Origin of the sequence: Micromonospora sp. NPDC049060 (genome assembly GCF_040649055.1) — a bacterium.
Classification (GTDB): domain Bacteria; phylum Actinomycetota; class Actinomycetes; order Mycobacteriales; family Micromonosporaceae; genus Micromonospora; species Micromonospora reichwaldensis.
This window is the reverse complement of the sequence record NZ_JBEZEV010000023.1, coordinates 1-57088: the sequence shown is the minus strand read 5'-3', so window position 1 is coordinate 57088 and position 57088 is coordinate 1. Positions and strand designations below refer to the sequence as shown.

Here is a 57088-nt window from a genome sequence, read left to right as displayed (position 1 = left end):
CGTCACGCCCCGCCACCGCGCTCCGGCCCCGACGCCACCGCGTCTCCGGACCCTGCCCGCCCCGCCCGCACCCGTCCCGCCCGCTCGGCCCGTGCCCGCACCGGCCATGTCCGTCCCGGCCGTGCCGCCCGTGCCCGCCCCGCCCGCACCCGCACCGGCCGCGCCGCCAAGACCCGCCCCGCCCGTGCCGCCAAGGCCCGGCAGGCCCGTGCCCGCCCCGCCCGCACCCGTCCCGCCCGCTCGGCCCGTGCCGCCCGTGCCCGCACCGGCCGTGCCCGTCCCGTCAGCGCGGCGGGCGGCCGACCAGAGCGGCCAGAGCAGGGCCGGAACGGAGATGAGCAGGCAGGACAGGTACCGGGAGCTTTCCACCGGCGTGCGGCCCGCGGCGCTGCTGGCCGTGTACAGGGCGAGCGTCCCGACGGCCGCGCCCACCAGACCGAGCCGGACCGCTCCGCCGGTCGCCACGCTGGATCTTGGACAGTTGCCGTCGACCCTGAACGGCAACTGTCCAAGATCTGCGACGGGTGGGCGCAGCGCGCGCCAGGCCGAGAGGGTGGCCGCGAGGAGCAGCAGCGGGAGGGCGACCGCCCACCACGACTGGCCGGGCGTGCAGTGGCTCGGGGAGCAGAAGCCCATGCCCAGCGGCGGGCCGAGCACCAGCCCGCCGTGCAGCCGGTCCGCCCAGCCGGCGGGCTGCCCGGAGCCACCGGCGGCGAGCACCGCCGCGACCGGATTGCGCCCCGTCGCCAGGCTGTGCACCAGCAGCGGCCCGGCCCCGACGAGCGCGGCGGCACCGAGCAGCACGCCGGCCCGGCCGCGCAGCTCCCGCCGGCCGTATGCGAGAAGCACCGCGCCGGTCGCCGCCACGTACGGCAGCACCAGCGGGTCCACCCAGAGCATCAGCCCGGCCAGGAAGCCCCACCCCGCCCAGCGGGGCAGTCGGCGTCCCGGCCGGCCGGCCGCCAGGTCGTACGCCAGCACGGCCAGCGCCACCCCGGCCGCGTTCATCTCCGGGTACCCGCCCCCGGCGATGAGCTGGTTCTTCACCACCCGGTCCGAGCCGAGCGCCAGCAGCGCCACGACGAGCAGGGCGAACCAGTGGTCCCCGGTCAGCCGCAGCGTCAGCCGCCAGGCGAGCACGACGAAGACCGCGTACAGGGCTAGGACGGGCAGGCGCAGCCCGAGCGTCGACGGGCCGACCAGCGCGAACACCGGCGCGGCCAGGTAGGCCTCCAGCGTGCCCATGTACGCCTGGCCGTAGAACCAGACGGGGAACTCCTGCCCGCGGGAGATGTGCAGCGCGGCCAGGCCCATGGTGGCCTCGTCGCTGTTGGTCGGCGGCGCGTCGTGCAGCAGCAGCCCGAGGCGGTAGCCGGTACCGGCCACGACGGCGAGCACGGCGAGGACGGTCGGCAGTACGGGCCGCCGGTCGGGCGGGAGCGCGGGACGCGAGTCACGCCACCGCTGGCGTACGCCGACCGTCATGAGCCGATCATGGCAGTTTGCCGCCGGCCCGTGGTCGAACGGTGCCGGCGCGTCGCCGGGGTGGTCAGCCGGCGGTGACCGGAAGGCCCTCGCGGGCCTCGAGCGCCTGCCGGTAGAGCCGCCCGGCCCGGTACGACGAGCGCACCAGCGGCCCGCTCATCACGCCCGCGAAGCCGATCTCCTCGGCCTCCTCGCGCAGCTCGACGAACTCCTCCGGCTTGACCCAGCGGGTGACGGGGTGGTGCCGGGGGGTGGGGCGCAGGTACTGCGTGATGGTGATCAGCTCGCAGCCGGCCTCGTGCAGGTCGCGCAGCGCCTGGGAGACCTCGGCGCGCTCCTCGCCCATGCCCAGGATCAGGTTGGACTTGGTGACCAGCCCGTCGGCGCGGGCCTGCCGGATCACGTCCAGCGACCGCTCGTAGCGGAAGGCCGGCCGGATCCGCTTGAAGATCCGCGGCACGGTCTCCACGTTGTGGGCGAGCACCTCCGGCCGGGCGCCGAAGACCTCGGCGAGCTGCTCGGGGACCGCGTTGAAGTCGGGGATCAGCAGCTCGACGCCGCAGCCCGGCTGGAGGGCGTGGATCTGCCGGACGGTCTCGGCGTAGAGCCAGGCGCCGCCGTCGGGCAGGTCGTCGCGGGCCACGCCGGTGATGGTCGCGTAGCGCAGGCCCATCGAGACCACCGACTCGGCGACGCGGCGCGGCTCGTCGGCGTCGAACTCGGCCGGCTTGCCGGTGTCGATCTGGCAGAAGTCGCAGCGCCGGGTGCACTGGTCGCCACCGATGAGGAAGGTGGCCTCCCGGTCCTCCCAGCACTCGTAGATGTTGGGGCAGCCGGCCTCCTGGCAGACGGTGTGCAGCCCCTCGCGCGAGACGAGCCCGCGCAGCTGGGTGTACTCCGGTCCCATCTTGGCCTTGACCTTGATCCACGGCGGTTTGCGCTCGATCGGCGTCTCGGCGTTGCGCGCCTCGATCCGCAGGAGGCGCCGCCCCTCGGGGGCGGGCGTCGTCGTGCGCGCTGCCTGGCCGGTCGTCGGCGCGGAGTGCTCGATCGTCACAAAACCGAGCCTACGCCCGACGGCCGCCGTCGATGTAGTTCGGGCGACCGGCGTCACCCCGGGAGTCTTGTGACGCCGGACACCGAGGCCGGGAAAAACCAGTCACAGGAGCCCCGGCGGGGGTGCTAGCGTGCCCGCCAGAGCTGTGACGGAGCCGAGTAGCGCCCCGACCCGCCAGTTGAAGAGAGCCGCCGGTTGCTGCGAGGCGGTCTGGCGCCGGGCCCGCGAAGACCCTCCCGAGCTGCGGGAAGAACGGCGGATGGCCGGCGCGCCGCGCGCCTGCGCGGGCAGGCCGCACCGCCCAGTAGAGCCCGCCCGGCTGGCCCCGGTGAAAAGGCGACGAACGAGGCCCCCGTTCCGCGGGGGCGAAGGTGTGGTGGCACCGCGAGGTTTCCCGCTCGCCCACACCTGACGGGGTTGGGGCGACGCCCGCCACCCCGTTGGCAGGCGTCGCGATCGACCGAGAGGCAGCCCTGCCATGCAACGTGTCCTGTCCCGCCGACTCTCCGCCCATGTCGGCGTACCCGTCCGGATCGCCGGCTGGGTGCACCGCCGCCGGCTGCTCAAGTCGGTGGCCTTCCTGATCGTCCGGGACGCCGCCGGCCTGACCCAGGTGGTGGTCACCGACCCGGCCTTGCGCGCCGAGGTGGAGGCACTGACCGAGGAGACGGTCGTCGAGGTCACCGGCACGGTGGTCGCGAACCCGACCGCGCCCGCCGGGGTCGAGCTGACCGCGCCGACGGTACGACCACTCGGCCCGCCCGCCGTACCGCCGCCGTTCGACCTGTACCGGCCGGCGCTCACCGCGAGCCTGCCCACCCAGCTCGACCACGCGCCCGTCGCGCTGCGCCACCCCACCCGCTCGGCGGCGCTGCGCGTCTCGGCGGCGGCGGTGGCCGGCTTCCGGGCCGCGCTCGACGCCCGCGAGTTCGTGGAGATCCACACCCCGAAGGTGGTCGGCTCGTCCACCGAGAGCGGGGCGAACGTCTTCGGGCTGGACTGGTTCGGCCGGCCCGCGTACCTGGCGCAGTCGCCGCAGTTCTACAAGCAGCTCATGGTCGGCGTCTTCGAGCGCGTCTACGAGGTGGGGCCGGTGTTCCGGGCCGAGCCGCACGACACCGTCCGGCACCTGGCGCAGTACACCTCGCTCGACGCCGAGCTGGGCTTCGTCGCCGACCACCGGGACGTCATGGCCGTGCTGCGGCACACCGTGGCCGGCATGCTCGACGCGGTACGCGAGCGGGCCGGTGCCGCGCTCGCGACCCTCGGGGTGGCGGCGCCGGACGTGCCGGCCGAGATTCCCGCCGTGCACTTCACCGAGGCGCTCAGGATCGCCGGTGCGCCGGCCGACGAGCCGGACCTCGCCCCGGCGCACGAGCGGGCGCTGGGCGAGTGGGCGCGGCGGGAGCACGGCTCGGAGTTCCTCTTCGTCACCGGGTACCCGATGGCGAAGCGGCCCTTCTACACCCACCCGGACCCGGCGCGGCCCGCGTACTCGAACGGGTTCGACCTGCTCTTCCGCGGCCTGGAGCTGGTGACGGGCGGGCAGCGGCTGCACCGGCACGCCGACTACCTGGCGGCGCTCGCCGTCCGGGGCGAGCCGGTCGAGCCGTACGCCGGCTACGTGGACGCGTTCCGGCACGGCATGCCCCCGCACGGCGGCTTCGCCATCGGCCTGGAACGCTTCGTGGCCCGCCTGACGGGCGCAACCAACGTCCGAGAGGTCACCGCCTTCCCCCGCGACCTCCACCGCCTGACCCCCTAGCCCTCCCGGCTGCCCCTGCCCCCTGGCCCGCGTTGATCATGAAGTTGTTGTCGTCGGCATCGGCGTGTCGTGACAACAACTTCATGATCAACGGGGCGGGGCGGGTCGGGGGGAGGGTGGGGAAGAGTGGGGCGTTCAGGGTGGGCCTAGGAGGTCCCAGGGGTTGCCGGCTATGTCGCGGAAGACGGCGACCCGGCCGTACGGTTCCGTGCGCGGGGGCTTCACGAACTCGACGCCCGCCTCGACCATCCGCCGGTGGACGGCGTCGAAGTCGTCGACCTGGAGGAAGAAGCCGACCCGGCCGGCGACCTGGTCACCCACGGCCTGCGCCTGCCGGTCGCCGTCGGCGCGGGCCAGCAGCAGCCCGGTCTGCGCGCCGGGTGGGCGGACGACGACCCAGCGCTTCGGGCGGCCGTCGTTGGTCAGCGAGGGGGAGTCCTCGACCAGATCGAAGCCGAGCACGTCGGTGAAGAACTCGATGGCAGGGTCGTACTCGGCCACGACGATCGTGACCAGGTCGATCCGCACCGGTCAGGCCGTGACGAGGGTGGGCAGGTGGCGCTCGACGACCGGCAGCACGTCGGCCACGGACACCGGGCGGCCCAGCTCGGCGGTGAGCGAGGTGACCCCGGCGTCGCGGATGCCGCAGGGCACGATCCGGTCGAAGTGGCCCAGGTCGCAGTCGCAGTTGATGGAGAAGCCGTGCAGGGTCACCCCGCGGGCGACGCGGATGCCGATGGCCGCCACCTTGCGCGCCGGGCCCCGGTCGTCCTCGGGCACCCAGACCCCGCTGCGCCCCTCGACCCGGCCGGCGGTCAGCCCGAACTCGGCGCAGACGTCGATCAGCAGCTGCTCGGTGCGGCGGACGTAGGCGACCACGTTGACCGGGTCGGGCAACCGCACGATGGGGTAGCCGACCAGCTGCCCCGGGCCGTGCCAGGTGATCTTGCCGCCCCGGTCCACGTCGACGACCGGGGTGCCGTCCATGGGGCGGTCCCACGGCTCCGTGCGCTTGCCGGCGGTGTAGACGCTCGGGTGCTCCAGCAGCAGCACGGTGTCGCCGCGCTCGCCGGCCACCACCGACTCGTGCAGCCGGCGCTGCTCGTCCCAGGCGGCCTGGTAGTCGAGGACACCGGCGCGGACGGCCGTGAGGCCGGAGGTCGTCGTGGTCACGCCGCCAAGCCTAGACCCGTACCGGCCGGTCACCATCGGTGACGCGGCTCACGACGGGACCCTGCGGCGGGGCCGGCCGCCCGCGATCGGCCGGGGCGACGGCTCAGCCCTGCGGGACCCGCCACAGCCACACGTCGTCGACCCGCTCGGGCGGCCCGAGCAGCGACGTCACCGTACGCCGGACGGCCTCCTCGTCGACCGGCCACTTCGCCCCGTGCACCTCGTCGGGCAGCACGATCGTCTCGATCCGCCAGTGCCGCAGGTCGGCGCGGACCTCCTCGACGCTCCCCTCCGTGATGATCGGCACCAGCCCCGTTCGGCCGGCCTGGTCCATCAGCGCGCCGAACGGGCGCGGCGGCGGGCCGATCCGTCCCCGGCCGTCCGGGCCGCCGGGGCCGAGGAAGAAGCCGGAGGGGATGGCGAACTCGCCCTGCCGGTGTGCCAGCGCGTACGCCTGCCAGCGCTGGCCGTCGGGGTAGACGTCGAGGGTCAGCGGCACCGGGGTCAGCACCCCGCCGGGGGAGACGTACTCCCGCCACGTCCCGGCGGTGATGAAGCGCGGGATCGGCTCGCGTTCGATGGTCAGCAGCGGCGTCGGCACGAGCGGCAGCAGCGCCAGCGCGAACCCCGCCCACCAGGCCAGCCGCGTCCGGCGGCGCCGGGGCGGATCGGCGCGGAGCTGGTCGACGGCGTACGCGAGCAGCACCCCGATCACCGGCGCCACGACCAGCGCCAGCCGGGCGGGCAGGGCGGCGTTCACCACCGGCAGGTGCCCGAGCAGGTCGAACGGCATCGGCAGGTCCGTACGACGGCCGTCGACCTTGGCCTCGGGGCCGAAGGAGAGCACGGTGAAGACGACGGCGGTCACGCCCAGCGCCCAGAGCGTCGCCCGGCGGGCCGCGTCGGCCCGGCGCCACAGCGCCACGAAGCAGGCGACGGTGAGCAGCAGCAGCCCGATGCCGAAGAACGAGTTCTCCTCGGTCGGGTTCGGCGCCAGCCGGGTGCCCAGGCCCGCCTCCCCGGCCAGCGAGCGGCGCGGGTACGCCCCGTAGGCGACGACGTCCTCGGAGTGGATGACCGCGTCGAAGCCGGTGCCGTGGAAGCGCTGCGGGCCGGCGAAGTGCAGCCACAGCGGGTACGCCAGCAGCACGCCCGCGACGACGGCGGTCACGCCGAGGCCGCGTAGGAAGGTCGGCAGCGCCGCGCGGGCCTCGGCGCGGCGGGCCGGGTGCAGTGCCCAGACGGCGACGAAGACGCCGAGCGCCAGCGCGGTGAAGAAGAGCCCCTCGGCGGCGATGGAGAAGGCGACGGCGACGAGCACGCCGAGGATCGCGCCATCGCGCAGCGGGTGCCGGGAGCGGCGCAGCGCGAAGGTCCGCCAGATCAGCAGCGGCACCAGCCAGCCCGCCGTCCAGTTCAGGTGGGCGTTGGCGTGCGAGACCATGCCGGGGGAGAAGCCGATGAACAGCCCGCCCACGGCGGCGGCGAGCGGGCTGCGGACGAGGTGCCGGGAGAGCAGCCAGTACCAGGCGAGCGCGGTGGCGGCCAGGTTGAGGGTGAGGATCACCAGGAACGTGGCAGGCGGCCCGATCAGGTACGTCAGCGGCGCGAAGACCACCGCGTACACGGTGATCGAGGTGTTGACCGCGAGGTTCACCCCGTCGGGGACGTTGACCAGGTACGTGAAGAGCGGGTTGTCGCCGTGGGTCACCGCGTGGCCGCCGAAGGCCAGCAGCCACTCGAAGAGCGCCTGGTCGCTGGAGTTGACCGTGATGGCGCGGCCGTTCGGGTCCTGCCACAGCCCGCTGGTCACCCAGACGGCGAGCGCCAGCGCGACCAGCGCCACGATCAGGTCGGCCCGCCGGTGGCGGACGACGCGGGGCGGCGAGGCCGGCGAAGGCGCCAGGGACGGGGAGGTCGGCACGCAGCGGACGTTACCAACCGCACCGGGGCACGCCGGTCAGGACGCACATCCTCCGGGCGCGGAATGTGTGACCGTGCCCCATGTCACACCATCGACGCATCGACGTAACGTCGCGGCAATTCGCGGGTGACCCAGTTCACACCCCGTCCCCAGGAGGCCCCGTGCGCCGCTCCCCGTCCCTGCTCTCCCGGCTGACCGGCGCGGTCGCCGGGATGGTCCTCGCCGCCGCCGCGGTGGCGACCGTCGCCGCCCCCGCCCAGGCCGCCACCCTCACCCAGGTCACCAACTTCGGCTCCAACCCCGGCAACCTCGCCATGTACGCGTACCGGCCGGACAACCTGCCGGCGGGGGCCCCGGCCGTCGTGCTGCTGCACGGCTGCACCCAGAACGCGGCCGGCTACTTCGCCAACTCCGGCTGGCAGAAGTTCGCCGACCAGTGGAAGTTCACCCTGATCGTGCCGCAGCAGTCCAGCGCCAACCAGCCGCTGAGCTGCTTCAACTGGTTCGTCGAGCAGGACATCACCCGAGGCTCCGGCGAGGCCCTGTCGATCAGGCAGATGGTCGACCACGCCAGGAACAACTACGGCACCGACGCCCGCCGGGTGTTCGTCAGCGGCCTCTCCGCCGGCGGGGGGATGAGCGCGGTCATGCTGGCCACCTACCCGGACGTCTTCGCCGCCGGCTCGGTCGTCGCCGGCCTGCCGTACCGCTGCTCGCCGCCCGCCTCCACCAGCACCTGCCAGTACAGCGGGGTGAACAAGACCCCGCAGGAGTGGGGCAACGCGGTCCGGGCCGCGTACCCCGGGCACACCGGCCCGCGCCCCCGGGTCGCCATCTGGCACGGCACGTCGGACTCCACAGTCGTACCGGCCAACGCCACCGAGCTGCGCGACCAGTGGACCAACGTCCGGGGCGTCTCGCAGACCCCCACCAGCACCGCGTCGCTGCCCGCCAACACCAGCCTGGAGGTGTACGGCAACAACGACGTCCGCGTCTACCGGGTCTCCGGCATGGGTCACGGCACCCCGGTCGACCCGGGCCCGGGTGCCGAGCAGTGCGGCACCGCCGCCGCGTACATGCTGGACACCATCTGCTCGGCGTACCACGACGCGGTCTTCTTCGGCCTGAACGGCGGGACGAACCCCACCCCGACGCCGACGGCGAGCCCCACCGCGTCCCCGACCGCGAGCCCCACGGCCTCCCCGACCGCCAGCCCGACCACGGCGCCGACCTGCGTCACGGCCAGCAACTACGCGCACGTCACCGCCGGCCGCGCCTACCAGTCCGGCGGCTACGCCTACGCCAACGGCTCGAACCAGCGGATGGGCCTCTACAACACCTTCTACACCAGCACCCTCAAGCAGACCGGCCCCAACCACTGGGTGATCGGCTGCTGATCCCGCTCCGGCACGTCGGTCACGAAGTTGTCGTCACCCCGACCCGCGCGGCGTGACGACAACCTCGTGGTCGACCGGCTCAGGGGGCGGTGAGGGCCGCGTGCAGGGCGGCGGCCAGGGTGGGATGGCGGTAGGTGAAGCCCGCCCCGGTGAGCACGCCCGGGAGGACGCGGGTGCTGGTCAGCGCCTCGTGCGCGAAACCGCCCAGCACCACCTTCAACGCCAGCGCCGGGATCGGGACGATCGCCGGCCGGCGCAGCTGCCGGGCCAGCTCCCGGGTGAACTCGGCGTTGGTCACCGGGGCCGGCCCGACCAGGTTGACCGGTCCCACCAGGTCGTCGCGCTCCAGCAGGAACCGGACGGCGTCCAGCCAGTCCGCCATGGAGATCCACGGCAGCCACTGCCGGCCGCTGCCGAGCCGCCCCGCGATGCCCAGCCGGAAGGGCAGCAGTTGCGGCTTGAGCAGCCCGCCGTCGCGGTGCAGTGGCAGCCCGGTGCGCAGCCGCGCGACGCGTACGCCCGCGTCCTCGGCCGGCCGGGTCGCGGCCTCCCAGACCCGGCAGACGTCGGCCAGGAAGCCCTCGCCCGCCGGGGCGTCCTCCTCGACCGCCCGGTCGCCGGTGTTGCCGTACCAGCCGACCGCCGAGGAGTTCAGCAGTGCTCTCGGCCGGTCGGCCTCGGGCAGGCCGGCGATGGTGATCGCCAGCGTGGTGGTGGTGTCGACCCGGCTGGACCGGATCAGCTGCCGGTACCCGTCGTTCCACCGTTTGTCGCCCACGCCCGCGCCGGCCAGGTTGACGACCGCGTCCGCGTCCGCCACCACCGCAGGGTCGAGCTGCGCGGCGGACGGGTTCCACTGCCGCTCGTCGGCGGTGCGCGGCGGCCGGCGGACCAGCCGGGTGACCTGGTGGCCGTCCGCCGTGAGCCGGTCGACCAGCCGGGTGCCGAGGAAGCCGGACGCGCCGGCCATGAGGATCCGCATGCTCCCATCTTCGGGTACGGAGGGCGGATCGGATGCGCTGTGGCGGGCGCGCACCTCAGCGGGCACGACGCCGCCGGCCGACCGGCCGACCGGCCGGCGGCGTCGCGCCGGATCAGCAGCCGGCGGTGCGCGTGTAGTTCTGCGTCCCGAAGTAGAGCGCCAGGTTGCCGCTGAAGCGCACCTTGATGTCGCTGCCGTTCAGGCGCTGCTCGTAGTGCAGGTGGGAGCCGGAGGAGCCGCCGCTGTTGCCCACGTAGCCGATGGTGGTGCTGTAGCCGACGGACTGGCCGACCGAGACGTTGAACCCGCTGAGGTGGGCGTAGTAGGTGGTGTACCCGTTGCCGTGGTTGATCCGCACGTACCGGCCGTAGCTGGTGTCGCCGAGGTTGGCGACGACGTCGACCGTGCCCGGGGCGCTGGCCTTGACCGGATCGCCGTGGTCGTTGGTCCGGTTGAAGTCGATCGCGTACTGCGGGCTGTGGGTGGTGCGGGTCTGGCCGGACCACGTCTGGTTGCACGGGAACGGCGTGCGGAACGACGGCGCGGCGGCGGCGGGTGACGCCGGCACCAGGAACGCGGCGGTCGCCAGCAGGGCGGCGCTGAGGGAACTCGTCAGGCGGGTACGCATCCGAACCTCCACGGTCATAACCTTCGATCTATCTGCCGGATGATGTCAGAAAGTTCCGGCGACCGGAAGCGTCCCCACCCTGGCGCACCAGCGCGCTGCGAGGGTGCCGTTCCGCCTCGATTGCCGTCGATGCGTCGCTCAGGCGGCGAGACGGGCCAGCACCGGCGTGAGCGGGTCGAGTGCGTCCTCGCGTACGACGAAGCGGGTGACGCCCCAGCGGCGCCGGTGTGCGGCGACCGCCGTGACGATCTCGTCCTCGGTGCCGATGAGCACGAACGGCGTCGCGAGCAGCTCGGGCACGCTCAGCCCGACGTCGGCCGCCGTGGGTGCGGCGGCGGCCTCGGCGTCGTCGGTGACGGCCACGTGCTGCACGAGGGCCTCCAGCACCGGCGGCTCGGCCCGCCCGGCCGCGCCGGCCGCCACGCAGGCGAGCTGCTGCTCGATGTCGGCCTCGCGCCAGCGCACCGTGTGCGCGTAGCCGTCGGGCAGGGTGCGACCGAGCCCGGAAAGCCCGACCACGTCGGCGTGCGCGCCGGCCCAGCGCAGCATCGCGGAGTTCGCCGTGCCGAGGGTGAACGGGATCCGCCGCTGCACCGGGCGCGGGGTCTCCAGCCGCGCGCCCCGCAGCACCAGGTCGGGGGAGTCGACGGTGACCTCCTCGCCGTCGAGCAGGGCGCGGACGGCCTCGGCCACGGCCAGGCAGCGGCGCACCCGCCCGGCGACGTCGGGGCGCTCGCGGCCGACCGCGCGCCACTCGGCGGGGGTGTGGCCGGCGCCGAGGCCGAACCGGGCCCGCCCGCCGGAGAGCAGGTCGAGGGAGGCCACGTCCGAGGCGAGCAGCATCGGCTCGCGGACGCCGGCGTTCGAGACGTACGAGCCCAGGCCGATCGTCGAGGTCACCGCCGCGGCGGCGGCCAGCGAGACGAAGGGGGACGCCGCCGAACCCGGATGGTCGGCGGTGAACAGGGTGTCGAAGCCGGCCGCCTCGGTCCGCCGGGCCAGGTCCAGCCAGCCCGGGCCGTCGGACGGGACCGCCTGGAGGGAGAAGATCGCCATGCTCCCACCCTGCCCGGGCGCTGCCTACCGGCCAAGCCCGACGACCGCGATTCTGCTACCGGCAGACCCCGGGCCGGGTCGAACGCCGAGTCGACCCCCGTGGTGCCGCCGGCGCTCTCGCCCGGGTGCGGGTCAGCGGACCGGTCCAGGGTCACGGTCGAGCGGCGGGAGCGGAACCCCGAGGAGGCCCTCGGTGCTGCCCTCGGTCAGCTCGTTGAGCGCGCGCACGAGCTTCTTCTCCTCATAGACGAAGTGCGTCTCGAGCAGGGCGGCGAGAGTGTCCAGTTCGGCCCGCATCTCGTCGGGCGGCGCGGCCCCACCGACCAGTTCCTCGACCCGGCGCAGGGCCTCGGCCACGATGTGGTGGTCGGCCTCCAGCTCGCGCAGCACCGGGGCCAGCTCGGGCACCCGCTCGCCCAGCACCCGGAACGCCCCGGCGTCCTCGCCGTTGTGGTGCCGGGTCAGTGCCGCGCAGAAGGCCAGGCAGTGGGCCCGCAGGTCCCTCGGCCGTACGCCGGGGTCACCCACCCCCTCGCGCAGGCGGGCCAACTCCTCGCGGAGCCAGAGGTGGATCTCGACCAGCTGGTTGCCGAGGGCCCGCAGGCGCTCGTGCGGCGTGATGGGGGGCATGTGTGTCCCATGCTGTCCCGCGCCTCCATGCCCTCGGCGGTCTGCTTGCCGGGTGCACCGCGACGCTGCGCCCACCCTACGACAGCAGGCGCGGCGACACGTGCCCGGTCAGGGCCGGCGGACCGGCCGGACGGAGACCAGCTCCTCCAGCCCGACGAAGTCGGTCGGGCTGGTGGTGTAGAGCGACAGTCCGTTCGCGTACGCGATGGAGGCGATCATCAGGTCCGCCAGCCGGCGGCGGGTGGTGCGCCCCGTGGCCAGGACCGCACTGGTGACCAGGCCGAAGGCCCGCGCGGCCTCGGCGTCGAAGGGCAGCGGCTCGAACACGGCCTCGGCATGCTGGAGGACGCTGGTCCGCCGGGCCCGCTCGGCGCGGTCGTCGGTGTGGTGCGGGCCGGCGGAGAGCTCCGCGAGCGTCACGGCGCTGATCACCATCTGCTCGGGCAGGTCCTCCGGGCCGAGGGCGCCGAGATGGATCACGACGTTCGTGTCGATCAGGCCACGGACCGGCGCCTCACCACTCACGGCTGAACGGGTCCTGCTCGACCGACGAATCGATGTCCGCGCGGAACCTCTCGTCGTCGAGTACGGGGGCCGTCGCGAAGGCGGCGAGCACCTCCGCCCGGGGGACGAACGTGCGCCGGCGCAGCGGGATGAGCTTTCCGACGGGGGTGCCGTTGCGCGTGATGACGAAGGACTCGCCGGACTCGACGTGCCGCATGATCGCGCCCGAGTCGTTGCGCAGCTCCCGCTGCGTTATCTCCCGATGAGCGTGCTCTGCCACGACACGATCCTAGTCCAGGGTGCTACGGAGTGCTACGACCCTGCGGGGGAGCGGTGTGCTCCGGTGCCAACTGTCAGGTCGACGGCTCGTCCGGGGTGGGCTCGCGCCAGCGGGCGCGCCAGGCGGCCTCGTGCGCCTCGTGGATGGTCTTCTCCTCGAAGACCATCTCGCGCAGGGCGCGCCGGGAGTCCGCCATGACCACCGCCTCGACGGCCACCAGCCCGACGCAGATCGCGGTGAGCAGGGTGAGGGCGGCCAACCCCGGCAGCCGTTGGCCGACGGGAAGGGTGGCGGCCAGGAGCAGCACGGCACCGACCCTGGTCCACGACACGGTGCGCAGGGTGCGCCACTGGAACAGCATGTTCGCGCACAGGTAGCAGGCGACCCCGCCGAACAGCAGCAGGACGCCGGGGCCCTGCGTGGGGTCCCCGACGGGCGTGCCCGGATCGGCGACCTGGTGCACGATCTCCTCGGCGCCGAGGGCGAACAGGATGATCCCGGCGATCATCGGCAGGTACATGTAGGCGTACGCGTCGCGGGCCATCGAGACCCGGGGCCGGCCCTCGGCCGCGTGCAGGGCTATCCGGGCGGCCGGTGCGATCACGTCGTAGTGCGCCCACCACAGCGCGGCCGTGAAGAAGATGCCGAGCACCGCCGCGGCGACCGCCGGCCAGGTCGGCGGCTGGCCGAGCAGGTTGCTGCCGACGCCGACGGAGATGACGGACTCGCCCAGGGCGATGATCAGGATCAGGTCGTAGCGCTCGGTCCAGTGCTCGGCGGAGGTCACCGTCCAGCCCCAGGCGCCGGCGACCAGGCCCATGCCGTACTGGAGCAGGACGACGCTGACCCACAGGCCGTCGCGCAGCATCGCCGCCCGGCCCGGGTCGTCGATCTGCGGCGGGATCAGCGCGGCGGAGATGAGCAGCAGGGTGCTGACCGCCATCTCCGGTGAGTACTTCAGCAGCAGCCGACGCTCCCCGGGTCTCTCCTGCGCGACGTGCCAGTACAGCGCCAGGTGCACGCCCCGGATCACCACGTAGCTGAGCGCGACCACCATCGGTCCGGCGGCCACGTCGGTCGCGTCGCTGAAGGCCTGGGGGAGGGAGAGTGCGAAGCAGAAGAGCGCGGCCATGCCGATGACCATCAGCACGGGGACGAAGCCCTCGCCGAGCCGGACCCGGGTGGCGACCACGCAGTGCACCACCCAGCACCACCAGAGCACGGCGAGCACGAGCATGGCGTGCCCGAGCTGCCATCCGGAGATGTTGGCGGCGGTGGCGCGGGTGATGATGAAGAACGAGAAGACGAAGACCAGGTCGAAGAAGACCTCGAACCGGTCGACCCGGGCGCCGGGGGCGATCGAGACGGCCGGTCCCAGCCGCTCGCGCCACCGGATGCCGCCCACCTCATCCACTCTGGCAGCGCCCTGTCGTCGCCGGGCCGGAATCGCGTGAGCGTGCCGAGGGCCGGGGGCGACGGTGGACGAGGCGGCCGGAACGGCGACGGGCGCCCCGGTCGGTGACCGGGGCGCCCGTCGGGTGGTCCAGGCGGGAACTACAGGCCGAGCTCGGCCTCGAAGTTGCCCGACTCCAGCCGCTCCTTGACCGCGACCAGGAAGCGGGCGGCGTCCGCGCCGTCGATCAGCCGGTGGTCGTACGACAGGGCCAGGTAGACCATCGACCGGACGGCGATGACCTCGCCCAGCTCCGGGTCGTTGACGACGACCGGACGCTTGACCACGGCACCCGTGCCGAGCATCGCCGACTGCGGCGACGGCACGATCGGGGTGTCGAAGAGGGCGCCCCGGCTGCCGGTGTTGGTCAGCGTGAAGGTCGCCCCGGCGATCTCGTCCGGGCTGATCTTGTTGGTCCGGGTGCGCTCGGCCAGGTCGGCGATCCGCTTGGCGATGCCACCCAGGTTCAGGTCGCCCGCGCCGTGGATCACCGGCACCATCAGGCCCCGCTCGGTGTCCACGGCGATGCCGAGGTTCTCCGAGTCCGGGTAGGTGATCGTGCCGGCGTCGAGGTCCATGCTGGCGTTCACGATCGGGTACGCCTGCAGCGCCTCGACCGCCGCGAGGGCGAAGAACGGCAGGAACGACAGCTTGACGCCGTGCCGCTGCTGGAACGACTCCTTGGCCTGCGCCCGCAGCTTGGCGACCTTGGTGACGTCCACCTCGACCACGGTGGTCAGCTGCGCCATCTCGTGCAGCGACTGCTGCATCCGCTTGGCGATCGTCGCGCGGATCCGGGGGAGCTTCTCGGTGCTGCCGCGCTTGGCGCTCGGCTGCGGCTTGGCGGCCGGCTTGGCCGGGGCAGCCGCGGCGGGCTGCTGCGCCGGGGCCGGCGCAGCCTTGGCGGCCTTCGCCTTCTCCGCCGCCTCCAGCACGTCCTGCTTGCGGATCCGGCCGCCGACGCCGGTGCCGTTGACCGAGGAGAGGTCGACGCCGTGCTCGCTGGCCAGCTTGCGCACCAGCGGGGTCACGTAGCCGGCGGCCTCCTCGCCGCCCTGGGCGGGCGCCGACGGGCGCTGCTGGGCCGGGGCCGACGGCACGGCCTTCTGCTCGGCCTGTGCGGGCTGCGCCGAGGTCTCGGCCTCCGCCGACGGCTCGTTGTACGACATGCCCGGGGTCGGCTCCTCGGCCTTGGGCTCCGGCTTGGCCTCGGCCTTCGGCTCCGGCTTCGGCTTCGGCTCGGGCTTGGCCTCCGCCTTGGGCTCGGGCTTCGGCTCCGGCTTCGCCTCGGCCGGGGCGGCGCCGGCGGCACCGATCACGGCCAGGTCGGCGCCGACCGCGGCGGTCTCGTCCTCGGGAACCTTGATCTCCAGGACCGTGCCGGCCACCGGCGACGGGATCTCGGTGTCGACCTTGTCGGTGGAGACCTCGAGCAGGGGCTCGTCGACCTCGACGGTGTCGCCGACCTGCTTGAGCCAGCGGGTGACGGTGCCCTCGGTGACGCTCTCGCCCAGCGCCGGCATCTTGACCGGGGTGCCCTCGCCCGACGGCGCCGGCGCGGCCTGCGCCTGGGTCTCCGGCTCCTCGACGGCCGGCTGCTCCGCCTCGGCCTGCGGCTCCTCGGCGGCCTCGGCAGCCTCCTCGGCCGGCTCCTCCTGCTGCGGGGCGGTCTCGCCGCCGCCGGTGGACTCGCCCTCGCCCGCGATCACGGCCAGCTCGCTGCCGACCTCGGCGGTCTCGTCCTCGCCGACCACGATCCGGCTCAGCACGCCCGCCGCCGGGGACGGGATCTCGGTGTCGACCTTGTCGGTCGACACCTCGAGCAGGGGCTCGTCGACCTCGACGGTGTCGCCCTCCTGCTTGAGCCAGCGCGTGACGGTGCCCTCGGTGACGCTCTCACCGAGCCGGGGCATGGTGACCGATACCGGCATCTTCAAAGACTCCTTCATTCCCCTGGTGGGATCATCGCCCGTCGCCGGACGCCGCGGTTGTCGTGATCAGGCGTGTGCGTGCAGCGGCTTGCCGGCGAGCGCCAGGTGCGCCTCGCCCAGGGCCTCGTTCTGCGTCGGGTGGGCGTGCACGAGCTGCGCCACCTCGGCCGGGTACGCCTCCCAGTTGTAGATGAGCTGCGCCTCGCCGACCATCTCACCGACCCGGGCGCCGACCATGTGCACGCCGACGACGGGGCCGTCCTCCACCCGGACGAGCTTGACGAAGCCGGCCGTCTTGAGGATCTGGCTCTTGCCGTTGCCGCCCAGGTTGTAGTTGTAGGTCTTGACCTTGTCGGCGCCGTACTGCTCCTTGGCCTTCGCCTCGGTCAGGCCGACCGACGCCAGCTCCGGGTCGGAGTAGGTGACGCGGGGGATGCCGACCTCGTCGATGACGGCCGGGTTCTGCCCGGCGATCTCCTCGGCGACGAAGATGCCCTGCTGGAAGCCCCGGTGGGCGAGCTGGAGGCCGGGCACGATGTCGCCGACGGCGTAGACGTTCGGCACGCTGGTGCGCAGCCGCTCGTCGGTCAGCACGTAGCCGCGGTCCATCTTGACGCCCTGCTCCTCGTAGCCGAGGTCGGCGGTGTTCGGGCCGCGGCCGACGGCGACCAGCAGCAGCTCGGCCTCGACGGTGTCACCGCCGGCGATGGTGACCTTGACGCCCTTGTCGGTCTTCTCGACCTTCTCGAACGGCTTGCCGACCTTGAAGTTGATCTTCCGCTTGCGGAACGCCCGCTCCAGCGCCTTCGAGGACTCCTCGTCCTCGGCCGCGACCAGCCGGGGGAGCGCCTCGACGATCGTGACGTCCACGCCGAAGGACTTCCACACGCTGGCGAACTCGACGCCGATCACGCCACCGCCGAGCACGATCGCCGAGGCCGGGACCCGGTCGAGGGTGAGCGCGTGGTCGCTGGTGATGACCCGCTCGCCGTCGACCTCCAGGCCGGGCAGGCTCTTCGCGTACGAACCGGAGGCCAGCACGATGTTGCGGCCGGTGTAGCGCTTGCCGTCGACCTCGACGACGTTCTTGCCGACCAGCTTGCCGTGGCCCTCGACGATGGTGATCGACTTGTTGCCCTTGAGCATGCCCTGCAGGCCCTTGTAGAGCCGGGAGATCACGCCGTCCTTGTAGGCGTTGACCCCCGCCATGTCGATGCCGACCAGCTCGGCCTTCACGCCGAACTGCTCCGACTCGCGGGTCTGGTCGGCGATCTCGGCCGCGTGCAGCAGCGCCTTGGTCGGAATGCAACCGTTGTGCAGGCAGGTGCCGCCGAGCTTGCCCTTCTCGACCAGCGCGACCTTCAGGCCCAGCTGGACGGCGCGCAGGGCGGTCGCGTAGCCGCCGCTGCCACCTCCGAGGATGACGATGTCGAAGGTTGCGTCGTTCGGCTCGCTCACGTCCAACTCCCAGGTCGCGTCACTGCTTCGGGGGTCACGGCGGGGCAACACGGGCACACCCCACCTCGGTCATCTTGTCACCACCGCCCGCCGCCCGCGTAGTGAGGTGCCCAACGACACGTCCGTGACACGTACGCTTGGCACTGACTTCGATGACGGACTGAGGGGGAGACGCTCGGTGGGACTGTTCCGGCGACGCAAGAAGACGCGGGCGGTCAGCCTCGACCGGGCCGCCGACCGCGCCGATCTGGAGCACCTCGAGGGCTTCGTCCGCAGCCGGCGTGGGGTCGAGGCCTACATCGAGCCGCGGACCACCGTCACCGAGACCACGGTCATGCTGATCGCCGACGACGGGGAGTGGACCCGCCGTCGCATCGACGGTCCCGACGGCGCCCGCCGCTTCGCGTACCGGATGGGCATCCCGGTCTACGACGTGCGGCTGATGGGCTACCCGCAGCGGATGCGCGACTACAACGAGCGCCGCAAGCGCCGCCCCGAGCTGTATTGAGTCGGTGCTCGGCCGGGTGGGAACGCAAGGAGGGCCCCTCGCCGAGCGAGGGGCCCTCCTTCGCGTACGTCAGCCGTTGGCGGCGACGTCCTCCACCAGCTGGACGAGCGTGCGGACCGGTACGCCCGTGCCGCCCTTGGTCCAGTAGCCGGTCGCCTCGCCCGAGTGGTAGCTCGGGCCCGCGATGTCGATGTGCGCCCAGTCGACGTCGGCGCTGACGAACTCCCGCAGGAACACCCCGCCCTGGAGCATGTGCCCCGCCCGGTCCATGCCGGCGTTGACCTGCGAGATGTCGGCGACGTCGGAGTCCATGCCCTTGCGCACGTCGTCCGGCAGCGGCATCGGCCACGCCGGCTCGCCGACCGCGTCGCCGGCGGTGCGGACCCGCTCGCACAGCTCGGGGCTGCCCATCACGCCGGCGATCCGCTTGCCCAGCGCGACGACCTGCCCGCCCGTGAGGGTGGAGGTCTCGAAGAGGTAGTCGCAGCCGTCCTCGCAGGCCCGCGCCATCGCGTCGGCCAGGATCATCCGGCCCTCGGCGTCGGTGTTGAGCACCTCCACCTTCTTGCCGTTGTACATGCTGATCACGTCACCCGGCCGGTACGACCGCCCGGACGGCATGTTCTCCGCCATCGGCAGGTAGGCCGTCACGGCCACCGACGGCTTGAGCGCGGCGACCGCCAGCATGGTGGCGGCCACCGCGGCGGCGCCTCCCATGTCGGACTTCATCTCCCACATGCCCTGCGCCGGCTTGATCGAGATGCCGCCGGTGTCGAAGGTGATGCCCTTCCCGACGAGCGCCACCCGCTTGCCGTTGCCGCCGCCGGTCGGGGTGTAGGTCAGCTTCACCAGCCGCGGCGGGGCCTCCGAGCCCTGCCCGACGGCGATGATGCCGCCGTAGCCGCCGGCGGCCAGGGCCGCCTCGTCGAGCACCTCGACCGTCAGGCCGGCCTCCCGGGCGGAGTCCGCCACCGAGTCGGCGAAGGACGGCGGGCGCAGCTCGTTCGGGGCGGTGTTGACCCAGTCCCGGCTGCGCCGGACCGCGCCGCACACCACCTGGGCGCGGGCGATCTCGGCCTGGGCTCCGGCGTCACCGGCGTCCGGCACGGCGACCAGCACCTCGGCCACCGGCTCCCGCCGGGACGGCTGCGGCCGGGTCTTGTAGCCGGCGAAGCGGTAGCCGCCGAGCAGCGCGCCCTCCGCCACCGCACGCAGCGCCGCAGGCGCGTCGGCGTCGTCCGGCAGCGGCAGCGCGAGCGCCACCCGCGGCGCGCCCGCGAGCGCCCGTACGGCCCCGCCGGCGGCCCGGCGCAGGGTCTCCGGGGCCGGGGCGGCGCCGGTCGGCTCCGGGCCGAGCCCGACGGCGGCGACCACCGGGGCGGTCACGGTGCCCAGCGTGGCCAGCTTGATCACCTCTCCGGGGGCGCCGGTCGCGCCGAGCAGGGCCAGCGTCTCGGTCAGCTTGCCGTCGAAGGCGGCGGCGATGCTCTCCGCGCCGCTGGCCAGCAGCAGGGTTCCGGCCAGGCCGGTGGTGGCGTCCTGCTCGCCGGTCTGGCTGTGCAGGCCGATCACGATCGCGTCGACGGCGAGCTCGGCGGGGTCGGTGTCGACCAGGCTCAGGGTGGTGCTGGGCGATGTCACTGAAGCTACTCCGGGCGGGCCGGGCCGGTCGCGTCGTCGCGTACCGGCGATGGAGGTCTCCGGCGGAACGTACCCGTCGGAGGTCGGGGCTGTCCCGTCGACGGCTCCGACGGGTCCCGCCGATGCTAACCAGCCGCCCAGCTCCCGGTAAGTTCCCACCCATGACCGACGTGACCTCCGACGCCGCCGCGACCCGGCTGCGCCGTTCCCCGCTGCACGAGCGGCACACCGCTCGCGGCGCCAAGTTCGCCCCGTTCGGTGGCTGGGAGATGCCGCTGGAGTACGCCGGGGGCGGGGTGCTGAAGGAACACACCTCGGTGCGGACCGGGGTGGGCGTGTTCGACGTCTCCCACCTGGGCAAGGCGCGGGTCACCGGGCCGGGCGCGGCGGAGTTCGTCAACGCCTGCCTCAGCAACGACCTGGGCCGGATCGGGCCGGGCCGGGCGCAGTACACCCTCTGCTGCGACGACGCCACCGGCGGCGTGGTGGACGACATCATCGCCTACCTGCACGCCGACGACCACGTCTTCCTCATCCCGAACGCCGCGAACACCGCCGAGGTGGTGCGCCGGCTGCGCGCCGCCGCCCCGGCGTCGGTCACGGTCACCGACGAGCACGAGGCGTACGCCGTCCTCGCCGTGCAGGGCCCGCGTTCGGCCGAGCTGCTCGACGCGCTGGGCCTGCCGACGGGGCACGACTACATGAGCTTCTCCACCGCGACGCTCGACGGGGTGGAGCTGACCGTATGCCGCACCGGCTACACCGGGGAGCTGGGCTACGAGCTGGTGGTGCCGGCGGCCGACGCGGTCGCGGTCTGGGACGCGCTCTTCGCGGCCGATCCCGAGCTGCGCGCCTGCGGGCTGGCCGCCCGGGACACCCTGCGCACCGAGATGGGCTACCCGCTGCACGGTCAGGACCTGTCGCCGGAGATCACCCCGGTGCAGGGCCGCTCCGGCTGGGCGGTCGGCTGGGACAAGCCGGCCTTCTGGGGCCGCGACGCGCTGCTCGCGGAGAAGGCCGCCGGCCCCAGGCGTACGCTGCGCGGCCTGGAGGCGGTCGACCGGGCGATCCCGCGCCCCGGCATGACGGTGCACGTCGGCGACGCGGAGGTCGGCACGATCACCAGCGGCACGTTCTCGCCGACGAAGAAGCAGGGTGTCGCCCTCGCCCTCCTCGACACCGCCGCGAAGCTGACGGACGGCGACCTGGTGGAGGTCGACATCCGCGGCCGCCGCGCCCAGATGCGCGTCACCCGCCCCCCGTTCGTAACCCCCTCGGTGCGCTGACCCTGCGGGAGGGCAGGGGCAGGGGGTCAGAGTGGGGGGTGGGGGCGTTCGCCGGCGTCCAGGACGGCCTGGGTCCAGCCGCCCTCGATGACGCCGGTGCCGTCGAGGACGGCCCAGTCGACGACGTCGGTGGCCTCCACGACGACCGGGGAGCCGATGCGCACGGTCGGGTCGGTGTTGGCGTCGCAGGCGCTGGCGGCCACGATCCGCTCCGGGGTGTCCCACGAGGTCACCCCGGCCCAGACGAGCTCCGGGCCGTCGTCGCCGGGCAGGCCGTACTTGACCACGAGCTGCGTCTCCGGCGGGAGCTGGCCGGCGAGGAACCGGGCCCGGATGTCGCCCAGCCCGGCCCGGGCGGTGGCGACCGCCCTGCTCATCGCGTCGCCCGCCCGGGCGTAGCGCACGTCCGGCTGGATGCCGGCGAAGAGGGTGGCGCAGGCGGCGGCGTAGTAGCGGCCGTCCGGCCCCGGGTGCCCGGCGGGCGGGCGCAGGCTGAGGAACGAGTCGGCGTCGGGGTCGGTGGCCGGGTCCAGCTCCAGGCGCAGCAGTACCGGCGCCGTCGCGCCGTGCTGTTCCGGATTGCCGTACGCCACCGCGATGTCGTGCCCGGTCACCGTGGCCAGCACCGGCAGCTGCACGAACGCCGGCACCTCCTCCCCGGAGAGCCCGTCGGTCCAGTCCCGCAGCAGCCGCCGGGCGGCCCCGGTCATCACCGCGCCCCAGGCCCGGGTCAGGTGGTCCGGCACGCCCTGGGTCTGCAACTCCAGCAGCCCGAAGCGGCGCAGCCCCTTCGTGGTGAACCAGAGCCCCTCGGCGTCGGAGGAGTAGGGCACCAGCACCCAGTCGACCAGCCGGATCCGCCCCTGGTCGTCGGGGAGCGAGCGCAGCGCCGTCGCCGGGTCGAGGAACTGGAGGCCGAACACGTCCACCACGTCGCCGTCGACGGACTCGGCGACGGCGGCGGCCACCGCCCGGGCCGCCCACTCGTGGGCCGGCGGCCAGCCGGGCCGGTACTCGGCCTGCACCACGACCAGGTGGCTCGCGGCGGCCAGCCGGGCCAGCTGCGCCTCGGTGGCGCCGAACGCGGTGAGCAGGTCCGGCGGCAGCTCGGGGAACTCGGCGATCGGCCGGGTGTCGACGCTCATCAGCGGGCTGTCGAGCATGTGCCGCGCCAGCCCGTGCACCGGCTCCGCCAGCCGGCCGGTGAGCCGCGCCACCGCCGTCTTCGCGCTCACCTTCGGCAGCCCCGTCATGGGCACCAGGTAGGTCGCGCTCAGCGACTCCGGAACCGGTACGGGCAGGAAGTCGTCCGTGATGAGCATGTCGTCCCCCGGTTGGCCGCGCCGGTGCTGTCGTGGGAGAACGCTACCCGGCGCGGTGCGCCCTGTTCAGCCGGACAGCACCACTCCCAGGTAGACCAGCGTGGTGACCACCTCCACGGTCGCGCCGAGCACGTCGCCGGTGACGCCGCCGAGCCGGCGTACCACGTGTCGCAGCAGCCCCACCGCGACGGCGAGGGCGGCGGCGACGGCGAGCGGCCCCTGCCACGGGCGGCCCGGCACGGCCGCGAGCGCCGGCAGCGCGACGGCGACCGCCCCGGCGGCCAGGGCGACCGGCCCGACGGCGCCCGCGACCAGCGCGCCGAGCCCCTCCGGGCGGGCCGCCGGCACCCCGCGCCGGCAGGCCACCGCCACCCCGAACCGGCCCGCGGCCGTCGCCGTGACCACCGCCGCGAGCGCCGCCGGCCAGGACCGTCCCGCCAGCTCCGCGAGGGCCGCCGCCTGCACCAGGAGTACGACCACCAGCGCGACCACGCCGAACGGGCCCACGTCCGGCTTCTTCATGATCTCCAGCGCGGCGTCCCCGCGCCGGTACGACCCCAGCGCGTCCACGGTGTCGGCCAGCCCGTCCAGGTGCAGCCCCCGGGTGAGCAGCGCCCCGGCGCCGACGGTCACCGCCGCCGCCACCAGCGGGGGCGCGAGCGCACCGGGGAGCAGCAGGACGCCGGCGAGGACGACGCCGAGCAGCGCGCCGACCGCCGGGGCGAGCGCCATCGCCGTGCCCGCCACCGACCGGTCGACGCGGCCGGCGCGTACCGGCAGGGTGGTGAAGGTGGTCAGCGCCAGCCGCGCCCCGTCGGCGAGCCGCGACTCAGCCGGCACGCCGGCCGGACGGGTCCACCGCTTCCGTGTCCGTCCCGGCGCCGCCGGGCTCGCGGAGGTCGGCCTCGGTGCTGGTCGGTCCGGGCCCGGTGGGCTCCGGCTCGCGGAAGTCGGGTTCGGTGCTGGTCGGCCCGGGTCCGGCCGGCTCGGGTTCGCGGAAGTCGGGCTCGTCGGTGTCCGGCTCGTCGTCCTCGCCGTCGCCGAGCGACGGGTGGGCCGGCAGCGCGGCGGCCAGCGCCAGCACCGAGCGCAGCAGCGGCAGCGCGGCCAGCGCGTTCGCGCCCTCGCCCAGGTCGAGCCGCAGGTCGAGCAGGGGGGTCAGGCCGAGCACGTCGGCACCGAGTTGCACGGCGGGGTGCCCGCCGTGGTCGGCCAGCAGGCACCAGTGCCGGGCCTGCCCGGCCAGGTCGCGGGTGACCATGGCGGCGGCCACCCCGACCGGACCGTCGAGCATGACCGGCAGCCGGCGGGCGGTGGCGCCGAGCAGCACGCCGGTGGCCACGGCGACGTCCCCGCCGCCCAGTTCGGCCAGCACGTCCTTGGCGCTGCGCGGCGAGTTCCGGGTGCGGTGCAGCGCGTCCCGTACCGCCGCGCACCGCCGCATCCAGGCCGCGTCGTCGATCTCGCCCGAGTCGGTGACCACCCGCCTGAGCACCGCCGGCGCCTCAGCGCCCGCCGTCGCCACCAGCACCGCCGCCGCGGCGGCCTCGGTGCCGGCGCCGCACGCCCCGAGCACCAGCAGTCGTACGCCCGCGTCGGCGGCCTCCTCGGCGAGCCGCCAGCCGTAGCGCAGGGCGACCTCGACCTGCTCGCCGGTCAGCGTGGGCTCGGTCTCCATCGGCGCGGACGCCGGGACCTCCACCACCTGGAGCTCGGCGCCGCTCTCGGCGGCCAGCCGGGCCAGCGCCCCCTGCCCGGCGCGGGCCTGCCGGGCCCGGCGCGCCGACTCGCCCTCCACGGTGCCGGCGGCGGCGTCGCCGAGGTGGTCGCCGTGCAGCAGCAGCACCCGCACCCGGCCCCACGGGGCCGGGGTGACGGTGCCCTGGGTGGCGGCGGCGAACCCGACCGCCCGCTCCAGCACGCCCAGCCCCGACCCGGGCACGTCCAGGGTGGCGAGCCGCTCGATCGCCTGCGGGCCGGCGTACTCGTCGGGCATGGGCAGTTCCATGCCGGGCTGGATGACCAGGCCCGTGGCGACCATCGGCAGCGCCATGGTCGGGGCGGCCCAGGCGGTGCCGGTCGGCTCGGCGCCGGGCACCGCGTCCGGGGCGGCCGGCGGCGTGGGGGTGAACACGTCCGGGGAGGGCTCCGACGCGGCCACCGACCCGCCCGCGCCGCCGGGAGAGCCCGGGGCGCCAGTCTGCGCCCGGCCGGCCTGTGCAGGGCCGGCCTGCGCGGACCCGGGCTGTGCGGGGCCGGCCTGCGCGGGGCCGGACTGTGCGGGGCCGGACTGTGTGGGGCCGGCCTGTGCGGGCACGGTGGCCGGGTGCGGGGCGCCCGGCTTGAGCCAGGCGGCCTGGCCGGCGACCACGAGGACGACCGCGTCGCAGGCGTCGGCGACCGCCCGGTTGGCCGCGCCCAGCGCGTCGGTGAAGGCCCGCCCGAGCGGGGTGGTGGGCACCAGGGAGAGCCCGACCTCGGGGCTGACCAGCACCAGCCGGGCCGCGCAGGAGCGCACCGCCGCCGCCAGCTCGGCGATGGTGGCGGTGTCGTCCGCCGGCTGGTGCGCCGGGTCGAGCAGCACGGTCACCCAGCCGCCGAGGTCGTCGACGAGCAGCGTCTCGTTGGGCCCGGCGGAGGCGAGCACGTCCGCGAGGCGGCGCGGGTCGGCCGCGGTCTCCTCGGTGGTCCAGGTCTCCGGCCGGCGCTCGCGGTGCGCCGCCAGCCGGGCCGCCCACTCCGCGTCGTCGGCGGGCGCGTCGGCGGCCGTGGCCACGTAGCGGACCGTCGGCGCGTCGGCGACCAGGGACTCGGCGAACTCGGACTTTCCGGACCGGATGCCGCCAAGCACCAGGACCGTGTTCCACCCGTCAACGGACATGCCCGTACTTTAGAGCCAGCGCCCGGGTGCGGCCCCCCTGAGGTGCGGGGTACGACCGGCCCGGACCCCGCGGCGGCCGGCCGGTCACCGTCGCGGGCAGGGGCATTTTCGAGGCGGCGTTCAGTCGCAGTGCTCGAAACCGCTGCCGTAGCTGGCCCCGCCGGTGGACCCGCCCCACTTCACGCACACCCCGGCGGCCCTGGCCCGCACCGGCCCCGCGTAGTACGAGAACGACCCGCTGTCGGTGCTGCGGGCCCGGCCCCGCACCTCCAGCCACGCCGAGGCGGCCGTCGCCGTGCCCACCGCTGTCTCCTTCATCGTGACCACGCAGTTGTTGCCGCTGCCGGCGTCGTAGAGCAGGTAGACCCTGCCCTTCCGGCTGCCCGAGACGGTCAGCGGGGCCGAGTCGATCACCCTGTATCCGCTGCCGCACGCCTCGATCGGCGTGTACGGGTTCGGCTTCGCCGGCTGGCCGGTCGTCGTTCCGGGGCCGGGTCCGCCGGGAGCGGTCGCGGTCGGCTCGCCGCTGCCCGCCGTCGGGACCGGGGAGCGCCCGGGCGGCGACGCCGACGGACTGCGGGACGCCGACGACGTCGTCGCGCGGGTGGCACCCGGCGTGGGCTCGACGCGCAGCCGGCCCGTACCGTCGTCGGCCGCCGCGCCGGACGGGCCCGCCGCCGTCTCGCCGGTCAGCGCCGCCGGGACGTCTCCGCCGGCCGGGCCGTCGTCGGGGGCCAGGGCGAGCGCGGCCACCCCGACCAGCACCACGAGCCCGGTGGCCGCCGAGCCGAGCAGCGCGGCCCGGCGCCGCCGTGCCGGCTGCGGCACGACCGGGTCCTCCCGGGTGGGCGGGACCGGTCCCCGGGCGTCGCTTCCCGTCGCCGGTCCCGGGTGCGGGCGGGCGGCGACGGGTGGCAGCGGCGCCCACGGATCCGGCGGGGCGACCGGCCCGGCGGGGGCCGGCGCAACGGCGTCACCGGCCGCCGGGGTGCCGCCCTGGTCCGGTCGCGCGGCGGAGGGCGCCGCCGAGGTCGGGCCGGCGACGGCCCACGGCGGGCGGGCGGACGTCGGCACCACGGCCAGGGTCGCGTCGCGGGCCTCGGCCGCGGCGTCGGCCATCGCCGCCGCGTCGCCGAACCGGTCGCCGGGGCGCTTCGCCATCGCCCGCCGCACCAGCGCGGCCACCGCCGCCGGGATGTCGGGCGGCAGCGGCGGCGGCTCCTCCTGGAGGTGCCGCAACGCCACCTGGAGCGGGTTGTCCCCGTCGAACGGCGGTTGGCCGGTCAGGCAGAAGTACGCCACCGCGCCGAGCGCGTAGACGTCCGTCGCCGGGGAGACCGGCTGGTTCGCGGCCTGCTCGGGCGACATGTACGAGGCGGTACCGAGCATCACGTTGGCGGCGGTGATGCCCGCCGTGGTGCCGGAGCGGGCGATGCCGAAGTCGACGAGCACCACCCGGCCGTCGCCCTTCACCAGCAGGTTGCCCGGCTTGACGTCCCGGTGCACGATGCCGGCGAGGTGGGCGGTGTGCAGCGCCTCGGCGGCCTGCGCCACCACCGACATGGTCGACGCCGGGTCGAGCGATCCCGCCCGCCGCAGCCAGGAGCTCAGCGGCTGGCCGTCGACGTACTCCATCACCAGGTAGTCGACCCGGCTGCCGTCGTCGAGGACGGACCGGCCGACGTCGTGCACGGCGACCACGCCCGGGTGGCGCAGCGCCGCCAGCATCCGCGCCTCCGCCCGGAACCGGGCCGTGAAATCGGGATCCGCGCTCAGCGCCGGCAGCAGCGCCTTCACCGCCACCGTGCGTTCCAGCATCAGGTCGGTGCACCGCCAGACCGCGCCCATGCCGCCGATCGCCACGCGGTCGTCCAGCCGGTACCGGTCGCTGAGCACCACTCCCCGAGTAAGCACCGCGACACCGTACCGGCCCGGCGGGGCGGGACTGGCCGCCCGGCGGGGCGGCGGAGCGGGGCTGGCCGCCCGGCGGGGCGGCGGTGGACTACCGGGGTGTCTGGTACTGGAAGTCGTTGGGGTTGACCGCCGCCGGCTTCGGGTCCTCCTGCCAGGCGCCCTCCCCGGGGCGGGCGACGAGGGCGTCCAGCAGGTCCTCCCGTTCCATGTGCGCGGCCCCCACGATGCCGCCGCGCACCGCCATCGCCCGCAGCGCCTCGGTGTCCTTGTCGTGCAGCGGTTCGTCCATCGTCGCCTCCTCCAGGCCCGTCGGCGGTCGGCGACCGCCCCGTCGCGCGTCAGGAGGCCCATACCCGGACAGGGGCCGGGGAACCCCTGCGCCGCCCGCCCGGCGTACGGATGTCGGGCCGCCCCGCGCCCGGCCGACTACGCTGGCGGGGGTTCGTCCCACGGGACATCAGCGGCGAGGGGAGACGCGGCATGGCGTGGAGCTGGCGGTACGAGGGCGCGAACGGCGAGTCGGTCGAGGGGCCGGCGGAGTCGTTCAGCAGCCAGGCGGACGCCGAGTCCTGGATCGGTCAGGCCTGGCGGGAGCTCGCGGCGTCCGGCGTCACCTCGGTCACGCTCGTGGAGGACGACCGGGTGGACTACCGCATGAGCCTGCTGCCTCCGGCGGAGTGATGGCCGGCGACCGCCCGGGGGGCGAGCCGTTGGTGCTCGGCGTGCCCCGGGCGGCGTTCCGGCCCAGCCCCGTCTTCCTCGCCCTGGTCGCGCTCTTCGTGACCAGCGGGGTGCTCACCTGGAACGGGTTCGGCAACGTCCGGCTCGACGTGTTCCTCTTCGTCGTGTCCGGCTGGCTGGTCTCGCTCTGCCTGCACGAGTACGCCCACGCCGTCGTCGCCTACCGGGCCGGCGACCGCAGCGTCGCCCACCGGGGCTACCTGACGCTCAACCCGCTGAAGTACAGCCACCCGCTGCTGTCGATCGGGCTGCCCGTGGTGGTCGTGCTGCTCGGCGGCATCGGCCTGCCCGGCGGGGCGGTCTGGGTGGACCGGCACGCCATCCCGGGACGGCTGCGGCACACCCTGGTCAGCCTGGCGGGCCCGGCCACCAACGTGCTGTTCACGCTGGTGCTGGTGCTCGCCGTACGCCTCGGGGCGGCCGGCGGCGGGCCGGTCGAGTTCTGGGCGGCCGTGGCGCTGCTGGCGTTCCTCCAGCTCACCGCGAGCGTGCTCAACCTGCTCCCGGTGCCCGGCCTCGACGGCGGCAACATGATCCAGCCGTGGCTGAACCCGCAGTGGCGCAGGATGTACGACCTGTTCGCCCCGTTCGGCTTCATCCTGCTGTTCGCGCTGCTGTGGAACCCGCGGATCGGCGGCTGGTTCTTCGACGCGGTCTTCGCCGTCGGCGACTTCCTCGGCCTGCCCCCGTGGCTCTACGCCCTCGGCCTGGACCTGATCCGCTTCTGGCAGGGCTGACCCGCGCCCCCGCCGGCACGGTCCGGCCCGGGCGGCCCGTGGTGCGGGCCGGCCCGGGCCGGGACGCGTCACGGGCGCTCGGCGGGAGACTCCGTGCGGGCCGGGTCGCGCTCGACGATCGGGTCGACGATCTCGTCGATCGCCTTGAGCAGCTCGGCGTCGAGCTTCACGCCGGCCGCCTTGACGTTGTCGTGCACCTGCTCCGGGCGGGAGGCGCCGACGATCGCCGAGGAGACGTTCGGGTTCTGCAACACCCAGGCGACGGCGAGCTGCGCCATGCTCAGCCCGGCCTGCTCGGCCAGCGGCTTGAGCCGCTGCACCCGGGTCAGGACCTCGTCGGTCATGAACCGGGAGATGAAGCCCGCGCCCGACTTCTCGTCGGTGGCTCGGGAGCCGGCCGGCGGCGGCTGGCCCGGCAGGTACTTGCCCGAGAGCACGCCCTGCGCGATCGGCGACCAGACGATCTGCCCGATGCCCAGCTCCTCGCTGGTGGGGACGACCTCGGACTCGATGACCCGCCAGAGCATCGAGTACTGCGGCTGGTTGGAGACCAGCGGGATGTGCAGCTCACGGGCGAGCTGGTGGGCCGCGCGGATCTCCGACGCCTTCCACTCGGAGACGCCGATGTAGAGCGCCTTGCCGGAGTGCACGACGTCGGCGAACGCCTCCATCGTCTCCTCCAGCGGCGTGCTGTGGTCGTACCGGTGGGCCTGGTAGAGGTCCACGTAGTCGGTGCGCAGCCGGCGCAGCGAGCCGTTGATCGACTCCATGATGTGCTTGCGGGACAGGCCCCGGTCGTTGCGGCCCGGCCCCGTGGGCCAGTACACCTTGGTGAAGATCTCCAGCCCCTCGCGCCGCTCGCCCTCCAGCGCGCGGCCCAGCACGTCCTCGGCGCGGGTGCCCGCGTACACGTCGGCCGTGTCGAAGGTGGTGACGCCGGCGTCCAGGGCGGCCCGGACGCAGGCGAACGCCGCGTCCTCCTCGACCTGCGAGCCGTGGGTGATCCAGTTGCCGTACGAGATCTCGCTGACCATCAGGCCGGAACGGCCCAGGTGACGGAATTCCATGAGTCGACCCTAGCCCGTTCCGATCATGCCCACCCCTCGTGGCGGGCCACCCTGTCGCTCAGAGCACGGGGCTGGTGTCGACGAGCAGCCGCTCGATCTCGGCGACGACCTCGTCGCGGTCGCGGTGCACCGGCTCGATGAGCGGCTCGCCCCGCCGGTCGAGCGCGCCCCAGCGGCCCGTGCCGTCGCCGACCAGGAACGCGACCGGGTGGACGACCAGCGCCGGATAGCTGGGCGCCACCAGCACCTTCCCGGCCCGGTTCACCACGCCACGCCGGCCGGCCACCTCCACCACGGCCAGCCCCTCCTCGGTGAAGCCGTCGACGTACCGGCCGTCGGCCAGGACGGTGGCGAAGCCGTGGTGCCGGGTGGGCACCACGATCCGGCCGTTGCGGTCGACCGCGCCCCAGCCGTCGCGGCGGACCACGGCCACGCCGCGTTGGAACGGGCGTACGTCCGCGAAGCCGTGCGGCACGACCACCTCGCCGGTGGCGTCGATCGCCACCCAGCCGGCGTCGCCGCCGTCGGACACCCAGGCCAGCCCGTCGGAGAACGAGCGGACCACCGGGTACGACGGTTCGAGCACCGTGGTGCCGGCGCGGTCGATGAGCGACCACCGCTCGGTCTCGGGGCGCCGCACCCAGGCCAGCCCGTCGCGGAACGGCTGGGCCTCCGCGTACTCGGCCGCGATGACCAGGTCGCCGTCCGTGTCGGAGAAACCCCACAGGTCGCCGTCGCGGGCCGGCATCGGGGGCCGGTCACGCTCCAGCACCTCCTCGCGGCTGCGCGGGTACGGCCCGAAGCCCGTCTCCGCGACCCGCTCCGCCACCGCGTCCAGGCTCAGCCGGATCCGGGCCTGCAACTCGGGGTCCTCGGTGCCACGCAGGTCCAGGGCCCGCTCGAAGTGGTGACAGGCCTCCATCAGCCGACCCTGGTCGTAGCAGGACCGCCCGGCGTGCTCGTGCAGCACCGCGCGCAGCCGCTGTGGCAACTCCGTGGAGTTCGCCTCGGCGAAGAGCCGGTCGGCCTCGACGAACTCGCCGCGCCAGCGCAACACGTGCGCCAGCCGGGCCTGGGCCACCGCCGTACGCCGCAGCTCCCCGGTGGCCTCGGCGTAGGTGAGCGCGAGCCGACCGTCCGCCAGGGCGTCGTCCAGTTCGCCGAGGATCCGGGACACCACCGCCCGCAGGCTGAGCAGCCGGGCGCGCGACTTGTTGTCCACGGCCGCGCCCAGCTTCTCGGTCAGCCGCCGCCGGATCGTCCGGAACTCGTCCGGCTCCGCCACGATCTCCCGCAGGGTGGCCGGATCGAGCCGCCACCGGTAGCTCGCCAGCACCTGCTCCGGATCGCCCTGCGCCGCGTTCTGGTGCCCGGCGTCCCGCGCCTGCTGCGGATCGCCCTGCGCGGCGCTCTGGTGCCCTGCGTCCCGCGACCCGACGGGCATCCCGGCGGCCCGTGGTCCGCCGGCCCGTGTTCCGTCGGCCTGTGGTCCGGCCGTGTTCGGTTGGGTGGTCCGTGGTTCGGTGGTGCTCGGTTGGGTGGTCCGTGCTGCGGCGGTGTTCGGTTCGGTGGTCCGTGGTCCGGTGGTGCTTGGTTCGGCGACCCGTGACTCGGCGGTGCTCGCTTCGGTGGCCAGTGGTCCGCTGGTGCTCGGTTCGGTGGCCCGTGGTTCGGCGGCGCTGGCTCCGACGGCGTGGGGCTCGGCGGTGTTCGTCGCGGCGATGGCTGGCTCGGCGGTGCGGGGCGCGGAGGGCTCCGCGCTCGTCGATGGCACCTGCCCACCGAGCGGCCTGGCGGCGGGCGACGTGGCGAGAGAGGGCACGGCGTCGGGCGAAGCGGCGACAGGCAGCGCGGACACCGGCTGCGCCGACGGCTCGGAGGTGGGCGGTACCGGCGAGACGTCCGTGGGCGGTACCGAGGCTGTCGGCGGCGCGGAAACGGGCCGGGCCGGCACGAGGTCTGCGGCGGGTGCCGAGACAGGCTGCGGTGCCTGCGACGACGCGCCACGGACGATGGGCGGGGGCGGCACCGACGCGGCGGGCGGAGCGGAGACCGGCTCGCCCGGCGGGGCCGACACCGCGTCGGCCTGTGCGGCGGCAGTGGCGGACGCGTCCTGCGCAGGCGCGTACGGATCTGACGCGACGGGCGGCCCGGACACAGACGGTACCGGCGGCGCGGCGACAGGCTGGGCCGGTGGCGCGGAAACAGGACGCGGGGCCGGTGGCGCGGAGACCTGCTGGGCCGCTGGCACGGCGATGGGCCGGTCTGGTGACGGGGAGACCTGTTCGGCCGGCGGCGCGTCGATGGGCCGGGCTGGTGGTGCGGAGACCGGCTGGGCTGGTGGCGCGTCGATGGGTGGGGCCGGTGGCGCGGAGACAGGGCGCGGGGCCGGTGCGGCCGGGACCGAGTCGCTCATCCCGGCGGCCGGCCCGACAGAACCGGCCCGGGACACCTCCGTCGGCTCGGCCGGAGGGCCGGCGACGGGGGAGACAGGCGGTGCGGACACCGGTGTCGCAGCGCCGACGGGCGGCGCGGACACGGGACGCGGATCGGCCGCGGTGGGTGGAACACCACGGGTGTCAAAAGCCTTCGGTGACAACCATGGTGTTCCACCGGTGGGCGCAGCCGGGTCGTTCGGCATCCGCTCAACCGGTTCGAGCGTGGGAGTCGTGGCATGCCCGTCCATGCGCGGGGCCGCTGTGTCCGCCGCGTTCGGGTACGGCGGCGGCGTTGCTTCGTACTGTACCGCTGCCTTCGGGGCGGTTCCATTCGCCGTGACGGGATCGGGCCCGGCCGGCTGTGCCTGGGCTGCTGCCGTCGGTGCGTCCGGCATCGGCCGTACGACCGGCGCTGCAACCTGCAGGCCGGACGGTGGTGCCGACACGGGCCGGGCAGGAGTCGCGGAGCCCGGGCGCGGCGCGGGCGACGCGAAGGTGGTCTGCCCGGGAGGCGCGGAGACGGACGCTGCGGAGTTGCTCTGCACCAGCGGCGCGGGTGGTGCGGAGACCGGCGGCGTGGACGGTGCGGAGACGGGCGGCGCGGGCGGTGCGGAGACGGGCGGCGGCGCGGGCACGGGCGGCGTGGACGGTGCGGGGATGGGCGGTGCGGGCGCTGCGGGGACGGGCGGCGCGGGTGGTGCGGATACGGGCTGCTCCGGCGGGACGGCGAACGGCGTCGGGTTCGCCGGTGCCGGTGCCGGTGCCGGTTCCCGGACGGTCGGCGGCATCGGGACGGCAGGCGCAGGGGACGTCGGGGCAGGCGCGGGGGCCGGGCCGGCGGGCGGACCGGACACCGGGTCGGGTGCGGAAGGCACCGGCCCAGCGGGCGAACCGTGTACCGGCTCGGGAAGGGTGGGCACGGGCAATGCCAGCCCGGCGGGCGGACCGGACACCTGCTCGGAAAGAGAAGACGCGGGCGGTGCCGGCGCTGTCGCCGGTACGACTCGTGGGCCGGACGCCGGTGGGATGGCCGGCGAGACCGGGGCCGATTCCGCCGGGGCGACCTCGGACGGCGGTTCGGGGTGGTCGTGAGACGGAGACGTGGATCTTGCCGACGACGAGGTGGCAGGTTCGGGCGAGGGGGTACCGCCGTCGGGAGGATTCGGGACCGACCCGTCGAGGCCACGGTTCGGCACGGCGTCTACGCCCGACGCGCTGTGGGGAGTCGACACGCCGCTTGCAGCCACCCTGCCGCTTGCAGCCACCGTGCCGCTTGGTGCCGTACCACTCGGGGCCGCCGCCTCGCTGAATGCCGGCGTGCCGCTCGGAGTCGCCGTGCCACTCTGCGCCGGCGTGCCGCTTGGAGTCGCCGTGCCGCCCAGGGGCGGCGTGGTGGTCGGGGGAGGCGTGGCGGTCGGGGACGGGTCAGCCTGGCTCGCGGGCAGAGACCCGTCCGGCGTGACCGGGGCAGGTGCCACGGGCCGGGACGGTCGGAACCAGGCGTCCGGTCCACTCGGGGTAGGCGCCTGGGGAGGCGGCGGGGCGGCCGGTGTGGGCGGGCCGCTCGGTGGTGGCGGGACGTACCGCCTGGGCCTGTCGGGCGCGATGGGCGCCTGCGGTGCCGGGACGTCCTGCCTGGCCGTGCCTGCGGCTCCCGGGGCTTCCGGCGAGCGGTGCGGTGCGGTCGGACGGGTGGCGGACGGCTGCCCGGATGGCGCGGGGGCCGAGGGCTGCGTCACGGCCCGGGCTTCGCCGTGCCCGGTGCCCGGGTGCGGCGTCGGTGCGTCCGGCCGGGCCGGTCCTGGGTGTGCCGGGGCCGGACCGGGCACCGTGCTGGCTGTCGCCTGGCGGGCCGCGTCGGTGGTCGTCTCCGGGGCCGGACCGGCCACCGCGCTGGCTGTCGCCTGGCGGGCCGCGTCGGTGGTCGTCTCCGGGGCCGCACCGGACACCCTGCTGGCGGTCGCCTGCGGCGTCGGCAGGAACTCCAGGCGCAGTCGGGCGGCGGGAGGCGCCGAGATCGACGTGGGGTCGTCCTCCGGGGCCGGGCGGGGCGTGTGGCCGGTGGCCGGACCCGCTGGCGGCACCGGCCGCCCGACCACCTGATCCACCGGGCCTGCCGGCGACACCGGGTGGCCGGCAGCCGGGCTTGCCGGCGACACCGGGTGGCGGACGTCCGGGCCTGCCGGTGACACCGGGTGGCCGACGGTCGGGCCAGCCGGCGATACCGGGTGGCGGAACTCCGGACCCGCGGGCGACACCGGGTGGCGGCCGTCCGGGCCTGCCGGCGAGACCGGGCGGTTGATGGTCGGATCCGCCGGCGACGCCGGGGCCGGGGCGGGACCCGCCGCCGACGTCCGCCCGGAAAGGGGCCCGGGGGGTGACACCTGACCGGCCGGCGAGACAGGCCCGGACAGGGGACCGGCAGGCGACACCGGCCGACCGTGGAGCGGCGCGGTCGGGTCGGGCCGGTCGGAGCGTGGCAGGTCGCGGGCCGGCGCGGGGGAGACGGGGCGGCCCGGCGGCGGGACGTCCCCGGCCGGGGCCCGGAAGCCCGCCGGTCCGGGGGCCTGCGCCCCGGACGTCGTCGGGGCGCCGTAGGTGGGGGATTGCGGCCGTTGGTCGTACCCGGGCGGGAGCGGCGGGGTCGCGGCGTCCTGGGGGCGGTCGGCCGGTCGCCGGTGCTCGGGGCGGGGTTCGGGGCGGCGCGCCGCGCCCCGGTCGGAGCCGGGCCGCAGGGGGCCGGCCGGGGGCCAGGGCAGGCCGCCGTCCTGCTGCGGGTGCCCCCGGTGCGCCTCGGGCTGGCGAGGGGCGTCGGGCCGGGCAACCCCGCGCGGTCCCCGCTCCGGGTACATCTCGGCACGCGCCGCCTCGTGCGCACGCCAGCGCTCGTCCGGCTCCTGCTGCCGCCGCTGGCCGTCCGGAGGCATCTGCTGCCCGGCGGGGGCCCGGTCGGGGCGCGGCCACCCGTCGGCGGGTACGCCGGCCTCGCGGCCCCGTCCGCCGGGGCCGCGGTCCCACTGCGAGTCGGCGGAGCGCTCCGGCTGCGCGGCGGCCGAACGCCCCCACTGCCCATCAAAAGGACGCTCACGCTGCCCGTCGACCGGACGCTCACGCTGCCCGTCGGAGGGGCGGGACTCCGGGGCAGGGGGCGCCCACTGGTAGCGGCGCCCGTCAGCGTCCGCCTGGCGGTCGTCGACGGTCTCCGCCCGGCGGTCGTGGCCGGACGTGGCGGGACGGTCGTGAACGCGCCCGGGGCGGTGGTCGTGGCCCGGGTCCTGCCGGCGGTCGTAGCCGGCGTCCGGGCGCTCGTACGCCGCGGGGCGGCGGGGCGGCACGTCCTCGTCGGGCTCCGGGAGCCAGCCCGGCTCGGGCCGGCCGGCGGGGGAGACGGGGCGGTCCCGCCCGGCCGGCTCGTACCGGGGGGTGCGGCTGTCGTAGCGGTCGGGACCGGCGTGGTCGCGCTGTCGGGGGGAGTCGACGGGCCGGCCGGGGGCGTCGAACTGACCCCGGTCGTTGCGGTGCGGTGGCTCCTGCTGGGGCGGCCACTGCCGGTCGTCCGGCCGGCGTGGCTCGGCGGGCTGGCGTCGGTACGACTCGTCGCCGTACCGATGCGCGTCGGGGCCGTCCGGTTGGCCGTTCCACGCGTCCTGCCGACCGGGGCGTCCGTCGGGCAGGTCGTCCCACGACCGGCCGATGTAGGTCCCGTCCGGCCGGGTGGGCGCGAGCGGGGGCACCTCGGCCCGGCCCACGGCGGAGCGGCCCCGGGGCGCGGACGGCGCGTGTTCGACGCCGATGTCGCCCGCGTAGCGCTGGCCGGGGAACTGCGGGTGCCACTCGGTGGTGGGCTCGATCATCCAGGCCGGTTCGGCGGAGTCGTGCCAGTGGTCGTAGTAGCGGCTCATCCGGTTGCCCTGTCGCCACGGAGGGTAGGCGGAACGCCCGGTGCCAGCCGCCGGGGAGCGGGCACGCCCGGGTGCCCGGCTGGCGTCCGTCCGCTCACGACGGCGCCCCGGTGGCCGGCCCGCGTCCGCTCGCTCACGGCGATGTCACCTCGTTGGAAATTGTCGCGCTGGGCGCTCCACGTGCCGGTAGAGTCGCCCCTCCGGTACGGCGTGGCTGCGGAAGGAGGGTAGCGGCGTGGGCTCAGTCACCGCCACTGTGGCACCGCCCACCGCCCCAAACGTTATCCTATGGTTCCGGACATTTAAGGCTATAACCGGATCAGGCTTCCGACGTTACGCCACGTACCGGCAGGCGTCGGTGGCGGGCGTCGTGACCAACACGGTCTTCGGCTTCCTGCGGTGCTACGTCCTGCTCGCGGCGGTCGGCGCGGCCGGCACGGTGGCCGGGTACGACCGGGGGCAGCTCGCCACCTTCGTCTGGGTGGGCCAGGGCCTGCTGGCGGTCGTCCTGCTCTGGGGCTGGACCGAGCTGGCCGACCGGATCCGCACCGGCGACGTCGCCAGCGACCTGCTGCGGCCCGTGCACCCCGTGACCAGCCATCTCGCCGCCGACCTGGGCCGCGCCGGCCACGCCGCGCTGGTCCGGTTCCTGCCGCCGGTGCTGGTCGGGCCGCTCTTCTTCGAGGTCCACGTGCCCCGCCGCTGGGCCACCCTACCGATCTTCGCGTTCTCCGCCGTCGTCGCCGTGGTCCTCTGCTTCGGCTGCCGGTTCCTGGTCAACGCGACCGCGTACTGGTTGCAGGACGTCCGGGGGCCGGTGATCCTCTGGACCCTCGCGTCGGGCGTGCTCGCCGGGCTCTACTTCCCGCTGCGCTTCCTGCCGGAGTGGCTCCAGCTCGTTCTCTGGCTGGGCACCCCCTTCCCGAGCCTGCTCCAGACCCCGCTCGACGTGCTGGTCGAGCGGGACCCGACCGGCACGCAGGTCGGGCTGGTCGGCCTCCAGCTCGCCTGGGCCGTGCTGATCCTGGCCGCCTGCCGGCTGGTGCAGCGGCGCGCGGAACGCCGCCTGGTGGTGCAGGGTGGCTGAGACGTCGGGCGGGGCGCTGGCCGCGTACCGGGCGCTGCTCGGCGCGCAGGCACGGGCGCAGACGGCGTACCGGACCTCGTTCGTCATCGACGTGGTCGGCAACGTCGGGTCCACCGTCTTCGACGTGCTGACCGTGCTGGTGATCTTCGGGGTCACCCGGGAGCTGGGCGGCTTCACGCTGCGCGAGACGCTTGTGGTCGTCGGCCTCTCGACGTGCGCGTTCGCCGTCGCCGACCTGCTGGTGGGCAACATCGAGCGGCTGCCCCGGTACGTGCGCACCGGGCTCTTCGACGCCGTGCTGGTCCGCCCACTCGGCGCACTGCCCCAGCTGCTGCTGATGGACCTGCCGCTGCGCAAGGTGTCCCGGGCGGTCTTCGGGCTCGCCGTGCTGGTCGTCGCCGTCGGCTCCGCCGGCGTCCAGTGGACCCCGGCGCGGGCGCTGCTGGTGGTCCTCGCCCCGCTGGCCGGGGTGGTCTTCTTCGGGTCGGTCTTCGTGGCCACCGCCACCGTCTCGTTCTGGTGGGTCGACTCGGGTGAGCTGGCCAACTCGGTCACCTACGGCGGGCGGGACTTCGCCTCGTACCCGGTCACCGTCTTCGAGGGCTGGTTCCGCGCGGTGTTCGCGTACGGCCTGGGCTTCGCCTTCGTCAGCTACCACCCGGCGCTGGCGCTGCTCGGCCGCGCCGACCCGCTCGGCCTGCCGGCGTGGGTCGGCTGGACCGCGCCGGCCGTCGCGCTGGTCGCGGCCGTCGGCGCGGCGGCGGCCTGGCGCACCGGGGTCCGCCACTACCGGAGTACGGGGTCGTGAGCGACGACGTGATCGTGGCCGACGGGCTGCGCAAGGAGTTCACCGTCCGGGTGCGCACCGGCCGGCTGCGGCGGGAGAAGCGGCGGGTCACCGCCGTGGACGGGATCGACCTGCGGGTGGCCCGGGGCGAGATGCTCGGCTACATCGGGCCCAACGGCGCCGGCAAGTCGACGACGCTCAAGATGTTCACGGGCGTGCTGACGCCCTCCGCCGGCGAGGTACGCGTGTGCGGCCTGCGTCCGGTGGCCGAGCGGACCCGGCTCGCGCTGCGCGTCGGCGTGGTCTTCGGCCAGCGCTCGCAGCTCTGGTGGGACCTGCCGCTGGGCGACTCGTTCGCGCTGCTGCGGCACGTCTACCGGGTGCCGGCCGCCGCGCACGCCGCCCGGCTGCGCCGCTGCCGGAGCCTGCTCGACCTGGACGCCTTCCTCGACACCCCGGTCCGGCAGCTCTCCCTCGGGCAGCGCATGCGCGGCGAGCTGACCGCCGCGCTGCTGCACGGCCCGGAGGTGCTCTTCCTCGACGAGCCCACCATCGGCCTCGACGTGGTCAGCAAGCAGGCGGTCCGCGGCTTCCTCGGCGAGCTGGGCCGGGCCGGGGACACGACGCTGGTCCTCACCACGCACGACCTGGCCGACATCGAGCGGCTCTGCCGGCGCCTGGTGGTGGTCGACCACGGGCGGGTGGTGCACGACGGGTCGATCGCCGCGCTGCACGAGCGGTACGGGTCACGCCGGCTGCTCGTCGCCGACCTGGACGCACCGCTGGCCGAGCCGCCGGTGCTGCCCGGCGCGCCGCTGCACCGGCAGGAGGCCGACGGGCACCGGCTGGTCTTCGCGTTGGAGTCGGCGGGGGTGGCCGAGGTGGTGGCGGCCCTGGCCGGGCGGGGCGCGCTGCGGGACGTCTCGATCGTCGAGCCGGACATCGAGGACGTGGTGGCCCGGCTCTACGGCAGCCGCTGACGCCCCCGCAGGGCCAGTGACGGCGACGGCCCCGTACCGCGCCGCGGTAGGGGCCGTCGGTGCGGCAGGCTCAGACCGGGTCGCCGATGTTCACCCGGGGCGCGGGGGCGCGCATCCGGCGGAACGTGATCGACCGCATGATGGCGTAGAGGTAGAGCGAGCCCATCCGCTGCCCGGTGTTCGGGAAACGCTCCCTGACCAGCTTGCGGATCTTGCGCGAGATCAGGAGCGAGTCGACCACCACACCCAGGGCGAGCGCGCCCCAGAGGATGTTGGAGACCAGGCGGACGACCGGCGGCATCGCGGCGTTCGAGCCGATCAGCACGATCAGCGCCCCACCGAAGAACCAGGTGCCGACCGTACGCCGGGAGTCGACCACGTTGCGGGCCAGCAGCCGCTCCGGGCCGCGGTCGCGGGGGCCGCCCTCACGGCGGAACTCCTCAGCCGCCTCGGCGCGCAGCTGGCGTTTGCGCTCCCGCTGCTCCTCCTTGGTCAACGGCTTGGTGGCCGCGGCCGGCCGGCGGCCGGCGGTCGGCCGCTTCGGGGTGGCCTTGCCCAGCTCCTTCTTGCTCGGGGTGTAGCCCCGGGGCTGGGCAAGCGTGGACTCCTCGTCGGGGGTCACCGGGGTGACGGCCTCGTCGACGAGGTCGGAGGACTTGCGGCGAAACAGCGAGGGCACGCGGAAAGGGTAGCCAAACGACGGCGCCCGGTGCACATCGCGGTGCACCGGGCGCGTACGGGAGTGGTCGACGTTACGGGCGCTCGACGTGCGCGCCCAGGTCGGCCAGCTTCGCCTCGAAGTCCTCGTAGCCCCGGTTGATCAGGTCCACGCCGTAGACCCGGGAGGTGCCCTCGGCGGCCAGCGCGGCGATCAGGTGGCTGAAACCGGCCCGCAGGTCGGGGATGACCAGGTCGGCGGCGTGCAGCTTGCTCGGCCCCGCGATCACCGCCGAATGCTTGAAGTTGCGCCGGCCGAAGCGGCACGGCGTGCCGCCCAGGCAGTCCCGGTAGACCTGGATGTTGGCGCCCATCGAGTTGAGCGCCTCGGTGTAGCCCAGCCGCTGCTCGTAGACCGTCTCGTGGACGATCGACAGGCCCCGGGCCTGGGTGAGCGCCACCACCAGCGGCTGCTGCCAGTCGGTCATGAAGCCCGGGTGCACGTCGGTCTCCAGCGCCACGGCGTGCAGCTCGCCGCCCGGGTGCCAGAACCGGATCCCGCCCTCCTGGCCCGGGTCGCCCAGCTTCGGCGGCCGGGCGTCGGTGACCTCGTACTCGCCGCCGACGGAGCGGAAGATGTTCAGGAAGGTCATCATGTCGGCCTGCTGCGCGCCGAGCACCTCGACGTGGCCGCGGGTGGCCAGCGCCGCCGCCGCCCAGCTCGCCGCCTCGATCCGGTCCGGGATCGGCCGGTGCGTGTAGCCGTGCAGCTTCGGCACACCCTGGATCTCGATGACCCGGTCGGTGTGCACCTTGATGATCGCGCCCATCTTCTGCAGGATGCAGATCAGGTCGATGATCTCCGGCTCCACCGCGGCGTTGCGCAGCTCGGTGACACCCTCGGCCATCACGGCCGTCAGCAGCACCTGCTCGGTCGCGCCGACGCTCGGGTACGGCAGGGCGAACTTGGTGCCGTGCAGCCCGTTCGGCGCCGACAGGTGCAGCCCCTCCGGGGTCTTCTCGACCGTCGCACCGAACTCCCGCAGCGCCTGGAGGTGGAAGTCGATCGGGCGGGGCCCGATGTGGCAGCCCCCCAGGTCGGGGATGAAGGCGTGGCCGAGGCGGTGCAGCAGCGGCCCGCAGAAGAGGATCGGGATCCGGCTGGAGCCCGCGTGCACGTTGATCTGGTCCGTGCTGGCGCTCTCCACGTTCGCCGGGTCGAAGACGAGCTCGCCGTCCTCCCCGCCGTCGGTGACCTTGACCCCGTGCAGGCCGAGCAGGCCCCGGACCACCTCGACGTCGCGGATCTTCGGTACGTCGTACAGCCGGCTCGGGCTGTCACCCAGCAGGGCGGCGACCATCGCCTTCGAGACCAGGTTCTTCGCGCCGCGCACGCGGATCCGCCCTTCGAGCGGGGTACCTCCGTGTACGACCAGGACGTCGTCGGTCAACGCAACCTCCAGCGCGTCGGTGCTGCCGTGTTGATGGTGGGGCACGCGATAGTCATCGCTACCCGGAATGCGGCCATGTCGAAACGGCCCGCGTGAGTCGTCGCACCGGCAGCATAGCCCTCGGTGACGATCATGGACCCGGTCACATCGTCCCTGAGGGTACTAATCGGTGATCGGACCCATTTCCGTGCCAATTCCGCTACGGAGGGTGATCAGCTCGCTGCGGGCGGCGGGGTGTCGGCCGCGGGCAGGGCCAGCATCTTCTCCAGCGCCACCCGGGCGTGGTGCGCGGTGTCCGGGTCGACGGTGATCTGGTTGACCAGTCGGCCGGCGACCAGTTCCTCCAGCGCCCAGACCAGGTGGGGCAGGTCGATCCGGTTCATGGTCGAGCAGTAGCAGACGGCCTTGTCCAGGAACATGATCTGCTTGTCCGGGTGGGCCAGCGCGAGCCGGCGGACCAGGTTCAGCTCGGTGCCGACCGCCCACGCCGAGCCGGCCGGGGCCGCCTCGATGGCCTTGATGATGTATTCCGTCGAACCGACGAAGTCGGCGGCGGTGACCACCTCGTGCCGGCACTCCGGGTGGACCAGCACGTTCACCCCCGGCACCCGCTCCCGCACGTCGTCGACGCTGTCCAGCGTGAAGCGGCCGTGCACCGAGCAGTGCCCGCGCCACAGGATCATCCGCGCGTCACGCAGCTGCTGCGGGGTGAGCCCGCCGCTGGGCTTGTGCGGGTCGTAGAGGACGCAGTCGTCCAGCGAGAAGCCCATCTCCAGCACCGCCGTGTTGCGACCCAGGTGCTGGTCGGGGAAGAAGAAGACCTTCGACCCCTGCTCGTACGCCCACTCCAGCGCCCGCTTCGCGTTGGACGAGGTGCAGACCACGCCGCCGTTACGGCCGACGAAACCCTTGATGTCCGCCGAGGAGTTCATGTACGTCACCGGGACGGTCTCCGCCGCGATGCCCAGTTCGGTGAGCACGTCCCAGGCGGTCTCGACCTGCGACAGCACCGCCATGTCCGCCATCGAGCAGCCGGCGGCCAGGTCGGGCAGGATCACCTTCTGCGCGTCCGAGGTGAGGATGTCGGCGCTCTCGGCCATGAAGTGCACGCCGCAGAAGACGACGTACTCCGCGTCGGGCCGGGCCGCCGCCTCGCGGGCCAGCTTGAACGAGTCACCGGTCACGTCGGCGAACTGGATCACCTCGTCGCGCTGGTAGTGGTGCCCCAGCACGAAGACCTTGCTGCCCAGCGCCGCCTTCGCCGCCGTCGCCCGGGCCACCAGGTCCGGGTCGCTGGGCGCCGGCAGGTCACCCGGACACTCGACGCCGCGCTCCGTGGCGGGGTCGCTGCCCCGGCCGAGCAGCAGCAGTGCCGTCGCGGTGTTGGAGGGTTCCACCCAGGTCGAAGTCACGTGCCCCATGGTCCCACAGTGCGGCCTCGGCGCAGCCTCCAGCGGTGTGTGCTGCCACACTGCTCGACATGCGCGTGCTGCTCTGTCCGGACAAGTTCGCCGGCACCCTGCCGGCCCCGCAGGTCGCCGACGCCGTGGCCACCGGCTGGCGGGAGGTCGCCCCCGGCGACGACCTGCTCGTGCGGCCCCTGTCGGACGGTGGACCGGGCTTCATCGACGTGCTCTCCGACGCCCTCGGCGGGCGCCGGCTCCCGGTGCCGACCGTCGACCCGCTGGGCCGCCCGACGACCGGTGAGATCCTGCTCACCGACGGCGGTGCGACCGCCTGGCTGGAGAGCGCCCAGGCGTGCGGGCTGCACCTGCTCGACGCGGCCGAGCGGGACCCGAAGACCACCTCCTCGTACGGGCTGGGGGTGCTGGTGGCCGCCGCCGTGGAGGCCGGCGCCCGGACGGTCGTGATCGGGCTGGGCGGCTCCGGCACCAACGACGGCGGCGCGGGCATGCTCACCGCGCTCGGCGTGACCCCGCTGGACGCCACCGGCCAGGCACTGCCGTACGGCGGGGGCGCGCTCGGCGCGGCGGACGCCCTCGACGGCGCGCCCCGGCTGCGCGACGCCCGCCTGGTGGCCGCCACCGACGTGGACAACCCGCTGCTCGGGCTGCACGGGGCCAGCAACGTGTTCGGCCCCCAGAAGGGCGCCGACCGGGCCGACGTGCTGCTGCTCGACGCCGCGCTGGAGCGCTTCGCCGCCGTGCTGGAGCGGGACCTGCCCGGCTGCCCCGAACGGCTGGGCGCGCTGCCGGGCGGCGGCGCGGCCGGCGGGCTGGGCGCGGCCGTCCTGGCGCTGGGCGGGCACTGCGAGTCGGGCATCGGCCTGGTCACCCGGGCGATCGGGCTGGACGTCACGCTCGACGAGGTCGACCTGGTGATCACCGGGGAGGGCTCGTTCGACCATCAGTCGCTGCGCGGCAAGGTGGTGGCCGGGGTGGCCGGCGCCGCCCGGGACCGGGGCGTGCCCTGCGTGGTGGTCGCGGGCCGGGTGAGCACCGGGCGGCGGGAGGCCGGGGCGGCCGGGGTGACCGACGCGTACAGCCTGGTGGAGCACTTCGGGGGCGAGGAACGCGGCGGGCTGGCCGCCGCGATGGAGCGCCCGGCCGAGGGGCTGCGGGCGCTCGGCACCCGGCTCGCCCGGCAGTGGAGCCGCTGACCACGGCCGGTGCGGGGGCGCGCCGGGCGGCGGCCCTGGTCACGCCGGACGGGTGGGGCCGGCCGCGGCGGCGTACCATCGGATCTGGACCACACCGGGAATGGCTGGGCGACAGGAGATGTTGGCCAGTGCGTCCGGACCCAACCGCGCAGGGAGATTTCACGTGACCACGCCAGCGCAGACCGAGTCGACCGAGGCCAAGGCCCCCACGTCCGTCGTCCTCACCGACGTCGCGGCGCAGAAGGTCAAGGCCCTGATCGAGCAGGAGGGCCGCGACGACCTGCGGCTCCGGGTCGCCGTGCAGCCGGGTGGCTGCTCCGGCCTGCGGTACCAGCTCTTCTTCGACGAGCGCTCGCTCGACGGTGACGTCGTCACCGACTACGACGGTGTCGAGGTCGTCGTCGACCGGATGAGCGCCCCCTACCTGGCCGGCGCCACCATCGACTTCGCCGACCGGATCGACGCCCAGGGCTTCACCATCGACAACCCCAACGCGGGCAACTCCTGCGCCTGCGGTGACTCGTTCAGCTGAGCCAGACCTCCGCTGACCACGGCGGGGCCGTCCTCCGGGGCGGCCCCGCCGTCGTCTTCCGGTCGGGAACGAGCCGTCGGGAAGGTGACCCGGGGCCGACCGACCGGTCATCCTGAGGGGGCCGGGCCGGTAGGCTGACCGGCGCCCTGCTCCCGACCCCGAGGGTTGACATGAAGATCGCCGTGACCGGCTCGATCGCCACCGACCATCTGATGAGCTTCCCCGGTCGCTTCGCCGACCAGTTCATCGCCGATCAGTTGCACAAGGTCTCGCTCTCCTTCCTGGTGGACGACCTGGTGCTGCGGCGTGGCGGGGTGGCGGCCAACATCGCCTTCGGCATGGGGCAGCTCGGCCTGCGCCCGGTCCTGGTCGGCGCGGTCGGCGCGGACTTCGCCGACTACCGCTCCTGGCTGGAGCGCCACGGCGTCGACTGCGACTCGGTGCACATCAGCGAGGTGGCGCACACCGCCCGGTTCGTCTGCACCACGGACACCGACATGTGCCAGATCGCCTCCTTCTACGCCGGGGCGATGAGCGAGGCGCGCAACATCGAGCTGGCGCCGGTGGCCCGCCGCCTCGACGGGCTGGACCTGGTCCTGGTCGGCGCGAACGACCCGGAGGCGATGCTGCGGCACTCCGCCGAGTGCCGGGAGCGCGGCTACCGGTTCGCCGCCGACCCGTCCCAGCAGCTCGCCCGCATGGACGGCGAGGACGTCGTCGGGCTGATCGAGGGCGCCGAGTACCTGATGACCAACGACTACGAGAAGTCGCTGCTGCAGAGCAAGGCCGGGCTGACCGACGCGCAGCTGCTCGACCGCGTCAAGGTGCGGGTCACGACGCTGGGCAAGGACGGGGTGGAGATCGCCGGGCGGGACTTCGACCCGATCCACGTGCCGATCGCGCGGGAGACCCAGGCGGTCGACCCGACCGGCGTCGGCGACGGCTTCCGGGCCGGCTTCTTCACCGCCCTCTCCTGGGGACTCGGGCTGGAGCGGGCCGCCCAGGTCGGCTCCCTGCTCGCCACGCTGGTGCTGGAGACGGTCGGCACCCAGGAGTACGAGGTCCGCCGCGACCTGTTCGTCAAGCGCCTGGCCGAGTCGTACGGCGACGTCGCCGCCGAGGACGTCCGGCCGCACCTCATGCCGTGACGTGACCCCGGCGCTGGTCGCTTCGCCGGGCCGCCGGGACTGGTGAGGAACACCCCCGGCGGCCCCGCCGCCCTGCGGCGGTAACGGCGGCGTGGTGCGGGTCGGCCCCCGCACCACCCGGGTCAGTGGCGGCGGCGGACGTCGAAGGCGGGGCCGTCCGGGCCGGTGATCGTGCCGAGGAACTCGTGGCCGCGCATCCGGCACCAGGCCGGGATGTCCACCGCCGCGGCCGGATCGTCGGCGAGCACCCGCACCACCGTGCCGACGGGCAGCTCGGGCAGCCGCCGGGCCGCCGCGATCACCGGCAGCGGGCAGCGCTGACCGCGGCAGTCGAGGATCTCCGCCGGCGCCGTCACAGCCCCACCACCCCGGCCTCCGCGCGCAGCCCCGCCACGACGCCGGGCAGTTCGGCGAGGAACCTCTCGACGTCGGCCTCCGTCGTCTCCCGGTGCAACGAGACCCGCACGTTGCCGTGCGAGAGCACCCCCATCGCCTCCAGCACGTGCGACGGCCGCAGCGTCGACGACGTGCAGGAGGAGCCCGAGGAGACGGCGAACCCGCGCCGGTCGAGCGCGTGCAGCAGGGCCTCGCCGTCGACGTAGAGGCAGGAGAAGGTCACCAGGTGCGGCAGGCGGTGGTCGGGATCACCCATCACCTCCACGTCGGGCACCTCGGCCGCCACCCGGTCCCGGATCCGGGCCACCAGCGGCGCCAGCCGGGCCGCCTCGGCCGCCGCGTCGGCCGCCGCCGCGCGCAGGCTCGCCGCCGCCGCCACCACCGCCGGCAGGTTGAGCGTGCCCGGCGTACGCCCGGCCTCCCGCTCGTCGGCCGGCCAGGGCGACTCCCAGCGGGTGCCCTTGCGCACGACCAGCAGCCCCACCCCGGGCGGCCCGCCCCACTTGTGCGCGCTGGCGGTCAGCACCGACCAGCCCGCCGGCACCGGGGCCCGGCCCACCACCTGGGCGGCGTCCACGTACAGCGGCACCCCCGCCTCGGCGCACTCCCGCGCGGCCCCGGCCACCGGCTGGAGGGTGCCGACCTCGTGGCTGGCGGCGATCAACGCGGCCAGCGCCACCCCCGGCGCCCGGACCGCCGCCGCCCAGCGGTCCAGGTCGAGCCGGCCGAGCCGGTCCACCGGTACGGGCGTGGCCGTGCCGCCCGCCGCGACGTGCTTCTCGGCGGCGTGCAGCACCGCCGAGTGCTCGATCGCGGAGTGCACCAGGCCGGCGCCCACCCGACGCCGGCCGGTCAGGCCCCCCAGCACGGCGGAGTGCGCGGCCGTCGTACCGCTGGGGGTGAAGGACAGCTCGTCGGCGCGGACGCCGAGCGTCTGCGCGCAGGCCTCGCGGGCGGCGTCGAGGAGTTGACGGGCGCGGCGGGCCTGCGTGTAGAGCCGGCCGGGGTCGGCCCAGCCGTCGTCGAGGGCGGCCAGCAGCGCCTGTCGGGCGACCGGATGCAGCGGCGCGGCGGTGGCCGCGTCCAGGTAGACCGGGGATGCGCTCACGCAAGCCAACGTATCGCGCCGGTATGCCCAAGATCCCCCCGATGGGGGCCGACAGCGACCCCAACACGGTCCAGCCCGTCATGGTCGAGTAATCTGCGACCGTCGGTGACGCCTTTGCCGCTGGTGCTGTCGCTCCGCAGGCGGAGGGCAGGGACAAGACACCGCGGCGCGCTAGGGAGGCAGGACCAGGTGGTCGCAAGGAGTTCGGAGGTACGGCCGTCGGCCGTACGGCACAGCGCTTCCCCAGGAGCCGGTGGGCGCCGGGGACGTGGTGCCGGTCGGATCGCCGGGCTCGGTCTCGGCGGAGCGGCGCTGCTGGTCCTGCTCACGGGCTGCGACGTCGGCGCGGCGTTCGGCGGCTTCGGCTGGCCGCAGGGCGGCATCACGCCCGAGTCGCACCGGATGTACGACCTGTGGATCGCCTCGTGCATCGCGGCGCTCGCGGTCGGCGTCTTCGTGTGGGGCCTGATCTTCTGGTGCGTCGTGCGCTACCGCAAGCGGGGCAACGAGCTGCCGGTGCAGACCCGTTACAACATGCCGATGGAGTTCCTCTACACCATCGCGCCGATCCTGATCGTCTCCGTGCTGTTCTACTACACGGCGGTCGTGCAGACCGACGTGGTGCGGACGACCAAGAACCCCGACGTCACTGTCGAGGTGGTCGCGTTCAAGTGGAACTGGCAGTTCAACTACCGCGACGGTCAGGGCCAGGACGCCAACACGGTCGCCTCCGTGCTCGGCACCAGCGAGGTCATCCCGATCCTGGTGCTGCCGACCGACCGGTCCATCCGGTTCGAGGAGACCAGCCGCGACGTCATCCACTCGTTCTGGGTGCCGGAGCTGCTGTTCAAGCGCGACGTCATGCCGGGCAAGATCCGCAACGTCTTCGAGGTCTCGAAGCTGGAGTCCGAGGGCGCCTACGTCGGCCGCTGCGCCGAGCTCTGCGGCAGCTACCACGCCTTCATGAACTTCGAGCTGCGGGTCGTCTCCCCGGAGAAGTACGAGCAGTTCCTGGCGGCCAAGCGGGACGGCAGGTCCACGCAGGAGGCGCTGACGGCGATCGGCGAGGACCCGTACGCGAAGACCACGAAGCCGTTCGAGACCCGTCGCACCGAGGCCAACTTCAACCCGGACGACGCGCCGGCCGGCGCGGGAAGCTGAGGGATCGGGCATGAAGACCGAGTGGCGCATCTTCCTGGTCATCGCCGGGTTCCTGCTCTTCGCCACCGTCCTCTACGGCGGGTGGACCGCCGCCGACTCCGGCGGTCAGGTCGAGTGGGTCGGCACGGTCGCCCTGCTGCTGAGCTTCCTGCTCTGCACGATGTGCGGCGGCTTCTTCTGGTTCGTTTCCCGCCGGATCGACCTTCGGCCGGAGGACCGGCCGGACGGCGAGATCGCCGACGGCGCGGGTGAGATCGGCTTCTTCAGCCCGGGCAGCTACTGGCCGTTCGGCCTGGCGATCGCCGTCGGGATGGCCGGCTTCGGCCTCGCGTTCTGGCAGTTCTGGCTGCTCGGCCTCGGCATGCTGGCGGTCACGTTCTCCGTCTGCGGCCTGCTGTTCGAGTACTACAGCGGCACCCGGCGCACCGCCGAGCACTGACCGGTCGGTCGCCCGCGAACGTCCCGAAGGCCCGCCTCCCCGGGGAGGCGGGCCTTCGGCGTGGAACGGGTGGCGCGGGCCGTGTGCGGCAGCGGCGCTGAGCCGGTCACCGCGCGGGGCCCGACGCCCGGTCAGCGGTGGCGGTGGTCTCAGGCGGCGTGGCGGCGGCTCGCCGGGCGGTGCCGGCCGCTCGGACGCGTCAGGCGGAACGTGAAGGTGGGGACGAGCACGGCCGCGCCGCAGCCCGTGCAGACCAGTTCGGGGCAGTCGGCGCCGTGGCCGTCGGCGCACGGCGGCGCCTCGAACGGCTCGACGCCCTCACAGGTGTCGCAGTAGAGCTCGCGCTCCGACACGGGCGTCTCCTCTCGCTCCGGTCCCGCGCGGGGGTGTTGTCGCACGCGCCCGACGGGGATCGCCGCGCTCGACGGCGCAGGACGGATGTGGGAACTACTCAGCTGTAGTTTCCCACGGGGGTCCGACAACCTTCGGCGAGGCCCGGGGCTCAGAGGGCGCGCGCGACCTCGATCCAGCGGTCGAGGACGCGGGCGGCGGCCCCGGAGTCGACGGACTCGGCGGCCCGGTCGAGCCCGGCCCGCAGGGCCACGGTGAGGTCGCCGTCGAGCGGGCCCTGCGTGGCCAGCGCCGCCGCCGCGTTGACCAGGACCGCGTCGCGCACCGGGCCGGTCTCGCCGGCCAGCAGCCGACGGACCACGTCCGCGTTGAAGGCGGCGTCACCGCCGCGCAGGTCGGCCAGGGTGGCCCGGGGTACGCCGAGGTCGGCGGCGTCCAGCAGCGACTCCCTGACGACGCCGCCCTGGGCCGCCCAGACGCGGGTCGGCGCGGCGGTGGTGAACTCGTCCAGCCCGTCCTCGCCGCGCATCACCAGCACGGAGTCGCCCCGGGCGGCGAAGACGCCGGCCATCACCGGGGCCATCCGGGCGTCGAAGCAGCCGACCGCTCCGGCGCGGGGCCGTGCCGGGTTGGTCAGCGGGCCGAGGAAGTTGAACACCGTGGGCACGCCCAGCTCCCGGCGTACCGGGCCGGTGTGCCGCATCCCGGGGTGGAAGCGGGCCGCGAAGCAGAAGCCCATGCCGGCCTCGGCGACGCACCGGGCCACCCCCTCGGGGCCCAGGTCGAGCGGCACGCCGAGGAACTCCAGCACGTCTGCGGTGCCGCAGGAGGAGGAGGCCGCCCGGTTGCCGTGCTTGACCACCCGGACACCGGCGCCGGCCACCACCAGCGAGGCCATGGTCGAGATGTTGACGGTGTGCGCGAGGTCACCGCCGGTGCCGACCACGTCGAGGGCGGTGGCGCGCAGCTCGTCGGGCAGCTCGACCGGGACCGCCCGGCCGAGCATCGCCTCCACCAGACCGGCCAGCTCGGCCGAGGTCTCACCCTTGGCGCGCAGCGCGACGACGAAGCCCGCCATCTGCGCCGGGGCGGCCGAGCCGGCCATGATCTCGCCCATCGCCCAGGCGGTGTCGGCGGTGGCGAGTTCCTCGCCGCGCAGCAGCGCGTTGAGCAGGTGCGGCCAGGTCCGATCGCCCAAGGCGGGCCTCCCGAGCGTGCGAGATGACGGGTGGGATGGGAACCGGCACCGGTCGGCCCGGCGCCGTGGCGGGCCGGAGCGGGGGACGTCAGGCGGGTGCGTGCGTCCGCAGCAGCTCGGCCACCGTGGTGCCGGTGGTCACCGGGTCGAGCGGGTGCACCAGGGTGGCGTCGACCTCGGCGTACGCCGCGAGCCACCGGTCGGCGGCGCGGGCGATCACCACGCAGGTCGGGGGGGCGTCGGCCCGGTCGTCCTTGATCTGCCGGGCGATGCCGATGCCGCCGCCCGGGCTCGCCTCGCCGTCGAGCACCAGCAGGTCGATCTCGTAGTCGTCGACGAGCCGGACGCACTCGGCGTAGTCGGACGCCTCGACGAACTCGACCCGCAGGCCGGGCGCGGGGCGCGGCCCGACGGCGAGCCGCATCCGGTCGCGGACCTCCGGGTCGTCGCTGTAGAGCAGGACGGTGCAAAGACGATCGCTCATGCCGGCACTCCGCTTCGCTCCGTGCCGTCGTGCGGCACCATCACACTGAGCTTTGATGATTCGTTCGCTGCGCGCTCGTCGGTCGGACTGGCTCCCACCTCGTGGCCGCCCGCTGATCGTACCGGTCGGTGTGAGGTGTGCGACGTCCGCCCGGCGGCGGCGCCGGGGCGTACCGGCCGGCCCGGCTCAGGCCGTGGACTCCGCGGCACGCTGACGGGCCTCCTGGCGGTCCAGGTCGCGGTCGACGCGGCGGGCCTCCCGCTCGGCGTGCCGCATCCACTGCACGACCAGCACGGCCAGCATGGTCACGCTGACGAACTCGCCGCCGGCCCAGAGGATGCCGCCGGCGACCACCTGGTCCTGCCACGGGTCCGACCAGGTGAGCCCGAGCGACGGGTACCAGTCGCCGCCGAAGAGCGTGCTGCTCTGCATGATGGTGAGGCCGAGCACGGTGTGGAACGGCACGGAGAGCAGCATCAGCAGCGCCCGCGCCGGGTACGGCCAGCGGCCCGGCAGCGGATCGAGCCCGAGCAGCGGCCAGAAGAACACGCAGCCGGTCATGATGAAGTGCGCGTGCACGACCTCGTGCGCCCACACGTGCTCGAGGGTGTAGCGGTACAGGTCGGTGAAGTAGAGCGCGAACGGGTTCACCACGAAGATGGCGAACGCCACCAGGGGGAAGCTGTAGATCCGGGCGATCCGGCTGTGCACGACCGCCAGCAGCCGCTTGCGCGGTCGTGGCGGCAGGGTGCGCAGGGCCAGCGTCACCGGCGCGCCCAGCGCGAGGAAGATCGGCGAGATCATGGAGAGCACCATGTGCTGGACCATGTGCACCGACAGCAGTGCCGTGTCGTACGCGTGCAGGCCGCTGACGGTGACCGCCGCGATGCCGCCGAGGCCGGGGCCGAGGAAGAAGACCGTCCGGGCGACCGGCCACCGGTCGCCCCGGACCCGCAGCCGGTGCACCCCGTAGAGGTAGACGCCGGCGGCCAGCACCAGGCCGACGGCGAGCCAGCTGTCCAGCCTGGTCTCGGTGAACACCGAGGTCACGGTGAACGGTGGCGGGGTGGCCGCGCTCGCCGCCGGCGCGGCGACGGCGGCTGCGGCGGAGATCGGATCGGCGTGCAGCACGCTTTTCAGCCTAGGTCAGGCGAACCGGACTGCCCCGATCGGGCTGTGGATGCCACGGGTTTGGCCCCCCGCTGATCGGCGGCCCCGGTCAAGGGCAATAATGACCGCGTGACTGCGGCCCCAGCCATTGACAAGAGCCGGATCCACTCCCTGACCCGACCCAACATGGTCAGCGTCGGGACGATCGTGTGGCTCTCCAGCGAACTCATGTTCTTCGCGGCGCTGTTCGCGATGTACTTCTCCATCCGCGCGGCGGCGCCGGAGCAGTGGGCGGAACACACCACGCACCTCAACATCCCCTACGCGACCACCTTCACGGTGATCCTGGTGTTGTCGTCGGTGACCTGCCAGCTCGGTGTCTTCGCCGCGGAGAAGGGTGACGTCCACGCGCTGCGGCGCTGGTTCACGATCACCTTCGTGATGGGCCTGATCTTCGTCCTCGGCCAGCTCAACGAGTACCGCGAGCTGGTGCACGCGGGCATCAAGATCAACGAAGACGGTTACGGGTCGATGTTCTACCTGACCACCGGCTTCCACGGACTGCACGTGGCCGGCGGTCTGGTCGCCTTCGTCATCTTCATGATCCGCACCACCATGGGCCGGTTCACACCGGCGCAGGCCACGTCGGCGATCGTCGTGTCCTACTACTGGCACTTCGTCGACGTCGTGTGGATCGGGCTCTACGCCATGATCTACTGGCTTCAGTGATCTTGGCGCGTCACGAACCGCGCCGCTGCTCCGTCCCCTGAGACAAGGTCCAACCGGTTAAGGACACAGGTCATGACTTCTGACAACGACCGCCGACGCGGTCTGCTCGCGCGGCTGCGCGAGCGGCCCGCGGCGCGCAGCAGGGGCCGCCGCCGGCTGGGTGCCGCGGTCCGGCTGTTCGCCGCGCTGATGCTGGCCGGCGGCGCCTACACCGTCTTCGCCCCCGGCGTGCAGGCGCAGGACACCCCGCTCACCGGTGCCGCCGCGGAGGGCAAGGCGCTGTTCGACGTGAGCTGTGTGACCTGTCACGGTCGCAACGCGCAGGGCGTCGAGGGGCGCGGGCCGAGCCTGATCGGCGTCGGCGCGGCCTCGGTCGAGTTCCAGGTCGGCTCCGGCCGCATGCCGATGGCCCGGCAGGAGGCCCAGGCCCAGCGCAAGCCTGAGCTCTTCACCGACGAGGAGACCCGCCAGCTCGCGCAGTACGTCCAGGAACTCGGCGGCGGCCCGGTGGTGCCCGACGGTGACAACCTGCACGCCGACGGGAACGTCGCCGCTGGCGGCGAGCTGTTCCGGATCAACTGCGCGCAGTGCCACGCCTTCGGCGGCGGCGGTGGCGCCTTGTCCTCCGGCAAGTACGCGCCGAGCCTGCGCCCGGCCACCGACCGGCAGATCTACGCCGCCATGCTGAGCGGCCCGCAGAACATGCCGGTCTTCGGCGACAACCAGATCTCCCCGGACCAGAAGGCGGACCTCATCGCCTACATCCAGGAGACCCTGAAGCACGACCAGGACCCGGGCGGCTTCAACCTCGGTCGGTACGGGCCGTCCACCGAGGGCCTGGCGATCTTCCTGGTGGGCATCGTCGCGCTCGTCTTCGCGAGCCTGTGGATTGCGGGCAAGTCGTGACCGGGCGGCTCATCCGATTCAGTGCCGTGGTGCCGCAGCGCGGCACCGCCCGTAGCGAGGTGACGGCATGACCACGCACACCGAGCACCAGGCCCAGCAGGGCCGGGAGCCGCTCGACGTGAACACCCCCGGGCTCAGCCAGTTCGACATCGTCCGCGAGGGCGCGCGCCGGGACGACATCGAGATCGTCCACTACGAGCCGCAGGTGGCGCCGGGCAGCAAGGCCGAGCGCCGGCTGACCCGTACGGTCGCGTCGTTCTTCCTGCTGACCGGCCTGGCGGCGACCGCGTTCCTGGTGATCTACATCTGGTGGCCGTGGGAGTACTCCCCGGGCAGCGGCGGCGACAAGTGGTACACGCCCCTGCTCGGCGTCACCCTCGGCGTGGCCCTGCTCGGCATCGGCTTCGGCATCCTGACCTGGGGCAAGAAGCTGCTGCCGAAGGAGGTCTCGATCCAGGACCGGCACGAGGGTGCCGTCGCCTCCGACGACCGGATCATCACCGGCCAGACCATGCTCTACATGGCCGACGAGCTGGGCGTGAAGCGCCGGCCGCTGCTCGGCATCTCGCTGCTGGCCGGTCTCGCGCCGGTCGGTGCGGTCGCCGCGGCGCCCCTGGTCGGCGGCCTGATCTCCCAGCCGCACAAGAACAACCAGATGTTCAGGACGGGCTTCGCCCCGACCGAGAGCGGCGAGAAGATCCGCCTGGTCCGCGAGGACGGCCGGCCGGTCCGCCCGGCGGACGTCAGCGCGGGCGGCCAGATCACCGTCTTCCCCGGCATCGACCACGGCGTGAGCAACCTGCACGCGGACTCGCCGACCCTGCTGATCCACCTGCGGGACTCCGACGCGCAGAAGTCGCGCCAGGCCAACGAGCGTGAGCAGCACGGCGACTACATGTGGGGCAACTACGCCGCGTTCTCCAAGATCTGCACGCACGCCGGCTGCCCGGCGAGCCTGTACGAGCAGCAGACCAACCGCCTGCTCTGCCCGTGCCACCAGTCGCAGTTCCTGATCACCGACAACGCCCGGCCCATCTTCGGCCCGGCCAGCCGACGGCTGCCGCAGCTGCCGATCGAGGTGGACTCCGAGGGCTACTTCGTGGCCAAGTCCGACTACACCGAGACCGTCGGGCCCGACTTCTGGGAGCGGCCGTGAAGCGGCGCAAGTTTGACAAGGCAGCAATCCCGGGGAACGTCGCCCGGGGAGTGGACGACCGCTTCCAGGTGGCCACCCCGCTGCGCCGGCTGCTGAACAAGGTCTTCCCGGACCACTGGTCGTTCCTGCTCGGCGAGATCGCGCTGTTCTCGTTCGTCGTCCTGCTGCTGACCGGCGTCTTCCTGACCTTCTTCTACGAGCCGGCGATGACCGAGGTCGTCTACAACGGCAGCTACGCCCCGCTGCGGGGCACGCCGATGTCGGCCGCGTACGCCTCCAGCCTGGACATCTCGTTCGACGTCCGCGGTGGCCTGATCATGCGGCAGATGCACCACTGGTCGGCGCTGCTGTTCATGGCCGCCATCGTGGTGCACATGCTCCGGGTCTTCTTCACCGGCGCGTTCCGCAAGCCGCGTGAGACCAACTGGATCATCGGCTCGCTGCTGTTCTGGGTCGGCTTCCTCGCCGGCTTCACCGGCTACTCGCTGCCGGACGACGGCCTCTCCGGCACCGGCCTGCGGATCGCCTCGGCGATCATGCTCTCCATCCCGGTGGTCGGCTCCTGGGTCACCTCGTCGGTCTTCGGCGGGGAGTTCCCGGGCACGATCATCATCAGCCGGTTCTACATCGCCCACGTGCTGCTCGTCCCGGGCCTGCTGCTCGCGCTGATCGGCGCCCACCTGGGCCTGGTCTTCAAGCAGAAGCACACCCAGTGGCCCGGCCCCGGCCGGACCAACGGCAACGTGGTCGGCGAGCGGATGTTCCCCCGCTACGCGATCAAGCAGGGCGGCTTCTTCATGGTCGTCTTCGGCGTGATCGCGCTGATGGGCGGCCTGTTCCAGATCAACCCGATCTGGCTGTTCGGCCCGTACGAGGCGTGGGTGGTCTCGGCCGCCAGCCAGCCCGACTGGTACGTCATGTTCCTCGACGGCTCGACCCGTCTGATGCCCAACTGGGAGATCAACATCCCGATCGGCGACGGGTACGTGATCCCGCCGCTGTTCTGGCCGACGGTCGTGCTGCCGGGCATCCTGGTCGGCCTGTCGACGCTCTACCCGTTCCTGGAGGCCCGGCGCCTCAAGGACACCAGGAGCCACAATCTGCTCCAGCGTCCCCGGGACGTGCCGGCCCGGACCGGCCTGGGCGCCATGGCGCTGGCGTTCTTCGTGGTGCTGACCCTCTCCGGCGCCAACGACGTCATCGCCGACAAGTTCCAGATCAGCCTGAACGCGATGACCTGGGCTGGCCGCATCGGCCTGCTGGTGCTGCCGCCGCTGGCGTACTACGTCACCTACCGGATCTGCCTGGGTCTCCAGCAGCACGACCGGGAGGTACTCGCCCACGGTGTCGAGACCGGCATCATCCGGCGCCTGCCGGACGGCCGGTTCGAAGAGGTGCACCAGCCGCTCGCGGCGGCCGACGGGCACGGCGACGGCCACGGCGCGCTGCCGTACGCCGGCTGGGTCGTGCCGAAGAAGATGAACCGGCTCGGCGCCCTCGGCCCGGCCATCCGGGGCTTCTTCTACCCGATCGAGAAGCCGGCCGAGGCGCCGGTCTCGCCGGGGCACCCGCCGGTCGAGCCCCGACCGGAGCGGGAGGAGATCGGCAGCGGCGAGAGCCGCCGCTGACCCCGCGACACCTCGACGTGGCGCCCACCGGAGTCCTCCGGCGGGCGCCACGTCCGTTTCCGCCCCCGACGGTCCGACACGGGCGTGTCGGTCGGTCGCCTCCCCGACGGGGGATCGCAGGAATAACCCCGGTCAGCCGGGTATCCGTGCGATCCAACGTCTCAAGGGGGGAAGCATGTTGGGTATCAAACGCCTCGGCCTGCTGGCCGCGCTGGTGCTGGTGGGGATCGCGCCGGCCGCGGCGGCACAGGCCGCGGTGCAGCCGTCGCAGCAGGACACCCAGTACCTGCAGGCCGTGCACCAGGTGAATCTGTTCGAGATCACCGCGGGTGACCTGGCCCAGCAGAAGGGCCAGAGCCAGGGGGTCAAGGACCTGGGCGCCCGGCTCAAGACGGACCACACCCAGCTCGACCAGACGGTGCAGCAGACCGCGTCGCAGCTGGGCGTGGAGTTGCCGAGTGAGCCCACCGCGGATCAGCAGTCCGTCATCGACCAGCTGAACAACGCCAGCGGCGAGGAGTTCGACCGGCTCTGGGTGACCAGCGAGCTGGCCGGCCACGTCCAGGCCATCCAGGCCACCCAGACGGAGATCTCGCAGGGCTCCGAACAGTCGGTGGTCCAGCTGGCCCAGACCGCCCTGCCGACGCTGCAGGCGCACTACGACGCGCTGGTGCAGCTGGCGGAGCAGCTGGGCATCCCGGTGCCGCAGACCAGCGCCAGCGGCACCCCGAGCCCGGGCGGCACGACGCCGGCTCCGGGTGGCACCACCGAGACCCCGGCTCCGGGCGGCACCACCACCGAGTCGCCGGCTCCGGGCGGCACCATCGAGACGCCGGCTCCCGCGGGTAGCTGACGTCGCCTCACCACGACGGGCGGTCCGCCTCCGGGCGGGCCGCCCGCCGGGCCCGTTCGCGAGCTCCACCCGGAACATGGCGTTCGGCAGGGGCTCGATGACCCGACCCTCGATCTCGATGGCTCCGTCTTTTTTCGGCATGTACTC

The 57088-nt window shown here is 74.1% G+C and carries 52 protein-coding genes and 1 pseudogene (1 of these 53 cut by a window edge); 21 read left to right on the top strand and 32 right to left on the bottom strand.

Annotation, left to right across the window (positions count from 1 at the left end):
• Positions 1–1485, bottom strand: partial view of a hypothetical protein gene (locus AB0B83_RS12320; protein WP_357578215.1) — the 5' portion only. 417 nt of this gene lie to the left of the window's left edge; the window shows 1485 of its 1902 coding nt (coding positions 1–1485); it begins with the start codon at positions 1483–1485; the stop codon falls past the left edge of the window.
• A gap of 64 nt (positions 1486–1549) precedes the next feature.
• Positions 1550–2599, bottom strand: coding sequence for a lipoyl synthase (lipA, locus tag AB0B83_RS12315; RefSeq protein ID WP_192581533.1), 1050 nt, complete (start codon positions 2597–2599; stop codon positions 1550–1552).
• Between the two features lie 421 nt (positions 2600–3020).
• Here lipA and aspS point away from each other — a divergent pair, with 421 nt between their 5' ends.
• Positions 3021–4307 (top strand): aspartate--tRNA(Asn) ligase, encoded by a 1287-nt coding sequence (aspS, locus tag AB0B83_RS12310; RefSeq protein ID WP_357578214.1) that lies wholly within the window; start codon positions 3021–3023, stop codon positions 4305–4307.
• 135 nt (positions 4308–4442) lie between these two features.
• Here the strand turns inward: aspS and AB0B83_RS12305 are convergent, their stop codons facing one another.
• The 3 genes from AB0B83_RS12305 to AB0B83_RS12295 all read right to left on the bottom strand — a co-directional run bounded on the left by AB0B83_RS12305 (position 4443) and on the right by AB0B83_RS12295 (position 7404).
• Positions 4443–4835, bottom strand: coding sequence for a VOC family protein (locus tag AB0B83_RS12305; RefSeq protein ID WP_357578213.1), 393 nt, complete (start codon positions 4833–4835; stop codon positions 4443–4445).
• Between the two features lie 3 nt (positions 4836–4838).
• On the bottom strand, positions 4839–5480 hold the full coding sequence (gene lipB, locus AB0B83_RS12300; RefSeq protein WP_357578212.1) for a lipoyl(octanoyl) transferase LipB: 642 nt from the start codon (positions 5478–5480) through the stop codon (positions 4839–4841).
• 103 nt (positions 5481–5583) lie between these two features.
• Complete coding sequence (locus AB0B83_RS12295) at positions 5584–7404, bottom strand: DUF2079 domain-containing protein (RefSeq protein WP_357578211.1); 1821 nt, start codon at positions 7402–7404, stop codon at positions 5584–5586.
• A gap of 161 nt (positions 7405–7565) precedes the next feature.
• Here AB0B83_RS12295 and AB0B83_RS12290 point away from each other — a divergent pair, with 161 nt between their 5' ends.
• On the top strand, positions 7566–8801 hold the full coding sequence (locus AB0B83_RS12290; protein ID WP_357578210.1) for a PHB depolymerase family esterase: 1236 nt from the start codon (positions 7566–7568) through the stop codon (positions 8799–8801).
• A 79-nt stretch (positions 8802–8880) separates the two neighbouring features.
• Here the strand turns inward: AB0B83_RS12290 and AB0B83_RS12285 are convergent, their stop codons facing one another.
• The 9 genes from AB0B83_RS12285 to lpdA all read right to left on the bottom strand — a co-directional run bounded on the left by AB0B83_RS12285 (position 8881) and on the right by lpdA (position 17723).
• Positions 8881–9783, bottom strand: coding sequence for a TIGR01777 family oxidoreductase (locus AB0B83_RS12285; protein WP_357578209.1), 903 nt, complete (start codon positions 9781–9783; stop codon positions 8881–8883).
• A gap of 112 nt (positions 9784–9895) precedes the next feature.
• Positions 9896–10411: a M23 family metallopeptidase gene (locus tag AB0B83_RS12280; protein WP_311414743.1), complete on the bottom strand. Its 516-nt coding sequence runs from the start codon at positions 10409–10411 to the stop codon at positions 9896–9898.
• A gap of 138 nt (positions 10412–10549) precedes the next feature.
• Positions 10550–11467, bottom strand: coding sequence for an LLM class flavin-dependent oxidoreductase (locus AB0B83_RS12275; protein ID WP_357578208.1), 918 nt, complete (start codon positions 11465–11467; stop codon positions 10550–10552).
• A 132-nt stretch (positions 11468–11599) separates the two neighbouring features.
• The gene (locus AB0B83_RS12270) at positions 11600–12097 is read right to left on the bottom strand and encodes a hemerythrin domain-containing protein (RefSeq protein WP_357578207.1); all 498 of its coding nucleotides are present in this window, start codon (positions 12095–12097) and stop codon (positions 11600–11602) included.
• A 108-nt stretch (positions 12098–12205) separates the two neighbouring features.
• Positions 12206–12622, bottom strand: coding sequence for a type II toxin-antitoxin system VapC family toxin (locus AB0B83_RS12265; protein WP_357578206.1), 417 nt, complete (start codon positions 12620–12622; stop codon positions 12206–12208).
• Positions 12612–12881 carry a type II toxin-antitoxin system prevent-host-death family antitoxin gene (locus tag AB0B83_RS12260; protein ID WP_132236089.1) on the bottom strand — a complete coding sequence of 90 codons (270 nt, stop codon included), beginning with the start codon at positions 12879–12881 and terminating at the stop codon, positions 12612–12614. The genes AB0B83_RS12265 and AB0B83_RS12260 overlap by 11 nt, the downstream gene beginning before the upstream one ends.
• A 73-nt stretch (positions 12882–12954) precedes the next feature.
• A complete protein-coding gene (locus AB0B83_RS12255; protein ID WP_357578205.1) occupies positions 12955–14286 on the bottom strand; it encodes a low temperature requirement protein A in 1332 nt (443 codons plus the stop codon).
• A gap of 149 nt (positions 14287–14435) precedes the next feature.
• Complete coding sequence (gene sucB, locus AB0B83_RS12250) at positions 14436–16265, bottom strand: 2-oxoglutarate dehydrogenase, E2 component, dihydrolipoamide succinyltransferase (RefSeq protein ID WP_357578204.1); 1830 nt, start codon at positions 16263–16265, stop codon at positions 14436–14438.
• A gap of 66 nt (positions 16266–16331) precedes the next feature.
• Positions 16332–17723, bottom strand: a complete 1392-nt coding sequence (lpdA, locus tag AB0B83_RS12245; protein WP_132236095.1) for a dihydrolipoyl dehydrogenase — start codon at positions 17721–17723, stop codon at positions 16332–16334.
• A gap of 178 nt (positions 17724–17901) precedes the next feature.
• Between lpdA and AB0B83_RS12240 the strand changes: the two genes are divergently transcribed.
• Entirely contained in the window at positions 17902–18231 is a 330-nt protein-coding gene (locus AB0B83_RS12240; protein ID WP_151456448.1) for a hypothetical protein, read from the top strand.
• 69 nt (positions 18232–18300) lie between these two features.
• On the opposite strand, the gene AB0B83_RS12235 is transcribed toward AB0B83_RS12240, so the two are convergent.
• Positions 18301–19872 carry a leucyl aminopeptidase gene (locus AB0B83_RS12235; protein WP_357578203.1) on the bottom strand — a complete coding sequence of 524 codons (1572 nt, stop codon included), beginning with the start codon at positions 19870–19872 and terminating at the stop codon, positions 18301–18303.
• A gap of 161 nt (positions 19873–20033) precedes the next feature.
• Between AB0B83_RS12235 and gcvT the strand changes: the two genes are divergently transcribed.
• Positions 20034–21158 (top strand): glycine cleavage system aminomethyltransferase GcvT, encoded by a 1125-nt coding sequence (gene gcvT / locus AB0B83_RS12230; protein WP_357578202.1) that lies wholly within the window; start codon positions 20034–20036, stop codon positions 21156–21158.
• 26 nt (positions 21159–21184) lie between these two features.
• On the opposite strand, the gene AB0B83_RS12225 is transcribed toward gcvT, so the two are convergent.
• From AB0B83_RS12225 to AB0B83_RS12205, 5 genes are all read right to left on the bottom strand, one after another.
• A complete protein-coding gene (locus AB0B83_RS12225) occupies positions 21185–22480 on the bottom strand; it encodes a DUF2314 domain-containing protein (protein WP_311411530.1) in 1296 nt (431 codons plus the stop codon).
• 66 nt (positions 22481–22546) lie between these two features.
• Positions 22547–23320, bottom strand: coding sequence for an adenosylcobinamide-GDP ribazoletransferase (gene cobS / locus AB0B83_RS12220; protein ID WP_357578201.1), 774 nt, complete (start codon positions 23318–23320; stop codon positions 22547–22549).
• A complete protein-coding gene (locus tag AB0B83_RS12215; RefSeq protein WP_357578200.1) occupies positions 23310–25361 on the bottom strand; it encodes a bifunctional adenosylcobinamide kinase/adenosylcobinamide-phosphate guanylyltransferase in 2052 nt (683 codons plus the stop codon). The genes cobS and AB0B83_RS12215 overlap by 11 nt, the downstream gene beginning before the upstream one ends.
• A gap of 120 nt (positions 25362–25481) precedes the next feature.
• Complete coding sequence (locus tag AB0B83_RS12210) at positions 25482–27275, bottom strand: protein kinase (RefSeq protein ID WP_357578199.1); 1794 nt, start codon at positions 27273–27275, stop codon at positions 25482–25484.
• An 88-nt stretch (positions 27276–27363) separates the two neighbouring features.
• On the bottom strand, positions 27364–27564 hold the full coding sequence (locus tag AB0B83_RS12205) for a hypothetical protein (RefSeq protein WP_121400450.1): 201 nt from the start codon (positions 27562–27564) through the stop codon (positions 27364–27366).
• 191 nt (positions 27565–27755) lie between these two features.
• Here AB0B83_RS12205 and AB0B83_RS12200 point away from each other — a divergent pair, with 191 nt between their 5' ends.
• Positions 27756–27956, top strand: coding sequence for a hypothetical protein (locus AB0B83_RS12200; protein ID WP_151456671.1), 201 nt, complete (start codon positions 27756–27758; stop codon positions 27954–27956).
• Entirely contained in the window at positions 27956–28753 is a 798-nt protein-coding gene (locus AB0B83_RS12195; protein WP_151456672.1) for a site-2 protease family protein, read from the top strand. Before AB0B83_RS12200 ends, AB0B83_RS12195 begins: the two co-directional genes overlap by 1 nt.
• 68 nt (positions 28754–28821) lie before the next feature.
• Here AB0B83_RS12195 and AB0B83_RS12190 read toward each other — a convergent pair whose 3' ends face one another.
• Entirely contained in the window at positions 28822–29820 is a 999-nt protein-coding gene (locus AB0B83_RS12190; RefSeq protein ID WP_357578198.1) for an aldo/keto reductase family protein, read from the bottom strand.
• Positions 29821–29878: 58 nt separating this feature from the next.
• On the bottom strand, positions 29879–31264 hold the full coding sequence (locus tag AB0B83_RS12185; RefSeq protein WP_357578197.1) for a WG repeat-containing protein: 1386 nt from the start codon (positions 31262–31264) through the stop codon (positions 29879–29881).
• Positions 31265–31316: 52 nt separating this feature from the next.
• On the opposite strand from AB0B83_RS12185, the gene AB0B83_RS12180 reads away from it, so the two are divergent.
• From AB0B83_RS12180 to AB0B83_RS12160, 5 genes are all read left to right on the top strand, one after another.
• Positions 31317–33350 carry a hypothetical protein gene (locus tag AB0B83_RS12180; protein ID WP_357578196.1) on the top strand — a complete coding sequence of 678 codons (2034 nt, stop codon included), beginning with the start codon at positions 31317–31319 and terminating at the stop codon, positions 33348–33350.
• Between the two features lie 738 nt (positions 33351–34088).
• Positions 34089–34361, top strand: a complete 273-nt coding sequence (locus AB0B83_RS12175) for a hypothetical protein (RefSeq protein ID WP_357578195.1) — start codon at positions 34089–34091, stop codon at positions 34359–34361.
• Positions 34362–36395: 2034 nt separating this feature from the next.
• Complete coding sequence (locus tag AB0B83_RS12170) at positions 36396–37247, top strand: ABC-2 family transporter protein (protein WP_357578194.1); 852 nt, start codon at positions 36396–36398, stop codon at positions 37245–37247.
• On the top strand, positions 37240–38055 hold the full coding sequence (locus AB0B83_RS12165; RefSeq protein ID WP_357578193.1) for an ABC-2 family transporter protein: 816 nt from the start codon (positions 37240–37242) through the stop codon (positions 38053–38055). Before AB0B83_RS12170 ends, AB0B83_RS12165 begins: the two co-directional genes overlap by 8 nt.
• A complete protein-coding gene (locus AB0B83_RS12160; protein ID WP_357578192.1) occupies positions 38052–39014 on the top strand; it encodes an ATP-binding cassette domain-containing protein in 963 nt (320 codons plus the stop codon). Before AB0B83_RS12165 ends, AB0B83_RS12160 begins: the two co-directional genes overlap by 4 nt.
• 70 nt (positions 39015–39084) lie before the next feature.
• Here the strand turns inward: AB0B83_RS12160 and AB0B83_RS12155 are convergent, their stop codons facing one another.
• From AB0B83_RS12155 to nadA, 3 genes are all read right to left on the bottom strand, one after another.
• Positions 39085–39693, bottom strand: a complete 609-nt coding sequence (locus AB0B83_RS12155) for a DUF3043 domain-containing protein (protein ID WP_357578191.1) — start codon at positions 39691–39693, stop codon at positions 39085–39087.
• Between the two features lie 73 nt (positions 39694–39766).
• Positions 39767–41122 carry a UDP-N-acetylglucosamine 1-carboxyvinyltransferase gene (gene murA, locus AB0B83_RS12150; RefSeq protein WP_151456661.1) on the bottom strand — a complete coding sequence of 452 codons (1356 nt, stop codon included), beginning with the start codon at positions 41120–41122 and terminating at the stop codon, positions 39767–39769.
• A gap of 212 nt (positions 41123–41334) precedes the next feature.
• A complete protein-coding gene (gene nadA / locus AB0B83_RS12145; protein ID WP_357578190.1) occupies positions 41335–42534 on the bottom strand; it encodes a quinolinate synthase NadA in 1200 nt (399 codons plus the stop codon).
• Between the two features lie 68 nt (positions 42535–42602).
• On the opposite strand from nadA, the gene AB0B83_RS12140 reads away from it, so the two are divergent.
• From AB0B83_RS12140 to AB0B83_RS12130, 3 genes are all read left to right on the top strand, one after another.
• Positions 42603–43742: a glycerate kinase gene (locus AB0B83_RS12140; RefSeq protein WP_357578227.1), complete on the top strand. Its 1140-nt coding sequence runs from the start codon at positions 42603–42605 to the stop codon at positions 43740–43742.
• Positions 43743–43905: 163 nt separating this feature from the next.
• Positions 43906–44274 carry an iron-sulfur cluster insertion protein ErpA gene (gene erpA, locus AB0B83_RS12135; RefSeq protein WP_013735179.1) on the top strand — a complete coding sequence of 123 codons (369 nt, stop codon included), beginning with the start codon at positions 43906–43908 and terminating at the stop codon, positions 44272–44274.
• Between the two features lie 170 nt (positions 44275–44444).
• A complete protein-coding gene (locus tag AB0B83_RS12130; protein WP_357578189.1) occupies positions 44445–45422 on the top strand; it encodes a carbohydrate kinase family protein in 978 nt (325 codons plus the stop codon).
• A 122-nt stretch (positions 45423–45544) separates the two neighbouring features.
• Here AB0B83_RS12130 and AB0B83_RS12125 read toward each other — a convergent pair whose 3' ends face one another.
• A complete protein-coding gene (locus AB0B83_RS12125; RefSeq protein ID WP_132236127.1) occupies positions 45545–45778 on the bottom strand; it encodes a sulfurtransferase TusA family protein in 234 nt (77 codons plus the stop codon).
• On the bottom strand, positions 45775–46926 hold the full coding sequence (locus AB0B83_RS12120; RefSeq protein ID WP_357578188.1) for an aminotransferase class V-fold PLP-dependent enzyme: 1152 nt from the start codon (positions 46924–46926) through the stop codon (positions 45775–45777). Before AB0B83_RS12120 ends, AB0B83_RS12125 begins: the two co-directional genes overlap by 4 nt.
• 189 nt (positions 46927–47115) lie before the next feature.
• Between AB0B83_RS12120 and coxB the strand changes: the two genes are divergently transcribed.
• The gene (gene coxB, locus AB0B83_RS12115) at positions 47116–48087 is read left to right on the top strand and encodes a cytochrome c oxidase subunit II (protein WP_132236131.1); all 972 of its coding nucleotides are present in this window, start codon (positions 47116–47118) and stop codon (positions 48085–48087) included.
• 10 nt (positions 48088–48097) lie between these two features.
• Positions 48098–48526 carry a cytochrome c oxidase subunit 4 gene (locus AB0B83_RS12110; protein WP_357578187.1) on the top strand — a complete coding sequence of 143 codons (429 nt, stop codon included), beginning with the start codon at positions 48098–48100 and terminating at the stop codon, positions 48524–48526.
• Between the two features lie 149 nt (positions 48527–48675).
• Here the strand turns inward: AB0B83_RS12110 and AB0B83_RS12105 are convergent, their stop codons facing one another.
• From AB0B83_RS12105 to AB0B83_RS12090, 4 genes are all read right to left on the bottom strand, one after another.
• Positions 48676–48879, bottom strand: coding sequence for a hypothetical protein (locus AB0B83_RS12105; RefSeq protein ID WP_357578186.1), 204 nt, complete (start codon positions 48877–48879; stop codon positions 48676–48678).
• Positions 48880–49028: 149 nt separating this feature from the next.
• Positions 49029–50075: an anthranilate phosphoribosyltransferase gene (gene trpD / locus AB0B83_RS12100; RefSeq protein WP_357578185.1), complete on the bottom strand. Its 1047-nt coding sequence runs from the start codon at positions 50073–50075 to the stop codon at positions 49029–49031.
• Between the two features lie 88 nt (positions 50076–50163).
• Entirely contained in the window at positions 50164–50559 is a 396-nt protein-coding gene (locus AB0B83_RS12095) for a hypothetical protein (protein WP_132236139.1), read from the bottom strand.
• Positions 50560–50745: 186 nt separating this feature from the next.
• A complete protein-coding gene (locus AB0B83_RS12090) occupies positions 50746–51690 on the bottom strand; it encodes a cytochrome c oxidase assembly protein (protein WP_357578184.1) in 945 nt (314 codons plus the stop codon).
• A gap of 108 nt (positions 51691–51798) precedes the next feature.
• Between AB0B83_RS12090 and AB0B83_RS12085 the strand changes: the two genes are divergently transcribed.
• The 5 genes from AB0B83_RS12085 to AB0B83_RS12065 all read left to right on the top strand — a co-directional run bounded on the left by AB0B83_RS12085 (position 51799) and on the right by AB0B83_RS12065 (position 56941).
• The gene (locus AB0B83_RS12085; RefSeq protein WP_132236143.1) at positions 51799–52398 is read left to right on the top strand and encodes a heme-copper oxidase subunit III; all 600 of its coding nucleotides are present in this window, start codon (positions 51799–51801) and stop codon (positions 52396–52398) included.
• 72 nt (positions 52399–52470) lie between these two features.
• Positions 52471–53304 carry a cytochrome c gene (locus AB0B83_RS12080; RefSeq protein WP_132236145.1) on the top strand — a complete coding sequence of 278 codons (834 nt, stop codon included), beginning with the start codon at positions 52471–52473 and terminating at the stop codon, positions 53302–53304.
• A gap of 67 nt (positions 53305–53371) precedes the next feature.
• Positions 53372–54460 (top strand): Rieske 2Fe-2S domain-containing protein, encoded by a 1089-nt coding sequence (locus tag AB0B83_RS12075; RefSeq protein WP_151454491.1) that lies wholly within the window; start codon positions 53372–53374, stop codon positions 54458–54460.
• Positions 54457–56088 carry a cytochrome bc complex cytochrome b subunit gene (locus AB0B83_RS12070; protein WP_357578183.1) on the top strand — a complete coding sequence of 544 codons (1632 nt, stop codon included), beginning with the start codon at positions 54457–54459 and terminating at the stop codon, positions 56086–56088. The genes AB0B83_RS12075 and AB0B83_RS12070 overlap by 4 nt, the downstream gene beginning before the upstream one ends.
• Before the next feature lie 175 nt (positions 56089–56263).
• Positions 56264–56941, top strand: coding sequence for a DUF4142 domain-containing protein (locus tag AB0B83_RS12065; RefSeq protein WP_132236151.1), 678 nt, complete (start codon positions 56264–56266; stop codon positions 56939–56941).
• A gap of 51 nt (positions 56942–56992) precedes the next feature.
• On the opposite strand, the pseudogene AB0B83_RS12060 reads toward AB0B83_RS12065, so the two are convergent.
• Positions 56993–57082, bottom strand: a pseudogene (locus tag AB0B83_RS12060) (translation initiation factor IF-1); the annotation flags it as partial.
• Positions 57083–57088 lie beyond the last annotated feature (6 nt).

Excerpts from the sequence above, each read along its gene's own strand:
- sucB (WP_357578204.1), bottom strand. The coding sequence starts at position 16,265 with ATGCCGGTATCGGTCACCATGCCCCGGCTCGGTGAGAGCGTCACCGAG.
- AB0B83_RS12225 (WP_311411530.1), bottom strand. The coding sequence starts at position 22,480 with ATGCTCATCACGGACGACTTCCTGCCCGTACCGGTTCCGGAGTCGCTG.
- gcvT (WP_357578202.1), top strand. The coding sequence starts at position 20,034 with ATGACCGACGTGACCTCCGACGCCGCCGCGACCCGGCTGCGCCGTTCC.
- AB0B83_RS12065 (WP_132236151.1), top strand. The coding sequence starts at position 56,264 with ATGTTGGGTATCAAACGCCTCGGCCTGCTGGCCGCGCTGGTGCTGGTG.
- AB0B83_RS12110 (WP_357578187.1), top strand. The coding sequence starts at position 48,098 with ATGAAGACCGAGTGGCGCATCTTCCTGGTCATCGCCGGGTTCCTGCTC.
- AB0B83_RS12140 (WP_357578227.1), top strand. The coding sequence starts at position 42,603 with ATGCGCGTGCTGCTCTGTCCGGACAAGTTCGCCGGCACCCTGCCGGCC.
- aspS (WP_357578214.1), top strand. The coding sequence starts at position 3,021 with ATGCAACGTGTCCTGTCCCGCCGACTCTCCGCCCATGTCGGCGTACCC.
- AB0B83_RS12200 (WP_151456671.1), top strand. The coding sequence starts at position 27,756 with ATGGCGTGGAGCTGGCGGTACGAGGGCGCGAACGGCGAGTCGGTCGAG.
- AB0B83_RS12280 (WP_311414743.1), bottom strand. The coding sequence starts at position 10,411 with ATGCGTACCCGCCTGACGAGTTCCCTCAGCGCCGCCCTGCTGGCGACC.
- AB0B83_RS12195 (WP_151456672.1), top strand. The coding sequence starts at position 27,956 with ATGGCCGGCGACCGCCCGGGGGGCGAGCCGTTGGTGCTCGGCGTGCCC.
- AB0B83_RS12275 (WP_357578208.1), bottom strand. The coding sequence starts at position 11,467 with ATGGCGATCTTCTCCCTCCAGGCGGTCCCGTCCGACGGCCCGGGCTGG.
- AB0B83_RS12215 (WP_357578200.1), bottom strand. The coding sequence starts at position 25,361 with ATGTCCGTTGACGGGTGGAACACGGTCCTGGTGCTTGGCGGCATCCGG.
- AB0B83_RS12190 (WP_357578198.1), bottom strand. The coding sequence starts at position 29,820 with ATGGAATTCCGTCACCTGGGCCGTTCCGGCCTGATGGTCAGCGAGATC.
- AB0B83_RS12270 (WP_357578207.1), bottom strand. The coding sequence starts at position 12,097 with ATGCCCCCCATCACGCCGCACGAGCGCCTGCGGGCCCTCGGCAACCAG.
- AB0B83_RS12095 (WP_132236139.1), bottom strand. The coding sequence starts at position 50,559 with ATGAGCGATCGTCTTTGCACCGTCCTGCTCTACAGCGACGACCCGGAG.
- AB0B83_RS12130 (WP_357578189.1), top strand. The coding sequence starts at position 44,445 with ATGAAGATCGCCGTGACCGGCTCGATCGCCACCGACCATCTGATGAGC.
- AB0B83_RS12075 (WP_151454491.1), top strand. The coding sequence starts at position 53,372 with ATGACCACGCACACCGAGCACCAGGCCCAGCAGGGCCGGGAGCCGCTC.
- AB0B83_RS12285 (WP_357578209.1), bottom strand. The coding sequence starts at position 9,783 with ATGCGGATCCTCATGGCCGGCGCGTCCGGCTTCCTCGGCACCCGGCTG.
- AB0B83_RS12205 (WP_121400450.1), bottom strand. The coding sequence starts at position 27,564 with ATGGACGAACCGCTGCACGACAAGGACACCGAGGCGCTGCGGGCGATG.
- AB0B83_RS12080 (WP_132236145.1), top strand. The coding sequence starts at position 52,471 with ATGACTTCTGACAACGACCGCCGACGCGGTCTGCTCGCGCGGCTGCGC.
- AB0B83_RS12185 (WP_357578197.1), bottom strand. The coding sequence starts at position 31,264 with ATGCCCGTCGGGTCGCGGGACGCAGGGCACCAGAGCGCCGCGCAGGGC.